Consider the following 53,609-nt stretch of genomic DNA (forward strand, 5'->3'; position numbering starts at 1 on the left):
GGGCGGCACGAGGCCGGAGCACGTGGCGGCGGCGTCGGGGCGGGCGCACGACGCAGGAGGCGCGGGTCACCGACCCGCGCCTCCTGATTTTTGCACGTTCTGCACTCGTCCGCGCACCATCGCCGGAGCGGACGCCGAAGGGCCCCGCCGATGCGGCGGGGCCCTTCGCGGTCGGGAGCGGCGGCGGTCAGCGGCGGCCGAGGCGGCGTTCGCCGGCCGCACCGGTCTGGTACACGAGGCCGTAGTGCTCGAACACGGCGGGCTCGCGGGCTGCCTCGAGCTCGCCGTCGGTCTCGATCGACGGGGCGTCCTTGACGAGCTTCTTCGCGAACTGCACCTTGAGGTGCTTGGGGGCGACGACGGCACCCTGCAGCGGCACGAAGACCAGGCGCGAGCGGCCGAGCAGTCCGGCGGTCACCGTGGCGAAGGCGGGCTGGTCGGCGGCGGTGTCGAAGTAGATGCTCTCGAGCGAGCCGACCTTGTCGCCGTCGGGGTCGACGACCGGCATGCCGATCCAGTCGCGGATGTTCTCGGCTTCGAACATGGGTGCCTCCTCTGGCGCGGGCCCCGTCCGGGCCCTCTCGGTCGAGGCTAGTGGAGCGTGCGTGCCGACGCTCAGGCGGGGACGCGCCCTCGCAGGGCCTTCTCGGCGAAGCCCCGGACCTCGTCGGTGAGCCTCAGGCGGTCGGGTCCGTCGACGGCCGCGAGGAGGGCCTCGGCCCGGTCGGGCCCGAGCCCCGTGAAGGCCTCGCCGATCGTCACCCCGTGCGACGGTCGTGACAGCACCGTGACGCCGTCACCCGCCTGGACGGGCCCCGCCTTCACCACCCGCAGGTAGGTGCCGGGGCGGCCCTCGGCGTAGAACCGCTTGACCCACATGGCCTCGCCGAGTCGGCGGGCGAACGTGCCGCACGGGACGCGAGGCTTCGTGACCTCGAGCACGAGGGTGCCGCCCACGGCCCAGCGTTCGCCGATCACCGCGCCCGTGACGTCGACCCCGGACGTCCGCAGGTTCTCGCCGAACAGCCCCGGCACCACCTCGCGGCCGAGCAGCTCGGCGAAGTGGGCGGCGTCCTCGTCGGCGAAGGCGTACACCGCCTGGTCGATCCCGCCGTGGTGCTTGCGGTCGGCCTGCACGTCGGCACGGAGGCCGAGGGGGCGCACGTGGACGGGCCCGTCCACGGGGCGCTTGTCGATGGCGGTCACGCCGATCGTGCCCGAGTCGGGCAGCAGGGCCGACACCCGGCAGACGGCCGTGACGGACGCGGTCGGGGCCGTGACGGAGGCGGTCGCGGCGGTGACGGAGACGGGGGCGGCGGTCATGCCCCCATCGTGGCGGACGACGGGACCGACGGGAAGCACCGAGCCGCGCCTCCTGACCCCGCGTCCCCCCACCGCCCCACGACGGGTGTCACCCGATTGCGGGCTGGATGCCCATCGGGCAACCTGCCAGGCTCGCCCCGACGAAAGGGATGACATGGTTCACGGCGGCTACGCGGTCATCGACGTCGAGACGACGGGTCTCTGGCCCGGGCGACACCATCGGGTGATTGAGATCGGCATCGTGCACCTCGACGTCCACGGTGAGGTCGAGGCGTCGTTCGAGACCGTCGTCGACCCCTCGCGGGACCTCGGGCCCATCCACGTCCACGGGCTCCGCAGCGCGGACGTCCGCGGGGCACCCCGGTTCGAGCACGTCGTCGACGACCTCTGCGACCGCCTGCGCGGACGCGTCGTCGTCGCGCACAACGCCCGCTTCGAGGCGCAGTTCCTGGCCGCCGAGTTCGCGCGCCTCGGGCTCGTGTCACCGCTCGGGGCCGACGGGTCGGGCGCACTCTGCACGATGAAGCTCGCCCCCACGTATCTTCCCGGCGCCGGCCGCACGCTCGCCGACTGCTGCGCGGCCATCGACGTCGACCTCTCCGTCGCCCACGAGTCGCTCGGTGACGCGGCGGCGACCGCCCAGCTGCTGTCCGCCTACCTGCGCATGGGTGACGCCCAGTCGGCCTGGTGGCAGGACTGGGGCCGCTACGCCGCCCTGCAGCAGTGGCCGACGGCCGAGACCCCGCGGTCCACGCCTCACCCCCGGTACGCAGGAGGCGCGGGTGGCGCCGACGACGGAGGCCACGTCCCCGGCCGCGCGGCCTGGCGGGCCCGGCGCCGTGTCGCCCGGGTGCGCGACCTCGCGCCCGCCCCCTCCGCCGTCCTCTCGGCGTCCGGCGCCGTGGGGCCCACGGCTCCGGCGGCGGTGCCCCCGGCGAGCCCCGCGGGCGGCACGCACCTCGCGGGTCCCGTCGACCTCGACCTCGATCGCGACGTCTACGGCCTGTCCGTCGAGCCGGCGCCCACCGAGCCGCGCTTCCTCGAGCGGGCGACCGAGCTGCTGCCCCAGCTCGGCCTCGACCGTCGTCAGGACCAGTACGCGGCGATGCTCGACAAGGCACTGTCCGACGGCTACCTCTCGAGGGACGAGGCCGGGAACCTCGCGACCCTCGCCGCCGAGCTCGACCTCGACGACCTGTCCCGTGCGCTCGTGCACGACCGCTACTTCGCCTCCCTCGTCTCGACCGTCTGGGCGCACGACGTGCTCTCGGACGACGAACGGCGGCAGGTGGACGCGGTCGCCGAGATGCTCGGCATCGCCCCGCACCGGCGCGACGCGGCTCTCGTGCCGTCCGTGCTCGAGCGCGCGCCCCGTCCGGCGGAGGACGACGAGCTCGACGAGTTCGAGGTCATCGAGGGGCTCGACGAGTCCCTCGGAGCGGCACCGGAACCCCGCACGCCGTCCCTGGCCCGGCCCGACGTCGGTCCGCTGGCACCCGGCGCACACGTCGCGCTGACCGGATCGCTCAGCCAGGAGAGGGACGCCCTCGTGCGGACGCTCGAACGTGCCGGGTTGGTCGTCTGGCCGGCGGTCACGACCGAGACGTCGCTGGTCGTCGCCGCGGACGTCGCCTGCGCATCGGGCAAGGTCCGCAAGGCCCTCCGTTACGGGGTGCCCGTCGTCGACGAGACGCAGTTGCCGTTCGTCCTGGCCCGCTCGCGTCGGTCACGCACGGCGGCCTGACGCCGAGGAGGCGCGGGATGCCCCGTGGGGGATCGCTCCTTAGAGGGCGGGATCGTCCGTGAAGTGGTCGTCGCTGTCGAGCGACGGCCACTCGGTCAGTTGCTCGGGTGCGGTCTCGGGGAGGGTGGTGCGTGCCATGGGGTCCGTCGGGTCGGGGGTGCTCGGTGCCTCCGGTCGGACCACCTCCCGAGCTGCGGGAGGACGGCGACCGGGAGCTGGGGCTGCCTGCGCCCACCGTACGCGCCTCCCGGGGCTGCGCCTAGCGGAACGGCCGGTCCCGACGGTGGTGGGCACCGAGCCCTCCGGTCCATTTGCATGATGTGCAAGATTCCTTCGGCGTTCATCTTCGAGCGCGTCCACGAGGCCTAGCGTCGCACCGGGGCCATCGTGCCGCGGTCATCGGTCGGTGACCGGCGAGGGTCCCGGAGGGCGGTACCGATGGACGTGTTCGTCACCGTGGTGCTCGTGGTCGTGATCGCGCTGGTCTTCGACTTCACGAACGGCTTCCACGACACGGCCAACGCCATGGCCACCTCGGTCGCCACCGGTGCCCTCAAGCCGAAGGTCGCCGTCCTCATCTCGGCCGTCCTCAACCTGGTGGGTGCGTTCCTCTCGACCGAGGTCGCGAGCACCGTCTCGAACGGCATCATCCGCGAGGGAGACGGCGGAGTGCAGGTGACACCGGTCATGATCTTCGCCGGTCTCGTGGGTGCCGTCATCTGGAACCTCGCCACCTGGTACCTCGGGCTGCCGTCCAGCTCGTCGCACGCCCTCTTCGGCGGCCTGATCGGGGCCGCGGTCATCGGTGCCGGCGTGGGGGCCGTCGACTTCGGCGTGGTCCTGTCGAAGGTCGTCCTGCCGGCCCTGATCTCGCCCGTCGTGGCGGGCGTGGTCGCCCTCGTCGCCACTTACGTGGCCTACCGGATCACGCGGCAGGCCACCCTGCGGGGGTCCACCGCCGGCTTCCGGCACGGGCAGACGATCAGCGCCTCCCTGGTCTCGCTCGCCCACGGCACGAACGACGCCCAGAAGACGATGGGCGTCATCACGCTGACCCTGATCGCCGCCGGCTACCAGGGCGCCGGCAGCGCCCCGCAGCTCTGGGTGGTCCTCGCCTGTGGCCTCGCCATCGCGCTCGGCACCTACCTCGGGGGCTGGCGCATCATGCGCACCGTGGGCAAGCGCATCACCGACGTCCAGGCCCCGCAGGGGTTCGCGGCCGAGACGAGCTCGGCCGCGACCATCCTGATCTCGTCCCACCTCGGGTTCGCCCTGTCGACGACCCAGGTGACGTCGGGGTCCATCGTCGGGGCAGGGCTGGGCAAGAAGCTCGCCACGGTGCACTGGGGCGTCGTCGGCAGGATCGCCTCGGCCTGGGTGGTGACCCTGCCGGCCGCCGCGCTGGTCGGAGGGCTCTCGGCCTGGCTGGCCAGTTCGAGCACGGCGGGCCTGGTGGTGGTCGCGGTGCTCGCCCTGGCCGGTGGGCTCGCCTTCGCCCTCCTCGCCCGACGGCACCCGGTGACCCACGAGACCGTCAACGACAGCGACGAGGCCCCGGCCGCCGAACGGGTCGGCGCGAGCCGCGGACGAGGGGAGTGACCATGTTCTTGGGAGTCGACTGGGGCGCCTTCGTCGTGGTCTTCGCGACCGCGCTCGCCGCCACCGCCGTCATCGTCACCGCGTTCGCGACGGGGGTCCGTCTGTTCGCGGACGGCGCCGTCGAGTCCGACGGCGGGGCCGGTGTCGCCGTCCCGAGCGCGGACCCGCCGCGGTCGAGACCGCTGGGCGCCACGGTCGCCGGCGGGCTGTGCTTCGCCGTGGGGATCGCTGCCGTGCTCGTCGGACTGTGGCTGATCGTCCCCCAGTTCCACTGACGGCCCGGTCGGCGGGCCGGCGAGTATGGTGCGGGCATGACCAACGACAACGGCATCCCCGACGGTTCGACCGACATGACCGAAGACGACAAGAAGTACACCGAAGACCTTGCCGACGGGTCGAAGCAGGGCCTCGTCGACGACTCCGAGCAGAGCGACGACAGCGAGGTCTCGGACGGCAAGGACAGCTAGTCGCCCGGGCTCCGGCCCCGACAGGTCACGACATGCCGCTCACGTGCGAACGTGGGCGGCATGTCGCGTTTCCCCGACACGATCCGTCCCGATCACGACCCTGCCGGCCAGCCCGTGTCAACCCCCCGTCGCGTTTTCACCATGTGCGGTCACCGCCCCCCGGGAGAGGGACAGAGTGACAGGTCGTACCCCGATCACGACCGTCACCCGGACGGTCGCCGACGATCCGAGAGGCACGACATGAGCGACGACGAACGCTACGACGGAGACCCGTCCACCCCGGTCTACGACACCACCTCCGAGGGGCAGCCGCTTCGCGGCGCCGCCTCCGGGCACGACCACCTGCGCCGCGACGACGCCGTGACCGACCTGGGCGACCAGGTCGGCGCGTACGCCGACATCACCGACCCCGACGCGACGGCGAGCGACTTCAGCGCGACCGCGGCCCCGGTCGTCGAGGAGCACCTCGGGCACGACCACACCGGCACCGACGCCGGCACCGGCACTGGCGCCGCCGACACCGCGAAGGCCAAGGCCGGCGCCGCGAAGGACGAGGCGGCCGGGGTCGCGGACGACGCGAAGTCCGCGGCCTCCGACGTCGCCGGCAGTGCCAAGGAGCAGGTCTCCAAGGTCGCTTCCGAGGCCGGCGGCCAGGCCAAGCAGCTCTTCGGCCAGGCGACGGGCGAGCTCAAGGAGCAGGCCGGCGCCCAGCAGGAGAAGGCCGCGGCCGGCCTCCGCCAGGTCGGCGACCAGCTCGGCTCGATGGCCGACTCCGCCGACAGCGGCATCGCGGGCGAGCTGGTCCGCAACCTGTCCGGTCGCGCCCACGGCGTCGCCGGTTGGCTCGAGGGTCGCGACCCGGGCAGCCTGCTCGACGACGTGAAGTCGTACGCGGCGCGCAAACCCGGCACGTTCATCGCCATCGCCGCGGTCTCCGGCCTGCTCGCCGGACGCGTCGTCAAGTCGCTGACGGCGGAGGCCGGGGACGAGCACGCCGCCACGACCGGAGACGCCGGAGGTGCGGCGAGCCGGCCCGCGCCTCCTGCGTCCGCCGCCGCGCCGAGCCGTCTCGTCGGTGACGTCGGCCCCGTGGCCGGTGAGTACGACGTCGTCACCGAGGGCGACGTCCCCGGCGTCGGCACGTCGACGCCCGACTCCAGCGTGCCCACGACGTGGCCCGGCACCTCGGGGACGCGCGCGTGAGCGACCCGTTCCGCGAGCCCGTGGCGACGCCTCCCGCCCCGGAGGACAAGGCCGCGACCACGTCGCTCGGCGACCTGCTCTCCGGCGTGACCGGTGACATCTCGACCCTCTTCCGCCAAGAGGTCGAGCTGGCCAAGGCCGAGCTCACCGAGTCGGCCAAGAAAGCCGGCAAGGGTGCGGGCATGTTCGGCGGAGCGGGTCTCACCGCCCTCTTCGCCCTACTGTTCGTCTCGCTGGCCGCCATGTGGGGCCTCGGCGTGCTGATCGGCCTCGGCTGGTCGTCGCTGATCATCGCGGTCGTCTACGCGATCGTCGCCCTCGTGCTGTTCCTGCGCGGGAGGAAAGAACTGAAGAGCATCAAGGGGGCACCGAAGACGGTCGACTCCCTCAAGAAGATCCCCGAGACCGTCACGCCTGGAGGCACCGCATGAGCACCACCGACCAGAACGGCAGCAGCCGCACGCCCGACGAGATCCGCGCCGAGATCGAGCGCACGCGCGTGGGACTCGGCAACGACGTCGACGCGCTCGCCGACAAGGTGAACCCGTCGAGCATCGCGCATCGTCAGACCGAGAAGGTGAAGAGCCGCTTCTCGGGCGTCAAGGAGTCGGTCATGGGTGCGGCGCACGATGCGGCCTCGTCGACCTCGGGTGCCGGTCACGACGCCGCGGGCAGCGTCTCGGACGCCTCGTCGGCGGCCGTGCACAAGGCGAAGGGCAACCCGCTCGCCGTCGGCCTCATCGCCTTCGGAGCCGGCTGGCTCGTGTCGTCGCTGATCCCCGCCTCGGACAAGGAGAAGGAGCTCGTCTCCGACGCCAAGGACGCAGCGGGCCCGGCACTCGACTCGGTGAAGGGTGCGGCGCAGGACGTGGCGTCGAACCTGAAGGAGCCCGCCCAGGAGGCGTTCGCCTCGGTCAAGGGCACGGCGCAGGACGCCGCCTCGACCGTGAAGGACGACGCCTCGAGCGCCGCGGGCGACGTGAAGGACAGCGCCCAGCAGTCGAAGGAGAACGTGCAGGGGGCCTGACCCCTCGGGCCCGCGTCCCGACGGACGCAGACAGGCCCGTCCCGACGAGAGTCGGGGCGGGCCTTCGCACGTGACCGGGCGGAGGAGCTCCCTGCCGATGGAGTGATCGTGCGACTCGGACCCCGGCCGACCGGGGTCGGCGTGGCCTCGATCGGCTCGAGCAGGTCAGGATGGTCGGATGCCCTCGTCACCCCGCGCCCGTCTCGTGCGTCGATCGGCCGGTACGGCCACGCAGACCGCCACACCCCCCAGCCCGATGCAGCGCCCCGGCGCCTTCCGGTTCGGCCTCATCGCGACCCTCGGCGGAGGGCTCGGCGTCGGCATCATCGTCGCCCTCATGGCCCTGTCGACGATCCTCGTCTACATCGGCCTCGCGTTCTTCCTCGCGCTCGCCTTCGAACCGGTCGTCCGACGCCTCGCGCGCGCCGGCGCCCCGCGCTGGGTCGGCGTCGTCGTCGCCGTCGTGCTGGTCGTCGGGGTCGTCGTGGGCATCGTCGCGGCCGTTGTGCCCGCGCTGATCGAGCAGATCGGGCACGTCGTGCAGACGGCCCCCGCCGCCCTGCAGGAGCTCTCGCGCCAGCCCTGGGTGCAGCAGGCCGTCGAGACCGTCGGGTTCGACGTCGACGTCGACGACGCGGTCGGCGCCGTCACCTCGTACCTGCTCGACCCCGACCAGTTGCTCGCCCTCGGCGGAGGCCTGCTCGCCGTCGGCCAGGGGATCACCAACGCCATCACCGCGGTGATCGTGGTCGCGATCCTCACCCTCTACTTCGCGATCACCCTCCCGCAGATGCTGCGCTCGCTCAGTCGCGCCGTGCCCCGCAGCCACCGCGAGAACGTCATGAGCATCTCGGACGAGATCTTCCTGTCGGTCGGCCGCTACGTCGCCGGGCAGGTGGCGCTCGCCGCCGTCAACGCCGTGTTCGTCTTCATCGTGCTGACGATCGCCGGCGGACCGGTGCCGGTGCTCTTCGCCACCCTCGCGTTCCTGGGCGCACTGATCCCCGTGGTCGGCACGGTCGTGGCCTATGCGATCATCATCGCCGCCACGATCACCGTCTCGCCGGTCACCGCGATCGTCGTCGGCATCGTGCTGCTCGTCTACGCCCAGGTCGAGGCCTACGTGCTGACCCCACGGGTGATGTCCAAGGCCGTGGCGGTGCCCGGCGCCCTCGTCATCGTGGCGGCCTTCGGGGGAGGGGCGCTCGGCGGCATCCTCGGTGCCCTCGTGGCGATCCCGATCGCGACGGCCGGAGTGGTCGTCTTCGAGCGGGTCGTCGTGCCGCGCCAGCAGCGGGTCTAGACGGTCCGGGTCCAGACCGTCGGGTCGTCCGGGCCGTCGGGCCGTCAGGCCGTCAGGCCGTCAGGCCGTCCGAGCGGCGGCACGCGGGTCTGGGCAAGGGCACGGCGGGGCGCTACCGTGGCGGACATGAGCGGCGAACGCGCGGACGTGACCCTGTCGGACGGCACCGCCCTGGCGGCCACCCGGTGGCGGGGCGACGGCCCGACCGTGGTGCTGTTGCACGCCGGCGTCGCCGACCGCCGGAGCTGGACGGGCGTCGCCGACGAACTCGCGGCCGACGGTCTCGACCTGGTGGCCCACGACCGCCGCGGGTTCGGCGAGAGCCCGGCCTCCGCGGCCGACGGCGGCGCCACGCACCTGGCCGACCTCGTGGAGCTGCTCGACCGGCTGGGCCTCGGGCGGGCGTTCGTCGTCGGGAACTCGATGGGCGGTGCGCTCGCCCTCGACCTGGCCGTGACCGCACCCGAGCGCGTGGCGGGCGTGCTGCTGATCGGTGCCGCGGTCAGCGGCATGACCGACGACGACACCCCGTTCGACTGGACCCCCGACCCGGCGTCGGGTCCGCTGATGGAGGCCCTCGACGAGGCGTCCGGCAGCGGCGACGTCGAGGCGCAGGTCCGTCTGCTGGCCCACCTCTGGCTCGACGGTCCTGCGGCGCGGAGCGGCCGAGTCACGGGTGCCCCCCGCGAACTCTTCGAGCGGATGAACGCCCGCATCCTCGAGGTCGCCGCACCGGACGGGGCCGGAGACGCCGGGCTCGACACGTGGAGCCGCCTCGGCGAGGTCGCGACGCCGGTCCTGGCGACCTGGGGCGCGCTCGACATCCCCGCCGACGAGCCGTTCTACGCCGAGACGGCTCGACGTCTCGGGCAGGGACCGGGTCGGGTGCTGCCCGGCGTCGCCCATCTGCCGGGTCTCGAACGGCCCGGGCTGGTGGCCGACCTCGTCCGCGAGGTCGTCGCGGGCGTCGGGAACTGAACCCGCGCCTCCTGGTCGTCAGATCGCGGGACCGCCGGGTGCCGGCGGGCCGGCCGGGTCGTCGTCACCGGCGAGCAGCAGGTCGATGCGGAGTTCTCGTTCTCGCGTGTAGGCCGTCAGTGCCCGGATCACCCAGAGCAGGGTCCTGATCAGGAGCACGGCCAGCGTGACGGCCAAGGCGAACACCACCACGAAGAAGACGGGGTAGAGGACGCCGACGAGGGAGAAGCCGTTGGAGTACATCCCTCGACGCTAGGTCACGACCGGGGCCTGCGGGCTCCACCTCGCGGTGGAGCCCCGGGACTCACTCCTCGGCGTCCGCCGGGCTCTCGTCGGCCTGCGCTGTCTCGTCCATGCGGTCGCGGAGGTGGTCGGCCATCGAGGCCGCGCCCTCGTCGCCGTGGTCGGCCTCGACCTGTTCGATCAGGCCGCTCAGCTTCTCGTGGTCGGTCGCCTCGGTGGCCCCGTCCATGACGGGTTCGGTCTGCTTCTCGTCGCTCATGCACCGGACGCTACGCCCACGGGGTCCGCGACGGCTGGACCCGCGCCTCCGCCCGTGACGTGCGGCGCGGGGCCGGTCCGCGGGAGGTGCGACGGAAGGCGCGACGGGCCCACCGAGGGGTAGCATGCGCGACCCGCGGCGGGTGGGGTACGCAGGGCCGGGCATCGCCTGGCAGCCCTGCGCGTGTCGCCCCGCACGTGCCTGGGATGGACCTCTGCCCCACCGGAACGAGGACCACATGAGCACGACGACGCGCCCCGCACACACCCGCACGAGCACCGCCCGCACGAGCACCCCCCGCACCGACGACATCACCCGTGCCGCGGCCGACCTCTTCGGTTGGACCGACCTGCACCCCGCCCAGGTCGAGGCCCTGGAGGCGGTGGTCGCCGGCCGGGACACCCTCGCGGTCATGCCCACGGGATTCGGCAAATCGGCGATCTACCAGGTGGCCGGTGCCGTGCTCGACGGGCCCACGGTCGTCGTCTCGCCGTTGATCGCGTTGCAGGCGGACCAGGTGGCGGGACTCGTCGGACGCCCCGACGCCCCGCCCGCCGTCGCGATCAACTCGGGCCACACCGACGCCGAGAACGACGAGGGCTGGGAGCGCCTCGCCGCCGGAGAGGTCACCTACGTCTTCCTCGCCCCCGAGCAGCTCGCCCGCGATGAGACCGTCGACCGCCTGGGCGACGCCGGGGTCGCCCTCTTCGTCGTCGACGAGGCGCACTGCGTGTCGTCGTGGGGGCACGACTTCCGGCCCGACTACCTGCACCTCGGCGAGGTCGTCGAGCGTCTCGGGGGACCCACCGTGCTGGCCCTCACGGCGACCGGGTCGGGCCCGGTGCGGGACGAGATCGTCGAACGCCTCCGCCTCGACGACCCGCTCGTGCTGAGCCACGGCTTCGACCGGCCCACCCTCTCCCTCGAGGTCGTGCGGCATGAGGACGACGACGAGAAGGCCCGCGCCGTGGTCGAGCAGGTGGCCGCCTCGACGACGCCGGGCATCGTCTACGTCGCCACCCGCAAGGCGACCGAGCACTACGCCGCCGCGATCGCCGAGCGCTGCCCCGACCGCACCGTCGTCGGCTACCACGGCGGCCAGCGCTCGGCCGAGCGGGGCGAACTGCACGAGCGGTTCCACGCGGGCGAGGTCGATGTGGTCGTGGCGACGAGTGCGTTCGGCATGGGCATCGACAAGCCCGACGTCCGGTTCGTCGTGCACGCCGACGTGCCCGACTCGCTCGACTCGTATTACCAGGAGATCGGCCGGGCCGGGCGCGACGGCGAACCCGCCACCGCGACCCTGCACTACCGCCCCGAAGACCTCTCGCTGCGCTCGTTCTTCGCCTCCGGCCTCCCCGGGCGCGCGGACCTGCGGGGCGTCTTCACCGCGCTCTCGGCGGCGGGTCGGCCCGTCCGGCGATCGGAGGTGTCGGACCAGCTGGCCCTCGGCGCGCGCACGGTCTCGCGCCTCATCGACCTGCTGCTCGAGGGCGGTGCCCTGGCCGAGTCGTCGAAGGGGTTCGAGCCGGTCGACGGCTTCGACGCCCGCAGTGCCGCCGAGGCGGCGCGCGGGGTCGCCGAGACCCGCGACCGGGTCGAGCGCTCGCGCATCGAGATGATGCGCACCTTCGCCGAGGCGCCCGGCTGCCGTCGGCACTTCCTGCTCGGCTACTTCGGCGAGGACTCGCCCGAGCGGTGCGGCAACTGCGACGGCTGCCGGGCCGCCGAGAGGGCAGGCGACCCCCGGGAGGCGCGCGGAGGCGAGCAGGACGACGTCACCGACACCGCGCCTCCTGCGTTCGCGCCCGACGCACGCGTCGTGCACGCGACCTGGGGCGAGGGCACCGTGATGAGCACGGACGCCGATCGCATGACGGTGTTCTTCGAGAGCGAGGGCTACAAGGTGCTGGCCGTCGCCGACGTGCTCGCGCATGACCTGCTCACGCCGGCCTGACCGGCTCGACGGGCTCGCCGGCGGCGGCGAGGACGGTGGCGATCGTCCGGGGGTGGGCCAGCACCCGGAAGTGGCCGCCCGCATGGAGGCGCACGTTGACGGCGCCGGGCAGTTCGCTGCCCTCGGGGATGTGGGGGTCGAACTCGCCGAAGACCGAGGTGATGCGGCCGTTGACCGACTCGTCCCGAGCGAGCCGCATCGTCGTCGCGTCGCGGGGTGAGAAGGCCCGGAGGGCGGGCAGCACCAACCAGGTGGCGTAGCGCGACCCCGAGAACGGCGAGCAGACGGCGACCATCGACCGCACGCGGCGGGTCTCGTCGAGCAGCGCCATGACGTACTTGCCGATCAGGCCGCCCTTGCTGTGGGCGACGATCACGACGTCGGTGAGTCCGTGAGCGAGCAGGTGGGCGGCGACGTCGCGGGCGGTGGCCTCGACCGGACGGCTGTTCCATCGCAGGTCGTCGAGCACGTGCACGGGGTGGCCCTCGGCGTGCAGGCGTTCGATCATCGGTCGGAGGAAGGCCCAGGTCTCCCACACGCCGGGGACGACGAGGACGGGCCGACCGGTGCCGCCGAGGTAGCGCTCCGGGTCGCGAGGACTCGTGACGGCCCTCACCTGCCAGACGGCGGCGTAGGCGTAGTCCTGCACCCACCACACGGCGTGACGGACGAGCACGGGGAGGCGGGGCACCACCCCGACCCTAGGCGTCGTCGTGCGGGACGTCCCGGCTCAGACGCTGTCGGGGTCGAGGACGAGCGTCGTGCCCGCGAACAGGTGCTGCGCGTCGTCGATGACCTGGAGGCCCTGGTTCATGTAGAGGAGCGCCGAGACCGAGATGCCGAAGCGCCGGGCGACGGCGTCGATGAGGTCGTCGGGCGCGACGGTGTACCGCTTGGGCGAACCGGACGCCGTGGTCGCCTCGAGCGCTCCCGTGGCGAAGGCCACCGCACCCGAGTCGACCGGGGCGATGTTCGTCCCACGCGGCGGCACCGACCAGGCGACCGGGGCGACGGCGAGCACCTTCCCGGCCGAGATCTCGACGGGGACGTCCGGGGAGGTGCTGGTCGAGTGGACGACGAGGGTCGAGAGGTACGACGGCTGGGTGACCGCTCCGAAGCTCCAGGACGCCGATGCCGGGGTCGCGGTGGGCCCCCCGATCTCGGAACCCCCGTCGCCTCCGAAGGTGATGCCGTCGCCGACGGACGGAGCGACCTGGTAGAACGACACCCCCACCGGGACGGGCAGGCTCGAGGTGAAGTCGGTCACGTCGGTCGTGTAGGTGCCGTCGCCGGTGGCGACCACCCGGTAGTGGAAGTGGATGCTGCCCTTGGGGGACGCCACGTCGGATTCGGCGACGACCGTGCCGGCGGGCACCGGGGTGATGAACGGCGCCGGCGCCGCAGCGTCCTCGGGCGGCGGGGTGGCCGCCCGGGGCGAGGGCGTCGCGGGGGCGGTCGGCATCGGCGACGGGGAGGCGCTCGGGGTGGGTGTCGAGGTGCGGGCGATCGTGGTCGGGCTCGCGGACCCGGTCGGTGCCCCGGCCGCGAGCGGGGCCGAGCCGTTCGTGGACAGGACCGCGCTCACGACCACGGCGACGAGGGCCGCGGCGGCGACGACGCCGCCGATGACGGCGAGGCGGCGGCGGCCGGACCGGGGGGCGGGTTCGTCGTCCTGGTCGTCGACGGTCGCGCCGACCGGGTCGGCCGAGGCCGCGCTCGCGGCGCCGCTCGTGGTGGCCGAACCCGCGGTGCCGGGGTGCGACCAGGCGACGAGTCGAGGTCCGGCAGCGTCCGACGCGTCGACCGTGTCGGCGTCGTCGTCGGTGTCGGACGCGGGGGGCGCGAAGGGTTCGTGACCGGGCGTGACTCCCTCGTCGTCGCCCGCCCCCGGTGTGTGTCGTGCCATGGTGCCCCCTCGGCGACGATCCTAGGCGACGGCGTGGACCGGGTCGAGACCGATCGGTCGGGTCCCGGTCCGGGTACGAACCTGGAACAGCCTGTGAACCCCGGCGGCCCGCGGACACCCGGCCTACCGTCACGGGTGTACCGGGTCAGTCCGGTCGACCGACAACCAGGAGGTACGTCATGTCCGTTGGTGACAAGGCAAAAGATTTCGTCCAGAAGGCCGCCGGCAAGGCCGAAGAGGCCGTCGGCAAGCGCACGGACGACGAAGAGCTCACGAAGCAGGGTCACAAGGACCAGCACATGAGCGACGAGCGTCTCGAGACCGAGAAGGCCAAGGACGACCTCGGCAAGAACTGATCGTCCCGCCGACCCCGGTCGGCAACACGAAGGGCCCGGCATCCGCGGATGTCGGGCCCTTCGTCGTCCCGGCTGAGACCGGGGAACGAGCGGGTAAAGGTGCAGAGTGTGCAAGAACATGGCCGAGCGTGCTTCGGTGGAGACATGAAGCGTCCGTTCCGTTCCCTCGTCCCCGCCGCGGTCGTCGTGGCGTCCTTCGCCGTCGTGCTCTCGGGCTGTTCGGCCCCGGGCGGCCCCGAGACGACGGCGGCCCCCACCGTGACCGTCACGGCCTCACCGACGACCGGCTCGTCGGCGACCGACTCGCCGACCAGCGCCTCCTCTCCCACGGCGACGCCGGGTCCCGACGGGGCGTCCGGCGGCGGTGGCGACCTGGGCGACGGCGCCCCGGGCGACGCGTCCTCGCGGTGCACGGTGGGCGAACTCACCGCCGAGATCGCCGACGGAGGCGGGGGTGCGGCCGGCAGCTACGGCGTCGCCATCATCCTGACCAACGGCGGTCAGCGCTCCTGCACCCTCCAAGGCTGGCCCGGCGTCTCGTTCGTCGGGGACGGGAACGGCACCCAGATCGGCGCCTCGGCCGCGCTCGACCGTTCGACGCCGCACGAGGCCCACACGCTCGCCCCCGGTGCCGAGGTGCAGACGATCGTGCAGATCACCCAGACGGGGAACTACGACGCGTCCGAGTGCCGCCCGCAGGCGACCGACGGGTTCCGCGTCTACCCGCCGGGCTCGCTCGAGTCAATCTTCGTCCCCGCCTCGGGGTCGAGCTTCGAGGCGTGTGCGAACGCCCGAGTGCAGCAGATGAGGGTGAGCGCCCTGGCCACCTTCTGACGGCACGCTGGCTCGGCCGGCACGCGGGCTCGGCGGCACGCGGGTCCGGCCGGCATCGCGGCCGGGCGGATGCGGATCGTCCTTCCGCGGCCGGCGGTCCGACGGCCCGACGTCCACGGACGTCTCGACGGGCGAGGTCATCCTCGAGCCGCACGGCCTGCGACCCGCGGAGGACGCGTGCCGACGCCGGGCGTTCGTACGCTGGCACCTCCTCGAAGGAGAGCTGCCATGACCGGGACCCGACTCGACCGCCCCGCCCCGCCGACCGCCCGACGGCAGGGGGGCCGGGCCGCGACGATCGTCCACGGCGCCGGTCGGGTCGCCGCGGTGGCGGCCGGAGCACTGGTGCTCGGCGGACTGACGAGCCCGGCACAGGGCGTCCTGCCCGAATGGCTCGGCGGTTTCGCGAACTCGTCCGGTGGCTGGTCGATCCTCGTCTTCGCGCTGGTCCTGACCGTGCGGGCCCGTCCCGCCCTGTCGGCCGTCCTGGGGGCGGTGGCGTTCGTGCTGCTGGTCGAGGGCTACCGGATCGTGTCGGGATGGCGCGGTTTCCCTTACGACGAGCCGTTCCAGAACGTCTTCACGATCCTCGGGCTCCTCGTGGGCCCGGTGATCGGCGTCAGCGCCGCACTCCTCCGCGCGTCGTCGCCGACCCGGCGCACCCTCGCGGTCGTGCCCCTCTCGACGGTGCTCGTGGGGGAAGGGCTCTACGGGCTCGTCGTCCTCGACCAGGGACCGGGCGCGATCTACTGGGTGCTCCAGTTGGTCCTCGGCGGGGCCTTCCTCGCCTGGGGCACGGTGCGGACACGGTCGTCCGTCCCGACGTGGGTGCCCGTCGTCACGGCGGGGTCGGTGGTGGCCCTGTCGATCCTGTTCGTCGTCGCGTACACGGCCCTCCCTCACCTGCTGATGTGACCGGCCGGGTCGTTCCTCCGCCGGGACTCGACCCGCCCCTCCCCGGTGGCCGCCGATGCCGACGCCCGCGACCGACGCCGGGGCCGGTGCCGGTGCCGACGCCGTGCCGGTGTCGAGGTGTCGCGGTGTCGGCATTTCCTGGCTGGTGCTGCGGTGGGGTGCGTGGATCGGCCCCGGACGGGTGCGGGCGTGACGGAAGCCAGGACTTGCCGACGGGGTTCGGCGCTGGGTCCGGTGCCGTGGCGGGTGCCCGTGTCGCGGTGTCGGCAATTCCTGGCTGGTGCTGCGATGGGGTGCGAGGATCGGCGCGGGACGGGTGCGGGCGTGACGGGAGCCAGGACTTGCCGACAGGGTTTGATGCCGATGCCGATGCCGATGCCGATGCCGATGCCGATGCCGATGCCGATGCCGATGCCGATGCCGGGTCCGGTGCCGTGCCGGTGTTGCTGTCGCGGTGTCGGCAATTCCTGGCTGGTGCTGCGGCGGGGGGCGTGGATCGGCGTGGGACGGGTGCGGGCGTGACGGGAGCCAGGACTTGCCGACAGGGGGACGGGACGCACGCTCCACTCCGGGGCCTAGAGACGCGCCTCGGTGCGTCGCGGCTTGAGCCGGGTGGGCGCATCGGAGGCGGCGACCCACTCGCAGGTGAAGGCGCCGCGGTAGCCGAAGAGGAACCCGAGGCGGTGGTTGTGCACCTCGAGGTCGACGTGGAACGACTCGTCGTCGTCGGACCACCACTCGTGCAACTCGGCCCGACCGCTGAACAGCATCGGGAAGCGGAACGAGACGGGGCCCTCGTGGAAGCGCTGCGCCCCGGATCGCAGCACGAGGCCGCCGCGGTCGTCGACCGACAGGTCGAGGTCGACCGCGAGGTGCTGGTGCGTGCCGAGGTAGTCGAGCACCCGCCTCCGGTCGAGCACCATCGTCGCGTCGAATCGGACCGGCCGTCTTCCCGCGCGGCGGCGCGGCACCGAGTACGAGCGGACGAAGGTGACCGTCTCGCGTCCGAGTGCGTCGCGGTACGGATAGTTCTCGATGACGAAGGGCACGTCGTGGCCGACGTCGGGCACCAGGATGTTGCGCAACCGCCCGATCTGCAAGAACGGGACCGTCCACCACGGGCCCCGCCGGATCGACGACATGACCCCCCGGCCCACGCAGGCCTCGCCCGAGTCGAGACCGACGCCGAAACGTCGCTGCATCATCGGGTGCAGACGCGTGAAGTCCTCGCCGAGGGCCTGCTCGAAGATCGACGTCATCGAGGTGACCGCCTCGCAGGGTCGGGCAGCGCGGCCAGGGTGACCGGCGCCTCCTTCAGGTGGTCGCCCGCGCGCGTGCCGCCGGCGGGCGCACGCAGGGTGCGGGAGGCGCGGGGGCGGTCCGGACGCCAGAACGCGAGAGCGCAGGCGAGCGGCCACCGCTCGGGTTCGCGGCCGGTCTCGAGCCAGAGGCGCAGGCGGTCGAAGCTGTACGCCGTCGCCCAACCGAGCAGCGGACGCACGACCAGGTCGAGCGGGCCCCAACCCGGGTCGTAGTCGTAGCCGGTCACGAAGCGCGTCCGTCCGTCGGCGGTGGGGACGTAGCGCCAGTACCCGCGACCGGCCCGGATCGGCGAGAGGACGTCGTCGGTCGCGAAGCGCAGGGCGGACGTGCGCGAACCGTCCCGGCCGTGGCGCTCGCCGATGCTGACGCCCGTGCCCCGGACGGTGTGGACGGGCGTACGGCGGACGTAGCGGAACGGGGTCGACCCGTCGGCGTCCGGCGGCCCGGGGGTGATGCTCGAGAAGCGGACGTCCCAGCGGACGTGCTGGGCGGGGTCCTGGGTGGCGGCCCAGACCCGGTCGAGGTCGGCGTCGATCACGGTCTCGACGTAGATCTGACGTTTCCCCACGATGGCGAGGCTAGGGCATGGTGACGGCCGGGTGGACACCCCGCGACGCAGGTCACGGCCGGATCTAGGCTCACCCCATGGGCGAGAGCTTCGCGACGGTCCGCGACGCGTTCGGGGCGGCGGCGCGATGGTTCGCCGAGACGGTGCACGAGCTGGACCGGCCGCCGGGCCTCTGGGACGCCCCGGCCCTCGGCGAGTGGAACCACCGCGACCTCGTCGGCCACACGTCGCGGGCCCTGCTCACGGTCGAGCAGTACCTGCGGCCCGGGTCGTCCGATTCCGGCGACCGGACCGTCGACTACTACCGGGCGGTCCGGGGCGGCCGTGCCGACCCGGACGAGGTCGCCGAGCGGGGCCGGCAGGCAGGACGGGACCTCGGCGCCCACCTGCCCGAGAGCGTCGACGCCGTCGTGCGACGGGTGACCGGCGTGGTGGCCGCACGGACCGCGGACGCGCGGGTGGAGACGCCGGGCGGCGAATGGCGGCTCGAGGCCTACCTCCCGACGCGCGTCGTCGAGCTCGTGGTGCACACGGGCGACCTCAGGGCGGCCGCCGGGCTCGACGGGCCGGCGCCCGAGATCGCGGGTCGTCAGGCGCTGGTCGTGCTCGGGGCCCTCATGGCCGATGCTCTGTGGGCTGACGCGCCGCGCCTCCTGACGGCCCTGACGGGTCGCTCGGCGCTCGCCGCCGGCTACACGGTGCTCTGACGGGGCCGCCGGTCCGCTGTCGGACGACGGAGCGGGCCCTCGCGGGTCCGGGTTCGACTGTCGGTGTCGGTGTCGGTGTCGGCAATTCCGGGCTGGTGCTGCGGCGGGGTGCCGGCTTCCGCGAGGGAGGGGAGCGGCTGCGACAGGAGTCAGGATTTGTTGACCTGGGGCGGGACGCGTGCCGCGTGCAAGGGGGTGGGCGGACAGGCGTTCAGGTCGAAGCGGATGTCGAGCATGCCGCCGTTGTCGGTGTCGGCAACTCCGGGCCGGTGCTGCGACGGAGTACCGGGACCACCGGGGGAGGAGAGCTACCGCGACGGGAGCCAGGAGTTGCCGACGGGGGGCGCTGCCGGTGTCGGTGTCGGCAGTTCCGGGCCGGTGTCGCGGCGGGTGTCCGGATCGAACGGATGGCGGGGTCACACCCTCCAAGGGAACGACCGAGCCTGTCCTGGACGGATCACCGTCCGGTCGAGTCGTCGACCCGCTGGAAGAGGACGTGGTCCTGCCAGCGGCCCGCGATCTCGAGGTAGGACGGTGCGATGCCGTACTGCTCGAAACCCGCCTTCTGCAGGACCCGCTGTGAGGCGACGTTGTGACGGAGCGTCCCCGCCTGGACACGGTGGAGGCCGGCGTCGCCGAACGCCCAGTCGACGGCTTCGCCGACGGCCGAGGTCATGATGCCGCGCCCGTTGCGGTCCTCCGACAGCCAGTAGCCCAGGTCACAGGACCGGGAGGGGCCACGGGCGATCCCGCTGAGGGTCAGTCGCCCCACCACGGCACCCTCGTCGACGATGACGAACGGCTGCGCCTCACCCCGGGATCGTTGCGCCAGCAGCGACGAGATCACCGACAGCTGCCCCTCGGGCGTGAAGTAGGCGTCACCGCGCACGGGGTCCCAGGGCGCCAGGAACTCACGGTTGCGCGTCAACGCCCGGGCCAACTCGGGGGCGTCTCGCGGCTCGATCAGGCGGAGGTGGGAGGACACGGGTTCACGGTACCGCCGGAGACGCGGCCCGATGCCGTCGTCGTCGCCGTCGCCGTCGTCATCGGGACGGCCTCGGGTTCGTACTCGCCCCACGGGGCGCCGTCCTCCGTGCCGGGTTCCAGTCCCTAGGGGTCGAGTGCGTGGAGCTCGACGAGCACCCGGTCGACGAGGTCACGTCAGGCCTGACTGCGGCGGGGTTTGTCGACGTCCGCCTCTCGTCGACGGAGGAATCCGCGGAGGGCCCTCACCGCGCCTCCGGACGCCCGGCCTCGTCGAGCGCGCGCAGCAGCGCCTCGCCGTCGCGCACGTCCACGAAGGTCATCGGCAGCGGGGCCATGACCCCGTCGAGGCCCGTGTTGGTCAGGCCCCGCTGCCGTGCGCCGAACGGGGTGTTCCCCGTGATCGAGTCGGTCCAGTCGACGCTGACGTGGGTGCGGTCCCGGGACCACGAGACCTCCTGGTTCTGCTGCTTCGCCGGCGCCTGGTGGACGGTCGACCCGACGACCAGGAACGACCTCTGGTCGGTGACCGCGTAACCCGTCTTCGCCTTCCGGGCCCGCTTGAGCAGGAACCTGCCGACCACGAAGAAGAGGCCGATCGCCACGAAGACCCCACCGAAGGCGACGAAGAACCACGACGCCCCGTCGCGCAGCGCGGAGACCTCCCAGAAGATCGCGAACCCGCACCACAGCAGGCTGAACGGCACGAGGAACAGGTCGTTGCGACCGAAGGTCACGCTCTCGTCCGGGCCGCCCGACCAGAGCAGGCGCTCGCCGGGGCGCAGCTCCGGCTGGACGAGGGCACGTCGGTCGTCGGGCACGCGGGCGTCGGGAGCGCTCATGGTCGAGAAACTACCGTGACGCGTCCGCCGCCGTCACTGCGCCCGGGCTGAGGTGCCGTCAGGCCCGGGGCCGGTCGAACCGGGCGCCGCCGGGCTTCGGGCCGAGCAGCGACAGGATGAAGATGACGAATCCGCCGAGGTACGGGACGAGGTTGATGAGCAGCAACCACCCGCTGAGGTCGATGTCGTGGAGTCGCCGCGCTCCGAGGGAGAGGAACGGCACGATCGTCCCGAAGAAGAGGATCGCGAAGACGAAGCCGAAGGGGATGAAACCGGGTCCGGGTTCGAGGGTGCCGTCGTAGTCGGTCGTGCTCCCCGGGAGGCCCGCGAGGAACCCGACGATGCCGAGGACGAAGTAGAGGACCGTGTTCGCGAGGACCACCCACCAGTACTCGCTGCGGCTCGCGCGCCCCGTGAAGTCGGCGTACTTGAGGAAGAACCGCTTCACTGCGACGACCGGGCCCGCCCCGTACAGCGGCGCCCAGAGGGGGACCGACCCGCCCGGGCCGGAGGGCGACCCCTGTGGCGGCTGTCCGTACGAGGGCTGTGCGTACGAGGGCTGCCCGTACCCGGGCTGCTGCCCGTACGACGGAGGCGTCGCCTGCCCGGAGGGCGGCTGCTGCCCGTACGGCGGAGGCGTCGGCTGCCCGTAGGGCGGAGGCGACTGCTGCCCGTAGGGCGGGGGCGTCGGCTGCCCGTAGGAGGGCTGCCCGTAGGGCGGCTGCTGCGGCTGCCCGCCCCGCTGGTCCGTTCCGTCGTTCTGGTCGCTCATGAGATCCCCCTCGTCCGCGCCGCCCACCGCGACCCGACCACCCTACCGAGCGGGGGCGTCGTACCATCGGACCGTGAAGACACCGGCCGTCCTCCGTGACGATTCGCCCGAGGCCGCCGCGCTCCTCCGCGCCGGGTGGACCGTCGCGGCCCGGTCGTTCGGTGCCCGGCTCGACGGCGACCGCGTCGACCGTGACCGCCTCCGCGCCCTCGCGTCCGGCAGGGTCGCCGACGTCACGACCCGCGAGCTCGGTCCGCACGACGTCGACGACGTCCTCGCTCTCGACGCGCAGACCCTCGACGGCTACCCGGGCAGCGTGGCCACACGGCACGAGTCCTTCGACCGGTCGTCGGCGACACCCGGACCGACCCGCCGGGCCTGGGGTGCCCTCACGTCGACGGGTCGCCTCGTCGGCCTGACCGTCGTCGACCTCGACGGTCCCACCGCCGAGACGGACGTCACCGTCGTGCACCCCGATCACCGCGGTCGAGGCCTCGCCGCGGCGGTCAAGGCCGCGTCGGTGCTGGCCCTCCTCGACGCCGGCGTGCTCCGCTTCCGCACAGGAGGTTCCGTCGACAACCTCGCGATCGTCGCCACGAACGCCTCCCTCGGCTACGTCGTCGACGAGGGCTGGCTCACCCTGGTCGCACCCACCCCCTGAACGTCGGTCGAGTGGTCCCGAATCGTCCCTCGTCGGCCGACGAAGGACGATGGGGGACCACTCGACGCGACCGCGGGAGTGATCGCGCGGGCCCCGGGATCAGCCCCAGCCGCCGAGGTAGGCGGCGACGCTCGGCTCGCCCGTGACGGGCGTCAGCCAGTCCACGGAGGCGCGGTGCGAGACGAACGCGACGCCCGCCCCCCAGCGTCGGGCGCGCAGGGCGGCGCGACGCGACTCGACCGTCACGAGCACGCGGCCCGACGGGTCCGCCAACTCGAGCGTGCCGAGCGACCCGACGCCCACCGCGTCCGTCGCCGTCCGAAGGTCCCGCGCGACGTCGTCCCCGAGGCCGACCGCAGCGGCCAGGGCCTGCACCCGGGCGTCGTCCGAGCCGCCGGCCTCCACCGCGGGCAGTACCCGCACGGGCCCGTCGAGCGTCACGACCACCCGGGCACCGCCCAGCGCCGCGGCGGCAGCGTCCGACGAGCGTCCTCGCACCCGCTGGTCCGCCTCGAAGACCGGGGCCACGTCGTCCGGCACCACGACCGTCGCGTCCGGCATCGCCGCCAGCACGCTGTCCACCGCGACGAACGCCGCACCGGCCGAGATCGAGGTCCCGACGGCGGCGACCAGGTCGACGCAGACGTCCACCGCGCGACTCCGCACGCCGAACCCGCGCGAGCCGCGCACGGCGATCAGATCGGCGAGGCGCAGGGTCTCGCCGTTCTTCTCGGCCTGACGCCGCGCCTCCTCGTCCTCGTGAGCGGCCGCCGACGCCGCCGACGCCGAGTCCGCCGACGCCGAGGCCGCCGACCCCGCCGACCCGCCGCCGGCACCCGTCGCCCGTCCCGCCCAGTCCGGCCCGTCATGCCACGCCACGGCGCCCGGCACGTGCGCGAACACGCCGCCGGCGAGCCACGCGCGGTGGGCCCACTCCCAGTCCTCGCCGCCGTAGCTCGTGAACGATTCGTCGAAGCCCCCGACCTGGTCGAAGAACCAGCGGGTGCAGCAGGTGACCGCCCCGATCAGGTGGCGGTACGACCGGTCGTCGGCGTGCAACAGGTCGGCCGACCAGCCGTACGCCTGCTGCAACCAGCGCGGCTGCTCCAGCTCGTGGGCCGGCCCGGCCACCTCGACCGCCTCCGACACCGGCACGGCCACGCCGCCACCGCCGCCCCGACCCCCGGGACGACGGCTACGTGCCGCTGCGCTCCTACGGGGCGATCGGCGACGGTCGGACCGTCGCCGATCGCCCGCGACGGCCAGATCGACTGGCTGCCGATGCCCGACATGGCCAGCGACCCGGTGTTCTCCGGCATCGTCGACGCCGGCAAGGGCGGACGCATCGAGCTGCGTCCCGTCGACGACGACTTCGAGGTGCAGCGCGAGTACGTCGANGCTCCACGGTCCAGGCGAGCCTCGACGCGGTGGCCGCGGCCGTCTCGGGGGCGCCGGCCTCCGGGGTTCCGGCCGCGGCCACCGCGTCGAGGCTCGCCTGGACCGTGGAGCCGAGCACCGTGACGAGCGTGCGTCCGGCGGAGCGCGCCTCCACGACGACGTCGGAGAGGAGGACGTCCGCCGGCAGGGACCGGTCGAGCACCGACGGCAGGCCGGGTTCGACGTCGACCGTGACCGAGTCGAGGACGGTGCCGTCGACCGTACGGACGACGATCTCGGCCCGCGGGTGGACGGCCGTGACGGCGAGACCGATGCGCAGGACGTCCACGGCCCCGGCGGTGTCGTCGAGCTGCTCGATGCGCAGCGCCGCGTCACGGGTCGCCTGGTGGGCGGGGCCGATCTCGGTGATCGGGTACCAGTACTGGCTGAAGGTCTTCGTCTCGCCCGGGGTGAGGAACGAGAAGTCGGGCTGGTTGTCGGTGTACACGCCGGCCATCAGCTCGACGTAGGGGCCGTCGCCGTCGGTGAGGTTCGCGTCCCAGGCGTGGCCGAAGGGGGCGTCGCCCCAGGTCCACTGCTTCTTGCCGGGAGAGATGGCCCGGTCGGCCCAGTGCACGAAGCCCGCGCGGCGCCCGTGGTCGTAGCCGCCGAAGAAGTCGTCGTCGGTGTGGGTCACCATGTACGAGGTCGGCACGGGGATGTTGCGGTACCAGTCGAGGCGGTCGGCGTCGGGGTGCTCGTCGTCGACGCGGGCCGGGTAGTCGACGCCGTAGTAGTCGCCCTCGACCCGGGGGAAGGTCACGACGGCCCGTTTGGCGTGGTCGGCCACGTGCCGCACGTCGGTGGGGAAGAACGACTGGTAGTCGTCGCCCACGGCGGCGGCGACGTTGGCCCACCAGAGGAAGGTCTGCGTCTCGTCGCTGCGGTTGAAGAGGCGCACCCTGGCCTCGATGAGCGACGAGTCGGGGCGCAGGCGGATGCCGTGCATGCCCTTCATCCGGGCGAAGGGGTCGTGGTCGGAGCACCACACCGTCACCGACCCGTCGGCCTCGCGCTCGATCGACACGTCGGTCGGCAGGAAGGTCGCGGGGCGGTGGTGCTGCGGCCAGTTGAACTCGACGCCGCCCGAGATCCACGGACCGGCCAGGCCGACCAGGGCCGGCTTGATGACGTTGTTGCGGTAGAAGACGTCGTAGTCGGCGGTCTTGTCGTAGGCGACGTGCAGCCGTGCGCCGAGCTGGGGCAGGATCACCAGGCGCAGCCAGCGGTTCTCGAGGTGGACGGCCTGCCACTCGTGCGGCCGCTTCTCGGCGGAGATGCGCTCGTGGAACGGCAACGGGAACACCCGCCCGGACGATCCCTGGTAGACGCGGGCGTCGAGGAAGGCGGGGTACCGGTCGGGCTCGCCCGGCAGGTAGGTGTCGAGGACGAGGGGTTCCGACCAGACGGCGACTCCGGCGTCGGCCTGATCAGTGGGCACGGGGGGAAGAGCCATCTTCGACTCGGCGGTGAGCATGGTCCGAGCGTACGGAGGCCCCGAGCCCGTCGGAACGACCGATCCTGCCGACTGCCTGGACGAAACCACTGCGGCGGGCCAGACTCGTCCGCATGCTCCTCGAGGACGGCTTCCCCGGTCAACGCCTGCTCGTCATGCCCCGACCCCGGGTGCGGGCCGCCCTCTCCCGGCCGGGCACGTCCCACCTCGTCGTCACCGACGCGGGCTACTTCCCCCGGGCCCGGGCGCACGGCATGACCCGGCCCGACGGCGTCGACCAGTGCGTGGTGCTGGTCTGCACCCGGGGCTCGGGCTGGTGCGAGGTCGCCGGGGTGCGGCACCCCGTGCGGTCGGGGCAGGTCGTGATCGTGCCCCCGGGCGTCGCGCACGCCTACGGCGCCGACGACGCCACCCCCTGGACCCTCTGGTGGCTGCACGTGGCCGGGCACGACCTCGCCGAGTTCCTCCGCGTCGCCGGGGTCCGGGCCGGCGCCCCGGTGCGCGAGCTGTCGGACGTCTACCGCATCGTGGCCCTGGTCGAGGAGGTCGTCCAGGCCATGGAGCGCGACCAGACCTTCGCCAGCGCCCTGGCCGCCTCGGGAGCCGCGTGGCACCTCATGGCGCTCGTGTCGTCCGAGCGGACGGCCGGGGCACCACGGGTGTCCGCGGTAGGTCAGGCCCAGGAGTACCTGCGTCAGCACGTCACCGAGCGCGTCTCGGTCGACGAGCTCGCCGCGATGGCCCGGCTGAGCCCCTCGCACTTCGCCACCCGCTTCCGCCGCGAGACCGGCGTGACGCCGCTGCGGTACCAGACCCAGTTGCGCATGGCGCGGGCCCGCGAGCTGCTGGACACGACCGACTCGCCGGTCGCCCTCGTGTCCGAGCGCGTCGGCTACGTCGACCCCTTCTACTTCGCCCGCCAGTTCAAGGCCGTCCACGGGGTCTCACCGACGGCGTACCGGGCGCAGCGGAAGGGCTGAGCCGCCGACGCCTGCCTCGAGACACCCGGTTCCGAACGATGCACCCAGAAGCTTCCGGGTGCATCGTTCGGGACCGGGTTCATCGGCGCAGGAACTCACGCATGGCGCGTCGAGCGATGCGGTCCGGCGAACCGCAACCCGGCTGGCGCTTCGCACCGCGTTTCGTGCACTGCACCGCGTCTAGTCGGGGTGCAGTGCACGAAACGCGGTGCGGTGCGGTGCGCCCACGACTACCCCGGGGACGACGAACGCCCCCGCACACACGGTGCGGGGGCGTCCGTCGGAACGGCTCGGATCAGGCGAAGGTCGCCGCGTCGATCACGAAGCGGTAGCGCACGTCGGACTTCAGGACGCGGTCGTAGGCCTCGTTGATCTGGTCGGCGTCGATCAGCTCGGTCTCGGGCACGATGCCGTGCTCGGCGCAGAAGTCGAGCATCTCCTGGGTCTCGCGGATGCCGCCGATGGCGGAACCGGCCCAGCTGCGACGCGCCGGGATCAGCGCGAACGCGGGCACCTCGAGTGGCTCGGACGGGGCGCCGACGTTGACGAGCGTGCCGTCGACGGCCAGCAGGCCGAGGTACGCGCCCATGTCGACCTTCGCCGAGACGGTGTTGATGATCAGGTCGAACGAGTTCGCCAGGTCGGTGAAGGTCTGCTCGTCGCTGGTCGCGTAGTGCGCCTTGGCGCCGAAACGCAGCGAGTCCTCCTTCTTCGAGGTGGTCTGCGACAGCACGGTGACGTCGGCGCCGAGTGCGGCAGCGATCTTGACGCCCATGTGGCCGAGGCCGCCCATGCCGACGATGGCGACCTTGGTGCCCTCGGTGACGCCCCAGTGGTGCAGCGGCGAGTACAGCGTGATGCCGGCGCAGAGCAGCGGTGCGACCTTGTCGTAGTCGAGCGACTCGGGCACGCGCAGCACGAAGTCCTCGGTGACGACGACGGCCTGCGAGTAGCCGCCCTGGGTGATGCTGCCGTCGGCCGGGTCGACGCCCGTGTAGGTGCCGACGTTGCCCTTGGCGCAGTACTGCTCGTCGCCACGCTTGCAGTACTCGCACTCGCCGCACGAGTTGACCATGCAGCCGACGCCGACGCGGTCGCCGACCTCGTACTTGGTGACCTCGGAGCCGACCTCCGAGACGGTGCCGACGATCTCGTGACCGACGACCTGCGGGTACTGGATCTCGCCCCACTCGCCGCGGACGGTGTGGATGTCGCTGTGACAGATGCCGGCGTAGGCGATGTCGATCATGACGTCCTTCGGGCCGACGTCGCGGCGCTCGATGGTCGTCTTGACGAGGGGCTCGGTGGCGGACGGTGCCGCGTAGGCGTTGACGGTGCGCATGGGTCTCCTGGGGGTGGATTCGGTACGGGGACGAGGGGCGGGTCGGAACGCGGTGCTCGACGACGGGCTCCTCGTCATCGACGCTACGCCCCCGCGCCGATCGTGGGAGGCCCTGGCAGGGCCCCCGACGCGACGGCCCGCAAGAGGCGGGGTGCGCGTCCGTCCGGCACCGCGCCTCCTGCGGGTGGTCCGCTCGGGCACCGGGCACCGTGAGACACGCTTCCGGGTGGGAAAGTGCCCTGACTCGCGGCTCGGCTCGCGCGGTGCGCGGCGTAGCAAGGAGCCAGACGCAGCACCGGGTGGTCCGGTGCCGGACGAAGGAGTCGACATGGCAAGCGGAGTGGCAACGGTATGGGTGCCCGTGACGGACATGGGGCGGGCGACGGCGTTCTACCGTGACGCGCTCGGCCTCACGGTGAAGGACGAGAGCGACGACTGGACCGAGATCGACGCCAACGGCCTGATGATCGGCCTGAACGGTCGCGAGGAGGCCGCGGCGTCGAGCGAGGGCGGGGCGGTCATCACGTTCCAGCCCGACGGCAGCCTCGAGGACGCGCTGGCCGACCTGCAGTCGCGCGGCGCCGACGTGACGGGCACGATCAGCGAGCACCCGTGGGGCCGCATCCTGCCCTTCAAGGACTCCGAGGGCAACGACCTGCAGTTCTACACGCCGCCGACCGACTGACGTCGGGGCCCCCAGGAGGCGCGGTGCCGGTCCGACCGGCACCGCGCCTCCCGCGTGTGGTGGCGCCGCGGCGGGGCCGGTCGCGCCGCGGTCGCGTCGACCCGGCCGGGACCCCCCATGATGTGGGGATGGTCACCGAGATCCTCATCCTGAGCAACCTGCTCGCCGGCCCGCAGCACGGGTACGACATCAAGCGGAACGTGCGGCGCCCGGGCCTCGGCGTGGTCAACAACAACGCCGTCTACACGACGCTGAAGCGCCTGCACGACCGGGGCGCGCTCGACCGTCGCACCGTGGAGACCACGGGTCGCCCGAACCGCCAGGTGTTCTCGCTCACCGACGCGGGCCGCGACCTGCTGATCGGGCGGGTCGCCGACTTCCCCCTCTCCCGCGCCGGCGACGACGAGGAGTTCTACGTCCGGTTCGCGCTGCTGGACCTGGTCGACGAGGCGACGCGGGCGACGATCTTCGCCACGCGCCTCCAGGCCCTCGACGAGCGCATGGCGACGGCCCAGGCCTACCTCGACGCCAGCGACGACGACGCGACGCGCTTCCCCGTCCAGTCGGTCGCGATGTTCCGGCACCTGCTCGACCAGCTGCGCAGCGAGCGGGCCTGGGTCGAGGACTACTCGCGCGACGGCGAGATCGGTGCCCCCAGGGCCCCGTAGAACGGGGGCACCTTTTTCGTCCCGTCCATTGATGACTAGTACCAACTGGACTAGCGTGACCTCGAAGCCACGCGTCAGCCGATCGCGTCACCTCGTCGCCGGCAGCCGACGTCACCGGCGTGGGCCGGCCCGGGCGACGAGGCGCCGTCGGGTCGTCGTGGCAGGGGCGTCACCGGTCGGGCCGGGGTGACCGCGGGGGGTCGCGGGCACTCCGGAGGTGACGGCCTGCAGGAGGAGCGGGGTCGTCTGAACCGACACCGCACCTCCTGCAGGTGAGGCGACCGGCTCAGGCGTCGAAGTCGGTGGCGCGACTGCGCTCCGCCCATGCGTCGACGTCGCGGCGGAGGTCGTCGAGTGCGCCCGTGACGATCTCGACGGCGTCCGAGCCGAGCAGCAGCAGGTACGGGGCCTCGCCCGAGTCGACCGCGTCGACGAGCAGGCGGGCACCGGCGGCGGGGTCGCCGGGTTGGGTGCCGTCCGAGGTGTCGGCCTCGATGCGGCGACGTCCGGCGGTCTTGGCGTAGTCGGCGATGGGCGTGGCGGACTGCGTGAGCGAGCGCCCCGAGAAGTCGGTGCGGAACGAGCCCGGTTCGACGACCGTCGCCGTGATGCCGAGCGGGGCGAGTTCGGTGCGCAGGGCCATGGTCATCTGCTCGATCGCGGCCTTGACGGCGCCGTAGTAGCCCGAGCCGGGGCCCGTGCGGCGGGCACCGATCGACGACAGGTTGACGATCGTGCCGCTGCGGCGGGCGCGCATGCCGGGCAGGACGGCCTTGACGGTGCGGACGCTGCCGTGGAAGTGCGTGTCGAACAGGCGCGCCACGTCGGCGTCGTCACCCTCCTCGACGGCGGAGCGGTAGCCGTAGCCGGCGTTGTTGACGAGGACGTCGACGCCGCCGAACCGCTCGGTGGCGAGGCGGACGGCCTCGGTCACCTGGTCGGGGTCGGTGACGTCCAGGGCTGTGGCGACGGCGTGGTCGGGGTGGGCGTCGGCGATGTCCTGCACGGCCGAGGCGTCGCGCGCAGTGACGACGACGTCGTGTCCGCGGGCCAGCGCCTCCTCGGCGAAGGCCCGCCCCAACCCCGTGGAGCAGCCGGTGATCAACCAGGTCGACATGTGTTCTCTTCTCTCTCGTGCGTCGCGGTCGCTGACGCGCCGCACTCCAGACAACCAAGGAGGCGCGGTGCCCGTCGGGTCCCGCCGCCCCCTGTCCCAGCAGTACCCCCCTCGCGTCGCTGCCCCGCGTCGCTGCCCCGCGTCGCACCGCCCACTGAACGTCGCACCGCCCACGTGCGCGGTGCGACGTCCAGTCGGCGGTGCGACGTCGGCGCCCGGCTCCCGCCGGGGCGGGGCGTGTCGGGCCGAGGGACCCTGGCGGGGCCTCCCTGCCCCGCCCGCGCCGGCCTAGCGTCGAGAGCGACCCGGCCCGGCGGGCACCCCGCCGCCCGGAGTCGGCGTCCGGCACCGGACGTCCCGGCCCGATACCCGCCCCAGGAGCAGACCCATGTCAGATCAGCCCGTCCAGGTCGGCGGAGGGCGCACCCTCTTCGGCGACTTCGCCCCCAAGCTCGCCGAACTCACCGACGACGTCCTCTTCGCCGACGTCTGGAACCGCCCCGAACTGTCCGCGCGCGACCGGAGCCTCGTCACCGTCGCGGTGCTCACCGCCGGCGGCAACACCGAGCAGCTGCGGTTCCACCTCGGCCGCGCCGTCGAGAACGGCGTCACCCAGGACGAGCTCGTCGAGGCGATCACCCACGTGACGCTCTACGCGGGCTGGCCCCGCGGGATGGCCGCCATGGGCGTCGCCCAGGAGCTCTTCACCGACGACGCAGACGACGACACCGACGAGAAGTGAGGAACCCGTGAAGATCCTGCCCCCGCAGCCCACGACCCTGAACCCCGACGAGCAGTTCCCGGGCCAGGTGTGGCTCGACCCCATCGTCACCCCGCAGACCGACGACCAGCGCGCGACGGTCGCGAAGGTCCGCTTCGCGCCCGGCGCGCGGACCGCCTGGCACCACCACGCGCGAGGCCAGTTCCTGTACGTCACCGAGGGCGTCGCCCGGTTCGGCACCCGCGACGGGAAGGTCGTCGACGTCCACCCCGGCCAGACGATCTACCTCGCGCCGGGCGAGGAGCACTTCCACGCCGCCGCCGAGGGCAGCTTCATGGAGCACGTCGCCGTCCTCGAGGCGGCCGACGACCCGGCGACCACCACGACCTGGCTCGAGCGCATCACCGACGAGGACTACGCCGGCCGAGACGCCGACTGAGGCGCCGAGACCCCGGGAAGTCGCCGAGGAGGCGCGGTGCGATTCGATCCGGCACCGCGCCTCCTCGGGTCGCTCCGTCGCGCGGCCGAGCCGTTCGCGGCCGAACGCTCGTAGGGTCGAGGGATGACGACGACGACGTGGACGACCCTGCAGCTCCTCCTCTCCGCCGGAGTGGTCGTGTGCGGCGCGCTGCTGACGAGGGGTGGCAGTGACCTCGTGGGCGTGCTGATGATCCTCAGCGGGTCGGCCTCGATCGTGGTCGGGCTGCGGGCCATGGCCCTGACCCGCCGTGTCGAGAGGCAGCACGCCGCCCTCGAGGCCGGCGACGCGCCGACGCACGAGCGCTGACGCCAGCAGCCCGGACGGCACCACCGATGTCAACGCCGCCACTCCCCCCGACCACCACCGAGCACGAGGCCCCCATGACCGACATCCCCTGGACCACCGGCACCTGGACCACCGAGCCCACCGCCGTCGACGTCGCCGACGACGGCATGCGCGTCACGGCAGCCGAGGGCAGCGACGCCTGGCGCCTCACGTCGTACGGGTTCGTCCACGACACCGAGCACGCCCTGGTCGCCCCGTTGGAGCAGGGCACCGCCATGGAGGTGTCGTTCGTCCTCGACTTCTCGGCCCAGTTCGACCAGGCCGGGATCTTCGTCTCGGTCGACCCCGAGACCTGGGTCAAGGCCGGGGTCGAGCTCAGCGACGGCGAGCAGAGCCTCGGCGCTGTGGTCACGCGGGGCCGGTCCGACTGGTCGCTCTCCCCCGTCGACTGGACCGGCCGCACCGTGACGATCCGAGCCAGCCGCTCCGGAGACGCGCTCACCATCCGGGCCCGGGTCGACGCAGAGCCCTGGCGCCTGGTCCGCGTCGCCCCGCTCGCCCCGGACGCCGCGGCGAGCGCCGGCCCCTTCTGCTGCGCCCCCTCGCGCGCCGACCTCACCGTGCACTTCACCTCGTGGACGACGTCCGCCGCCGACGAGAGCCTGCACCCCGAGGACTGACCACCCCGCCCGGGGCAGCCCGCAGGCCGATCGTCCCGGGCACCCCGCGGCCGACGTCAGGCCACGGGGTTGCGCGGGGGCAGGCCGCCGAGCACCCGGGCCACGTCCTCGGCCACGGTGACGCCCATCGCCGCGTTGGCGACGTCGGTGTAGGCACCGATGTGCGGGGTGAGCAGCACATTCGGTGCGGTGACGAGCGGGTCGTCGGCCCCGAGCGGCTCGTGGGCGAAGGCGTCGAGGGCGGCACCCGCGAGACGGCCGTCGCGCAGGGCGGCGACCAGCGCCTCCTCGTCCACGAGCCCGCCACGGGCCGCGTTGACGAAGTAGGCGCCCGGGCGCATGCCCTCGATCAGCCGGGCGTCGACCAGGGGCGGCTCGCCGGGCGTCCCGGGCAGGTGCAGGCTGACGAAGTCCGAGCCGGTCACGACCTCCTCGAGGGAGGCGCGGCGGACGCCGGCGGCGTCCGAGACCTCGTCCGGCACGAACGGGTCGTAGGCCACGACGTCCATGTCGAACCCGGAGGCGCGGCGGGCGACCGCCTGCCCGATGCGTCCGAAGCCCACGAGGCCGAGCGTCCGGCCGGTCAGTTCGACGCCGGCGAAGCGGTCCCACCGTCCGGCGAGCATCGAGGCGTGGGCCGGGACCAGTTGCCGCGCGAGCGCGAGCATCGCGCCGAGGGCGAGGTCGGCGACGGCTCCCGAGTTGCTGCCGGGCGCGTTCACGACGACCACCCCGGCCGCGCGGGCGGCGTCGAGGTCGATGTTGTCGACGCCGACCCCGTGCTTGGCGACGACCCGTAGGGCGGGCGCGGCGGAGAACACCGACGCGTCCACGGCGTCGAGTCCGACGACGACCGCGGAGGCCCCCGTGCGGACCAGCTCGGCGCCGAGGTCGGGGCCCGAGAGAGGATGCGTCCCCTCGGGGAGGCAGGCCTCGAGACCGGCGGCGACCAGCGCCTCCCAGGGGCGGGGCGACTGCTGACCGAAGCTCGGCGTCGTCACGAGCACCCGGGGTGCGTCGGCGGCGCTCACGCGAACTCCACGCCGACGACGGTGAGCACCGAGTAGACGCCGACGGCGGTGACGGCGACGCTGCTGAAGGTGAGGGCGACCGTCCAGAACGCCGACCGTCGGAACCGCCGCGGCACCGAGCGTCGCAGCTTCCAGACGGCGACGACCACCGCCAGCAGGAACACGCCGCCGGCGACCCCGCCGATCTGGACCATCAGCACGGGCGACTTGATCACGAGGAAGCTCGCGGCCCAGATGGTCGGCATGACGACGGTGAGCACGCGGATGATCCGGAGGCGCGTGGCGACGTCCTCCCACCGGTAGAAGCCCAGGATCGCGAGGGTGTTCGACCACAACCGCGGCACGGAGGCCGTCGAGGCGACGAGCGTGGAGAAGAGCACGAAGAGGGCGCCGACCAGGAACACCCAGTAGCCCGCCGTGCCGAGGGTGTCCGAGTACATGCGCGAGAGGGTCACGATCATCTGGTTGCCCTCGGGCACGAGGCCCTGCGGGTTCAGCACGGCGGCGCCGATGACGTAGAACGAGAGCGTGCAGAGGGTGCAGATGACCCACGAGACGAGCACGTCGAGGCGCATGACCTTGATCCACCCCTCCGCTCGGCGCGCTCGCTCCTCGGTGCCGTCGTCGGGGCCGGTCCAGCGCGCGTACCCCTTCTCGAGGCACCAGTAGGTGTAGGTCGTCATCTCGTCGGCGCCGACCCCGGTGATGCCGAACATGGCGATCGCGAAGCCGATGGCTCCGGCGGGCAGCGCGAAGGTGAGACCGCTCGCGAGGTCGCCGCCGTCGTAGCCGAACGGGGTGAGGGGCAGGCCCACGGCGAGCGCGACGGTGATGACCGTGAAGAGGACGACCGAGACCAGGGAGGCGCGCTCGACGATGCCGTAGCGGCCCGAGAGCATGAGGGTGACGGCCGCGACGAGCACGACGATCGTCCAGAACCAGAGGGACGGGGTGCTCAGCGGTTCGCCCGCCACCGGGAACATGATCGACAGGCACGCCACGGCACCGCCGATGATGCCGCCGCGCTGCAGCACCTTGGCGAAGTCCATCAAGATCCACAGGAAGTTGATCCAGCCGCCCCGGCCGGTGCGCGGTCCCACCTCGCTGAACCCCTGCAGGGCGGTCTTGCCGTGGAGGATCGCCCACTGGGCGAGTTCCATCTGCACCCAGACCTTGACGCCCGTGCTGACGATGACGAGCCAGAGCAGCACGAAGCCGGCCTTCGACCCGAGGGCCGTGGTCGTGATGAGCTCGCCCGAGCCGACGACGGCGGCCGAGAGGATCAGGCCGGGGCCGAGGTAGCGGAAGCGTTGGAGGAAGGTCCTCGGAGCGGCGGCGACGTCCTGCGCCCGCAGGGCGTAGGGGTCGCGGACCTCGCTCGACGGGGTGGGCCGCGCGTCCGCGGTAGACGCGGCAGCCGCGGCGGCCGCGGGCAGATCGGTGGTCTGCGGGCCGTTCTGGCTCGTGTTCACGGTGTCTCCCTTGACAGTCGGAATCGTTCGAGCATGGCATGTGCTGCGCGTTGCGCGCAAGACGATCTGCGCGATCTACGCGACACATGACGCCGACAAGATCCTTGACTTTCTTACTGAGCGCGCTCAGAATTGAGTACGCTCGGGCCGGTGCCGAGTGGCATGCGTGGACGCCGCGTCGCGCGCCCTACCCGCCGGCCCCGTCACCCACAGCCACACCCCAAGCCCTCAGCCTTCAGCCCTCAGCCCCCAGGAGCACCCCCATGCGAGCCTTCGCCTTCGACGCCTACAAGCAGCCCCTGCACGAAGTCGACGTGCCCGAGCCCACCGTCGGTGACCACGACGTCCTGATCGCGGTCGCCGCCGCCGGTCTGAACCACCTCGACGCGAAGATCCGCGAGGGCGAGTTCACGCTGATCCTCCCGTACCGGACGCCCCTCGTCCTCGGCCACGACGTCGCCGGGACGGTCATCGAGGTCGGCGGCTCGGTCCGCAGCCTGAAGCCCGGCGACGAGGTGTTCGCCCGCCCCCGCGACCACCGGATCGGCACCTTCGCCGAGCGCATCGCCGTCGACGAGGCCGACGTCGCCCTCGCCCCGATCTCCATCAGCACCGTCGAGGCCGCGTCGCTCCCCCTCGTGGCCCTCACCGCCTGGCAGGCCCTCGTCGAACGCGGCGACGTGCAGCCCGGTCAGAAGGTCCTCGTCCACGCGGGTGCCGGTGGGGTCGGTTCGATCGCGATCCAGCTCGCGAAGCACCTCGGCGCGCACGTCGCGACCACCGCCTCCTCGTCGAACGCCGACTTCGTGCGCGAGCTCGGTGCCGACGTCGTGGTCGACCACCGCACCCAGGACTTCGAGCAGGAGCTGTCCGGCTACGACCTCGTCCTCGACAGCCTCGGCGCCGAGAACCTGGCGAAGTCGCTTCGGGTGCTCCGCCCCGGCGGCATCGCCATCGGCATCCAGGGCCCGCCCACTCCCGCCTTCGCCAAGGCCGCGGGGCTGAACCCTGTCGTGCGCCTCGCGATCGCCGGCCTCAGCCGCAAGGTGCGTGCCCAGGCGAAGAAGCTCGGTGTCTCGTACGAGTTCCTCTTCATGCGCGCCGACGGCGGCCAGTTGGCCGAGATCGCCGCCCTCGTCGACGCGGGCGCGATCCGACCGGTCGTCGGCGCGACGCACCCGTTCGCCGAGACGGCGACCGCGCTCGACGGCCTCGGGAAGGTCCGCATCCGCGGCAAGGCGGTCGTCACCCTCCCGTGACGGCCGGCACCACGGGCGACGAACCCGCCAGCGCGCGTCAGCGCGGCAGGATCACCTCGAGCTGACGTCGCACCCCCGCGACGATCTCGTCGTCCGGCACGGACTCGTCGACCGCCGACGACATCGCGAGCATCATCACCGCCGACACGACGTGGGCGAACGCGGCCGCGTCGGAGGGCGTCGCCGAGGTGAGGCGCGCGACGATCCCGGCCACCGCCTCCTCGGTCCGGGCCACGATCGCGAGCGCCTCGGCGTGGTGCGGCTCCGTGGCGTCGCCGAACGCCATCTCGCGGAGGTAGGTGCGGCCGTTCTCGACCTGGGCGCGGTTGCAGTGCACGATCGGCTCGAGGACGGCGACGACCGCGTCGAGCGCGGTCGAGGCGGACGAGGAGGCGCGGATCCCCTCGTCGAGGGACCGCGCGTACGCCGCGTTCTGCGCGAGCAGCAACAACTCGCCCTTCGTGCGGGCGTAGAGGAACAGCGTGCCGGCGCCGACGTCGGCCGCCTCGGCGATCTGCAGCGTCGTCACCTCGTCGACCCCGTGTCGGCTGAACAGGTCGGACGCGGCCCGCGTGATGCGCTCGAGCTTCTCCTGCTTGTTGCGCTCGCGCCGGCCGAGCGGCGGGGCTGACGACGTCATTCGGATCTCCCGGAATAGAAACTGACTGAACTCAATTATGACATGAGTCACCTATGGCGACTCGGTCTCGAGCCGCCTCATCCTCGCACCACCCCGGAAGGAACACCCATGACCGACATCACCGGCTCCGTCGTCCTCGTCACCGGAGCGAACGGGGGCATCGGCACCCGTTTCGTCGAGGCCGCCCTCGCCCGCGGCGCCGCGAAGGTCTACGCCACGGCCCGCACCCCGCGCAGCTGGGACGACGAGCGCGTCGTGCCCCTCACCCTCGACGTGACCGACCCGGCCTCGATCGCCGCCGTCGTCGAGGCGGCGCCCGACGTCACCGTGCTGGTCAACAACGCCGGTGCGAGCACCCCCACGCCCGGCATCCTCAGCCACACCGACGACGAGATCCGCGCCAACGTCGAGACCAACTTCCTCGGGCCGCTGTTCCTCGCCCGGGCCTACGCGCCGCTCCTCTCGGCGCACGGCGGCGGCACGGCCATCGTCGACATCCACTCGGCGCTGTCGTGGTTCGCCGTCGCGGGCATCTACTCGGCGACGAAGGCCGCGCTGTGGTCGGCCACGAACTCGCTGCGCCTCGAGCTGCAGCCCGCCGGCGTGCAGGTCGTCGGCGTGCACGTGGGCTACGTCGACACCGCGATGGCCGCGGGCGTCACGGACGCGAAGACCGACCCGGCGACGCTGGTCGCCGACGTGCTCGACGCCCTCGAGGCCGGCGAGCACGAGGTCCTCGCCGACGAGACCTCGCGCCAGGTGAAGGCGGGCCTGTCGGCGCCGCTCGAGGCGCTCTACCCGCAGCTCGCCGCGCGCTGACCGGTGACGTCGAGGAGGCGCGGTGCCGGCCCGACCGGCACCGCGCCTCCTGCGCTCGGTCGCGTCAGCTGTAGCAGGCGCGGTTGATCGCCACGAGGAACGGCCCGTCGACGGTGCCGCCGGCCTCGACGTAGCCGCCGATGACCTCCATCGCGAGGTCGCGGCGCTGCGGGACGCGCTCCTTCTCGGCGGCGGCGAGCCACCCGGGCATCTCGGCGCGCGTGCGGTCGGTGCAGTAGACGGGCGAGCCGGGCTGCTGGCGCCACGACTCGGCGAGGGCCCCGGCGTCGACGGCGTCGAACCCGGTCTGCTCGACGAGCTGCATGGCCACGGCGCGGTCGGCGTCACGGTCGGCGGCCACGGGGATGGCGACGCGGGCGGGGTCGCCGGGCTCGGTGGCCTTCGCGTCGAACGACTGCGAGATGATCGCGTTCCACGCCTTGGCGATCGGGCGTCCGAACAGCTCGGACAGCCAGACGCTCTCGGGGACGCCCTGCTCGAAGTCGTGCATCGAGCCGTCACGCATGGGGTAGTAGTTCGACGTGTCGACGACGACCGCGCCCTCGGGGGCCGAGCGGACGTACTCGGCGATGTCGGCGTTGCGGTTCATCGGCACCGAGACGATGAGGACGTCGACGCCCCGGGCGACCTCGGCGGCGTCCACGGCGCGGGCGCCGGTGCGGAGGGCCGCCTCGTCGATCGTCTCGGGGCCGCGCGAGTTGGCGATGGCGACGTCGTGCCCGTGGCGGGCGAGGCGGCGGGCGATGGTCGATCCGATGGAGCCGGCCCCGATGATCCCGATCGTCAGGTGTGCTCGTTCTTCTTCTCGTACGTCAGACATGCCTCCAGCATGAACGTTGCCATTAGTGTGAAGGTCAAGTCGGAGGAGGACTCGTGCGCATCGGTGAGCTGTCGACCAGGACGGGCGTCCCGTCGCGGATGCTCCGCTACTACGAAGAGCAAGGCCTCATCACCCCGACCCGGCTGGCGAACGGCTACCGCGACTACGACGAGCGCCTCATCGACCGGGTGGGCAAGATCCGCGGCCTGATCGACGCGGGCATCCCCACGCGCATCGTGACGGACATCCTGCCCTGCCTCGGCCAGCCGCAGACGATCGTCGTCGAGAACGCCGAACCGGGGCTCGTCGAGCTGCTCGAGACCGAGCGCGACCGGATGACCGAGAAGATCGAGTTCCTCACCCACAACCGCGACGCGCTCACGCGCTACTTGGGAGCCCTCGAGGACGCCGGCGTCGGGCGTTCGGGGACTCGGGCCGGGTGATCCGGGCTCTGTCGCGGGCAGGCCGGGGTCGGCCGGTCGCAGGGCGGGGTCAGCTGGTCGCAGGCCGGGTCAGCCGGCGGCGGGGCGGGCCAGGATCAGGTTCGTCATGACCTGCGTCATCACGGCCCGGTCGTGCTGGTCGAGGAGTTCGATGCGGGTGCGGACCACTCCCCGGTCGGGACGGGAGGCCGAGGGGCGGGCGTCGACGACGGTGAACCGGGCGCGGAGCACGTCGCCGGGGCGGACGGGCGCCGACCAGCGCAACTCGTCGACGCCGGGCGACGCGACGCTGGCACCCTGGTTGAGGTAGGACGCCACCATCAGGCGCATCATCATGGCGGTCGTGTGCCAGCCGCTGGCCACGAGTCCGCCGAGGGGAGTCACCGCGGCCCGTTCGGCGTCGACGTGCATGTCGTGCGGATCGAACCGGCGGCCGAAGTCGACGATCTCGTCCGCCGTGACGCGGTACGAGCCGTGCTCCAGCGTGAGGCCGGGCACGTAGTCGTCGAGGAAGCGATCGGCGAGCCGATGCGCGAAGGGCGAGGTGTCGTCGGCCGCGACTGCGGTCCCGTCCGGTTCGTAGGGCACGCCTTCACCCTAGGTCGGCCGAGACCCCAGGAAGTCGCCGAGACCCCCACGCGCGAGCAGGGGTCTCGACGCCTTCCTGGGGTCTGAGCCGAGGAGGCGCGGTGCCGGTCGACCGGCCCGCGTACGATTCCGGCATGAGTCGCTTGGACGACATGCCGTTCGCCAGGGTCCATCCCCTGTACGTGGCCAAGGTCGAGCGCAAGGGCCACACGAAGGCCGAGGTCGACGAGGTCGTGACGTGGCTGACCGGTTACGACCAGCAGCAGATCGACCGGCACGTCGCCGACGGCACCACGTTCCGCGACTTCTTCGCGGCCGCCGACCTCAACCCCCGGGCCTCGCTCGTGACGGGTGTCATCTGCGGCGTCCGCATCGAGGCCCTCGACGACGAGCTGACCGCGAACATCCGCCGCCTCGACAAGCTCGTGGACGAGGTCGCGCGCGGCCGCCCGATGGCGAAGGTACTGCGGCAGGAGTGAGGCGTCGGCGGTGACGCCGAGACCCCAGGAAGTCGCCGAGGAGGCGCGGTGCGGTTCGAACCGGCACCGCGCCTCCTGCGGTGGTCGCGTCGTCGCGACCGGGGCTCCGGACGACCGTCGACGGGTCGATCAGCGCGCGCGGCGCTCACCGCTGATCATGAGCGTCATGCGGCGGCTCCGAGGTCGGCGAGACGCCGCAGCCCCTCCTGCGAGGGCGACCCGGGTTCCGCCGTCCAGACGATGGCCGTGTGGCCGCCTCCGGCATCGAGGGCTCCCCAGTCGAGCGTCAGCTCCCCCACGACGGGATGCCGCAACACCTTGGTGCCCGTGCCGCGCGTCGCCACCTCGTGCGCCGTCCAGAGCCCCGCGAACTCGGTGCCGAGGGCGACGAGCTCGGCGATCAGGGCCTGGAGCCGCGGGTCCTCCGGGTCCCGGGCACTGTCCATCCGCAACTGCGCGAGGGCGAGGTCGACCACCCCGAGCCAGTCCGAGTACAGGGTGCGGAGGGCGGGATCGGTGAACAACAGGCGGATGAAGTACCGCTCGCCCTCGGGGACGGCCGAGAAGTCGGTGATGAGGGACGCCGCCATGGGGTTCCACGCGACGATCTCGGTCCGGGGGCCCATGACGAAGACCGGGGTGGCGCCGAGGTCGTCGATCATCCTCAGGACGAAGGGGGCGACTCCCACCGACACACGAGGCGCGTCGTCGGGCAGGACCTTCCCGGCCAGTCCGGCCAGGTAAGCCCGCTCATCCGGGCCGAGTCGGAGGACCCGAGCGAGATCGTCGAGCACGGGCGCCGACGCCGGGAGTCGTCCCTGCTCGAGACGCGTGTAGTAATCCGTGCTGATGGAGGCGGCCCGGGCGACCTCCTCGCGGCGCAGTCCGGGGACGCGTCGGGGGTGCTCGTCGTCCGTCAGACCGAGGTCGTGGGGCTGCAATTCCGCTCGCCGGGCACGGAGGAAGTCGCCGAGCTCTCGCCATTTCGGTTCCGCTGCCATGCGCCGATCCTGCCAGACCTCCGGAGTGACGGCGGGAGCGTCGGTCCTGCCGCGAGCGACGAGCTGGGGGGTCATTTTCCTTCCCCTGTGGAGCGCCGGATGCGAGTGGCAACGTGATCTCACGACACCGGAAGATCCCCTTTCGGTGGCGACAGGAGGACACCATGAAGGCCATCGGCCTCACCGCATTCGGAGGACCGAGCGTCCTCCACCCCGTGGACGTCCCCGAACCCCACGCAGGGCCCGGAGAGGTCCGCATCCGCGTCCGCGCCGCGGCCGTGAACCCGGTCGACACGATCATCCGCTCCGGCGGCTTCGCCGGCAACGACGGCGCCGTCGTCGAACCGGTCGTCCCCGGAACGGACGTCACCGGCGTCGTCGACGAGCTCGGCGACGACCTCGCCACCGACGAGGGCTTGCAGCTCGGGGACGCGGTCATCGGGTTCGTGGTCCCCGAGGGCAGCCACGGTGGCTACAGCGAACACGTCGTCCTCCCGGCGGAATCGGTCACCCGGCTGCCCGGCGACCTCACGTTCGTCGAGGGGGCGTCGTTCCTCTCCAACGCCCTGACCGCCGAGATCACGCTCGAGCACCTCGCGCTCGACCCCGGAGCGACCCTCGCCGTGACCGGTGCCACCGGAGCCGTGGGCGGCTACCTCGTCGAGCTCGCCGCCCGCCGAGGCATCCCCGTCATCGCCTCGGCATCCGAGGCGGAAGCGGAACTCGTCCGGGGCTTCGGGGCGACCCACGTCATCGACCGCGGCGAGGACTTCGCCACAGGCGTCCTCGCCCTGACCGGGGGCCGTGGCGCCGACGCCCTCGCCGACCCGGCGATCGTCGGCGAATCCGTCTTCGGTGCCGTCCGCGACGGAGGACAGGCGGCGTTCTACCTCCCCACCGACAGCACCCCCGGCCGTGACGTCCAGGTCTTCTCGTCGTACGTGATGCGGTCCCACCGTCGCCACGACGTCATCAGCGCACTCGCGCAGCTGGCCGACCGAGGTGAGATCGCGACCCGTGTCGCCGGCACCCTCCCGGCGGCCGACGCCTCGACCGCCCACGCCCGGCTCGAGCAGGGCGGCCTCCGCGGCCGTCTGGTCCTCGAGTTCTGACCCACCCGATCCCCACTCCCCGACCCACCAGCACCACCACCAGAGAAGGACATCCCATGGACATCGCCGCACCCCTCCCCAGCGTCGGACAGACCTGGCTCGCCGACCTCGGCTCCGACACGCCCCTCGGCCACTTCACCGTCGAGATCACCTTCGACACCGAGACCCAGGTCTCGTTCCTCGTCACGGGCGGTGCCATCGAGGGCCGTCACGAGACGATGGAGTACACCACCACGAAGGTCCGCGACGGCCTGCACGTCGTCCGCTGGACCGAGCCCGACTCGGGCGACCACGTCACCCACATCGAGGACTACACGAACGGCGCCTGCATGGCGAGCTCCGTCATCGGCGGCGAGTTCGTCCAGCTGCACGGCACCTGGACCCGCGTCCGCTGACCCCGGCTGGCACCGGCACCGGCACCGGTTCCGATGCCTCCGCCGTCCACCCGTGCCGAGGCAGGGAGGCCCTGAGCGGGCCTCCCTGCCTCGTGGCGCCCCGCCTACCGTCGACCCCGACTCGACACCCCTGAAAGGAACACCATGAAGGCAACAGTCATGTACGGCGCCGGCGACGTCCGCGTCGAAGACGTCCCCGACCCCGTCATCCAGAAGCCCACCGAGGCCTTGATCCGCGTCACCTACGCCTGCGTCTGCGGCTCGGACCTGCACCCGTACCACGACCTCGGCGACACCCCCGAGGGCCGCCGCATGGGCCACGAGGCCATCGGCGTCGTCGAAGAGATCGGTGACGACGTCCGCACCCTCGTCGTCGGCGACACCGTCATCGTGCCGTTCGCCTGGTCGGACGGCACCTGCCCGTTCTGCCGCGACGGCATCACCACCTCGTGCGTGCACGGCGGCTTCTTCGACGGTGCGCCCTCGGCGACCCAGGCCGAGAAGCTCATCGTCCCCGAGGCCGACGGCACCGCCGTCAAGGTCCCTGCCGGCACGGACGAGGCACTCATGCCGAGCCTGTTGACCCTGTCCGACGTCTACCTCACGGGCTACCACGCCGCGGTGCAGGGGCAGGTCGGCCCGGGCAAGACGGTCACCGTGATCGGCGACGGCGCCGTCGGTCTCTCCGCCGTCCTCGCCTCGAAGCAGCTCGGTGCCGAGACGATCATCCTGATGGGCCGCCACACCGCCCGCACCGACCTCGGTCGCGAGTTCGGCGCCACCCATGTCGTCGCCGAACGCGGTGCCGAGGGTGTCGCGAAGGTCATGGAGATCACCGGCGGCGAGGGCTCGCACGTCGTCCTCGAGGCCGTCGGTCACATGCCCGCCTACGAGCAGGCCTACGGCATCGTCCGTCCCGGCGGCACCATCAGCCGCGTGGGCGTGCCCCAATACGAGGAGGCGCCGGTCGGCTTCACCTCGCTGTTCGGCAAGAACGCGACCCTGACCGGTGGCCCCGCCACGGTGCGCGCCTACCTCGAGGCCGCCATCCCGCAGGTGCTCGACGGCACCATCGACCCGGGCCGGGTGTTCGACCGCGAGCTGCCCCTGTCGGAGATCGCCGAGGGCTACCGCCTGATGGACTCCCGCGAGGCACTCAAGGTTCTCATCCGCCCGTGACGACCGAGGAGGCGCCTGTCCAGCGAGCGGGCGCCTCCTCCTCCCCGGAGACGACCGGTCCGGCCGCTCCACCCCTCCCCCCTCCCCTCGAGCTCAGAAGGAGTCTCACGATGCCCACCTTCGACCCAGCCACCCTGGCCGCCATCGGCGGTACCGACGACCTGCACGTCTCTCCCTTGCGGGACGACGGCGTGACCCACGGCACCCCCACCTGGATCTGGTCCGTGGTCGTCGACGACGCGCTCTTCGTCCGCGCCTACAACGGGACCTCGTCCCGGTGGTATCGAGCCGCGATGAAGCAGGGAGCAGGACGCATCCGCGCCGCGGGCGACGAACACGACGTCACGTTCGAGGCCGCTGCGGGGGTCGCCGACGACCTGGTCGACGCCGCGTACGAGGCGAAGTACCACGGCAGCCCGTACCTGCCTCCCATGCTCACCGCGAAGACCGTCGCGGCGACGGTGAAGATCAGTCCGCGCTGAGCGTCGCTACGACACCGGTTCGACGAAGGGGCTCCGCACGTTCTGCGGAGCCCCTTCGCCGCCGTCGGTGGTCACGTCGGCACGACGCGCGCCCGTTCAACAGAGCAGGGCGTCGCGTCGCATGCCGTGCCGCAGACAGGAGAGACCGCCATCCGGGCACGGATGGCGGTCTCCCCGGTCGCATCTGCGGGTTAGCTGGTCCTCGCCGCATTCTTGTGAAGCGATCCCCGAAGGGCGAACCACACCAGTGGCCCGACAACGGGGGCCACGACGACCACGATGAGCCAGATGGTCATCATCTGTGCCGACATCGCCTTGTCGCGAACGATGGAGACGATGGCACTGACGAGGAGAACCAAGCCAGCCAAGAGGACTACGGACCAGAAAAGGTCGAGTGGCGCGAGTCCGAACATGAAGTTCTCCTTCTTCCTAACTTACGTTCTATTTTAGGCGCGGGCGACGGATGCCCCACCGGTGGTCGTCCGCAGGTCGAGCCAGAACGGGGTGTTGCCCCATCCCCCGGCAGACAGGTTGAACTGGTGACGGATGTCGCGGCCGTTGTTTCGTGAGAACGCGATCTCATTCGAGACGGCCAGCACGGTGACGACCTTGTTGGAATTCGCGATGAGCTGCGACTTGGACGACGTCGGGGTGATCTGGTAATTCGCGTTGAAACTGTTACTCCACGTGACACCGTGGTAGTAGACGTGGCAGCTCTGCGCGTAGCGAACGCCTCCATTGTTACCGAAGACACAGTTGCTGACGCCCTGGGCTTGAGTGGAGACTCCACCCGTCTTGGGTGGCAGCACGACATTGCTCTTGGCGGTTCCGTCCAAGAACGGCTTCGCCTGAGCGATGATGGCCTGCAGTTCGGCGGGACTAGCTTGGCGCCCCTGCTCAATGCCCATCTCGGTGTAGGAACCGTCTGCGTAGACGTCCTTCGTCACCTTGTAGTCGCCCTGCTGCTTCGTGGTCGACGACACCGCAGCCTTGCCAGACGCGGCGTCCCACAGCTCGCCGTCTGTGACTTTCTGCAACAACTCGGCCTGCTGCGCCGGAGCGATGTCGGAAGCTGTGAGAGACGACTTCGTCTTCTCGAGTTCGACCTGGCTCACACCCGCCGGGGCGGCGATCGCCGGCGCTCCCATCAACGTGGTCCCCAAAACGCAAACTGCTGCCGCAACACTGAGGCCTACCATCTGCTTCTTCATGCAATTCCCCCTCTAACTGTGCGTCGAAGTCCCAAACATACAAAGAGGTCTGCTTTTTCAACCCCGCTCGAGATGTTGCATCTGCTGCACTTTCTTCCCCTTGCCGTTGAGGAGGTGAGCATCGATGATGCCCAGGGCCGAGCCGATCAGGGCGCCCCGGGGAACGCGTTGCGCCGCCCGTACACCGTCAGCGCGAACGCCACGACCCCGAACCCGATCATCAGCACCGGCAGCACGAGCCCGTCCGCCACGGTCAGCAAGGCCGCCCCGACGATCCCCGCGAAGAAGATCGCCACGTTGAACGCCACCGGCAGGAAGGCGTTCGCGACGTCGGCATTGTCGCCGCCGACGGTGGTGAGTGCCGCCTGCAGCTGGGCCGACGCGCCTCCGAACGTGACGCCCCAGAGCACCGCGGCGACGATCACGGCCGGCACCGACGCGTGGCCGACGAGCAGGACGATCCCCGCGACGACGAACACGGCGACGCTGCCGTGCAGCAGCGCCCGCGGGTGCCGGTCGAGCAGCGCCCCGGTGACGACGATCCCGCCGATCGAGGCGATGCCGTAGATCAGCAGCGTGACGTCGACGCCGAGCCCCGACCCACCGGCCCGCAGGTACGGCGAGACGTAGGTGTAGATCGTGTTGTGGGCGAGCATCCACGCGGCGATGACGGCCAGGATCACGGCGATCCCCGGGATGCGGAACACCCGCCCGAGCGAGAGCCGTGCCCCCGCCGGTGCCGCTGCCGCGTCCGGGACGATGCTCGCCACGAGCGCGAAGACGACGACCCCGAGCAGGGTCAGCCCCCCGAACGACCACCGCCAGTCGAAGGCCGTCCCGAGCCACGAGCCCAGCGGCGTCCCGAACGCGAAGCCGACGGGCGCACCCGCCGAGACGATCGCGAGCGACAGTCCGGCACGGTCGGGCGGGCTGATCCGGCGTCCGTAGGCCGCGAGCATGCCCCAGATGACTCCCGAGAACGCGCCGGCCACGAACCGCGACACGAGGGCGAGGGCGATGACGGGCGAGAGCGCCGTCACCGTGTTCGCCACGACCAGGCCGGTGATCGCGATCAGGAGGAGCGGCTTGCGTCGCATCCCCCGGGTCAACGTGATGGCCGGCACGGTCGCGACCACGGTGCCGAGTGCGTAGGCGCTGATGAGCAGTCCCACGGCGCCCTCGCTCGTGTCGAGGCCGTCCGCGATGACGGGCAGCAGGCCGGCCGGCATCGTCTCCATCGCGACGAGGATGAACCCCATCGTCGCCAGGACGACCAGCGAGAACACCGGCAGCCGTTCGACGGGCCCTCCGGCGACGGAGGCGCGGGGCACGCGGGTGGGGACGGGCGCTGTCGACATGGTGAGGTCCTTTCGGGCGCGGGGATGCGCCTCCTGGGGGTGAGCCCGGTGGTGCGGGAGAAAGAAGGAGGCGCGGGTCAGGCGACGGGGTCGGCGGACCGGGCGCGTTCGACGACGCCCTCGGTCGCCGCCCACGAGGCGAGGAGGCGCAGCCCCTCGTCGGACGCGGAGCCCGGGACGGCCGTGTAGACGGTGAGCGAGTGCCCGGGGGTGTCCTGGAGTTCCATCACCTGGAAGTCCAGCTCGAGCAGGCCGACGACCGGGTGCCGGAACTCCTTCGCGCCGGTGTAGTGGCGGCGGACGTCGTGGGCGGCCCAGCGGGCGCGGAACTCGTCGCTGCGGATGGACAGTTCGCCGACGAGGGCGGTGATGCCGGGGTCGTGGGGGTTGCGGCCGGCGTCGCGTCGGAGGATGGCGACGTTGACGGCGGCCGCGCGCTCCCAGTCGGGGTAGAAGTCGTGGGCGCCGGGGTCGAGGAAGATGTAGCGCGAGTGGTTGGCGGGGCGCAGGGTGCTGCGGTACATGTCCGAGTACAGGGCGAAGCCGAGGGCGTTGGCGGCGACGAGGTCCATGCGGGTGTTGGTGACCATCGCGACGGCGCCGGTCATGGCGTCGAGCAGGTGCTGCACCGGGGACTGGGCGATCTTCTGTTCGCTGGTGACCGGGGGCTTGCGGCGGGAGGGAACGGAGGCGCGGGCGAGGTCGTAGAGGTGGTCGGTTTCGGCCTGGTCCAGGCCGAGGGCGCGGGCGATGGCGTCGAGGACGCTGTCGGAGACCCCGCCGAGGTTGCCGCGTTCGAGTCGGGTGTAGTAGTCGACGCTGACGCCGGCGAGGCGGGCGACCTCGTCGCGGCGGAGCCCGGGGACGCGTCGCTGGCCGCCGGCGCTGACGACGCCGGCCTGTTCGGGCGAGAGGCGTGCGCGGCGGGTGGCGAGGAAGTCGCGGACCTCGGCTCGGTTGTCCATGGTTCGACCCTACGGACGGTGGTTCGGCGCAACCAGGCCCTGTCGGGACCTGGTTCGGCGGGGCCCGGCACGGCGCTGAGGCGGAGGTCGTGACGCTCGCTCAGTACCTCGGTAGGGTCGTGGCACCAGCACCACTCGACGACGGGGGACCGAGATGACTGACGGACGCGATAAAGACGGGCAGCAGGGTCAGCAGGGCCAGCAGTACGGCGGGCAGCAGTACGGGGGCGCGCCGCAGGCGCCTGGGTCGGGGCCCGACGGAGGGGCGGTCCAGCGACCGTCGCGTGGGTTCGAGATCGCCGGCTTCGTGCTGTCGTTCTTCGGCTTCCTGGCGATCGCCGGCCTCATCATGAGCACGATCTCGTTCCGCCGCCTCGGCCGAGCCGGTCAGCCCCGAGGCCTCTCACTCGCCGGCATCATCATCTCGATCGTGGTGCTGCTGCTCACCCTCGCGTTCATCGTCGCGGCCATCGTCGGCGCCTCGACCCTCCTCGAGACCTGCGCGGACCTCGGCCCGGGCACCCACGTCGTCGACGGCGTCACCTACACCTGCAGCTGATCGGGCGCATGCGGACCCAGAGTGGGGCCGCGGCGCGGTTCGCCTTGACGACCGCCCTCCCCTCGCGGCCGGAGGGTCGCGTCGGCGTGCCTACTGTTTTTCGAGACGGACGGTCGTCGTGGTCCCCATCAGGCTGGCCTTGTAGCTGAGCTCGCCGCCGTCGGCGGTGAACTCCTTCGTGTCGTCGGTCGAGGCGAGCATGGCTGAGTCGGTCGCGGCGGCGTCGCGGGCCGAGGTCCATGTGTAAGGCGACGCGTCGTCGGTGGGAGGCGTGAAGGTGCCGACCCAGTAGATCGACTCGGTGTCGCCACCGTCGCTGACCCAGTTGATCGAAATGGTGTCGCCGGTGATCGTCGCCGCTTGGCACGCGTTCTCGCTCCCCGAGTTGGTCTGCTTCCACGACCCGGTGAGGTCGGGCACCGGAGCCGTCTCGGATAAATACCTGAACCGTCACCGTGAGGCACGCTACCTCCGTGGCTCTTGTTCCGGCGCCAAGAGCATCCCTAAGCAGGTTCCTTCGGGAGAGATAGCCGTTCGTCGTAGGCCACTAGCAACTGTGCAATTTCACGCTGGATGAGCACGGGAATGTCCAAGCCCTCGAAATTTAGATCCGCAAGCCACCTAAGGCCCTCGTCTGGCGTCCAGTCGTCAACGGTCAAATAGTCCGACAGAGCTACGGTCGCCATTCGAGACATTCCCAGGGACATCAGAATGACCTCACTGGGTCGAGACACGCCTAGCTCGAGCAGCATCGTGATGTCTTGGCCGTGCCCAACTTGCTCGATTCCAAGCTCGCGGCCGTAAGCGGACAGAATGTCCGAGTAACACGTCAAGTATTTTGGGGCCTGAAAGCGGGCCACAGTTTCGACATCGGCCATAACGTCGCGTATCGCTTTTGCCAAAGGCACTCTGTTATTGACCCTCTGCTCGATGAGTCGAGCAAGGGGGAGGCCGTTCATCCAATTGACGATCAGATTGGCCAGTTGCCACTTGCGCTTGTCATTTTCGCCTGGCCCGACCGCGCCCCCAAAAGCCTGCGTGATGGTTGCGCCAAGAAGGCGAAGAGCATCCTGGAACCTGTCCCGGGATTCGTCTTCTTCTGGGAGAGGCAAAGCGAGCTCATTTGGGTCGCTGGAAGCGGCCCGAAACTGCTCGAGCAGCCTCTGCATTGAAAGTGGAGATATGCCCGCGTGGCGCGAGATCAATTCGACTGGGTATTCAATGCGCGCTATCGCCCGCTCTATTGCGTGCTCCACCTCGTCGCGTTCATGAGGATCTTGGACGAAGCGGAGGTGTCCCTCCAAGTCCATCCCCGTCGCCGAGATGTTCGAGAGATAAGAAAAGAGATTTTCGGAGGAGCCGCCTGACCCACTTATCGGGCTGTTGCCGCGCAGGTAAGACAAGAAGTCAGATGGATTTGCAAGTACATGCTCTGTGGCGAGCTTTAGCTGGGATCTCCCGCGTACCGAGGGGAGGTTTGGCCAAAGTTTTTCATCGTCGGTATCAATACATACTATATTTCCTTGGAATTCTCTGCCCCAGCGACCGGCACGACCCGCTAGATTCCAAAAATCACCCTCACTGAGAGCCTTCCCTCGACCTTTCTGAGGGTTCCGCATGAATATAGATCTGCATGGCAGATTGACTCCTTCGAGCAGCGTCGATGTGCAAACCAAATAATGGATTTTTCCTTGGCCGAATAGCCGCTTAATCTCCGCGCGAATCGCCAGCGGCATGTTCCCGTAATGAAAAGCCACGCGCTTGTCCAGGACATCGGCCAAGCTGTACTTCTGGTGGACTGCGGTCCGAATCAGATCCTTAAGATTTTCAATGTCCGGGTCCGGCTCTGCCACTGGAAGCAAGTCGACAATATTCTGGGCAACTTTCTCTGCATCGCTGGCGCCATTGACATACACTATATTGCCGCCGCGATCTCCGCCTAACGCATGGGCAACGTATGCCAGCCTCATCGCTACTTTGGTCGCCCTTTGATTTAACTCAAATTCTGCCACCTTCGTGGGCTGACCCTCGTGAATGAGCGAAACCGTCCTTTTGGCCGGAGCTCGAGGTACACCTTCCACTCGAACCAAATTCTGATTAACGGTTACAGCTTCAGACGTAACCGCACGACCGCGCGAGTCATCCGGCTTGCCAGTCAGGAGTAGTTCTGGATTTGCACTCAGCGGGCTTGCGAAGATGACTTGCAGCGCGGGGTGATCAATGACTGCGCGGTCAATGACCTGACGCAGAAGGATGCCACGGTCTCCGCTACCCAGTCCCTGCGCCTCGTCGACGAAGAGAAGATCGATCGGGAACGGGCTTCTCGCCTGCTGGATGAGATGAAGCCGCTCCTGCGTGAGGACCAAAACGCGTGAGGTGGATGATTCCAGGTCGGGGTCCCACGGCATAACAACCACTCGCGTGCCGCCTGGAACCGTCTGACGGAAGTCCGCCGATACCTCTTCCACCAGGGCGCGCGTCGGAGCTAGATAAACGGCGGTCAGCTTGCTCCGCGCTCGAAGCTGCTCCAGAAACCATTCCCTGATTACACGGGACTTCCCGGCCGACGTTGGTGCAGAAACGCTCACCCAGTCATATTGGTCTACGTCACTCCACAAACTCTCTTGAAAAGAATTCACTGAAAGGTCCTCGCCGCTCGACAGAGGAATAGACAGACGGAGTTGAGTCCTGATGGATTCGAGACGTAGGAGAGGAGGCAGCGTTCGCCAAGAATCCTCATGAATGAGGCCCCGGCGTTCAGCCAGCTCTACAGCTCGTAAATTGCCGGCACGTTCCAGAAGGGCAGCTGCTGCCTCCTTGTGGGAGGTGTCTGATCCGGGGAGTGCAAGACAGGCGGTTGCAATTCGCAATACGGCTTTCTGAGACCGCTCTCCAGGAGTGGTCGAGAGGGCGCTGGCGCAGAGAAGGGCAAAGTTCCAATCGATTTCGGCCAAAGCGTCAGTCACGTTGATCATCGGAAACTCAAGCTGCAGAGTCTGCCGACGTATTGCTCGAATGATGTCTTGGTACTTTTTCGAGTCGTAGACCGTGTCTTGAAGTGCAGTCACAACAGCCCCAGGCTCTTCCGCACACTCTTGCGAAGAGCATCAACGCTCGGAAACGGGATACAGAAAACGTCGATGGCTACATCCACAAGAGAATGCGTGGTCAGACGTCCGGAAACACTTTTGTGCCATCTCTCGACGGCCTTCGCGATTTGTTGCGATTCATCATCGGCCATCTTTTTCAGGTCCGGATAGGTCGCGTAGTCGAATCCAATGAGGCATGCTCCATTCCAGCGCACATCTAGAACTTTGGGGTTCGTCTCGTCGAAGTACTGCAGAATATGCGCTGCAAGTGCCTCATCGTCTACGTTCAGGTTGTCTCGAACCAACAACAGATCCCGTCGTCGAGCGTCATCGACGGCACCTAGGAACGGAGCGATACTTCCGAAGCAATCGGCGATCGCGTCCGAGTTCGATTTATAAAGCTTGGATTCTCCCCAGCTTAGTTCGAGTACGCCGTCTGAGCCGAGCCTGGCGTGCACTCCATCGGAACCGTGAACGTGGACATTGCTGTTTGTTTTCAGGGACATCTTGGCCAGCAGTTGCGGCAGTTTGAGTACCCTCTCCATGAGCAGAAACAGCAAGAGCTCACCACCCTCCCCGGTGCCATCAGCGTCCACAAACAGCTCCCGAGCTTGCTTTTCGAGGCGAGCGAACTGACTCGGCGATCCTGTGTCTGCAAAGCTTTTTGCGGCCTGTACCAGCCGGGTTCGGGGCACGCAGAACTCCATGGCTGCAAACGCCATCACATCGGCGAGCATGTCGATGGCGGGTTCTCCATTCGCGTCCACCGCCACGAAATGTGTTCGCACGGTGGTCTTGGTGCCGGGCAACGAAACGGGGAGTTCGTAGGACGGCAGCAGATGCGAGAGGTCGGCTTGCTCTCCGCGAGCCAGGGCAGCGAGAGAGTCCTGAAATGAAGGTGGCGCGGCCGCGACGCTAATCATAGTTATTCCTTCCGGACGACCGCACTCCTAGAAATGGGGCCCATAGGGCAGACCCTCATTGCACTATGGCAGGAACTTAGCTTCAATGATGGTATAGACACTCTCGGAACAGCTCAATACCAAGCTTTCATGCAGCGACCGGGCGAGACCGTCAAGCTTTACAACCACGAGATAGTCGGCGTATCGTGCCTCGGCCGAGGCTTCGCGGAAGCATGGTCTGTCTTTACTCGCCCCAACAGGGTCGTGGTCGACATACACATAGCGGTCCTCAACACCGAGCACGGGCCCGCCAAGGCACCCCCACGAACAAGTGTTTTTATAGGCAATCGAAGGGAACCGTTAGGGTTACTACCTCTTAGCGCGACGTCGGACCCGAGGCCATTCGCGCTACGTGACGTCGGCCCTTCATGAGAAAAACCGTAAGCCCCTCGTGGATTCAAGGTTCTCAGGGCTTTCGCTCTGGCGGGTCATCTGCGGGTCTAGCGGAGGCCCGCAGACATAGGCATCGGCGGGCACCGTTCTGCCATGGTTTGCTGCGTTTCCCTAGGGGCGTCCAACCTTTGCCCCTTCTTCAGGGCGATCCTGAAAAGGGTGAAGTGGTGCCGGAGTTTTGGCCGCTTCAGCTAGGCCGGTTCCGCGCTGTCAGGCATCGACTCGTCTCGCCCTGGCGCAGAGGTGACATTCGGGCGTTTGTTCTGTCCGAGGGTTTCCTGAGACCTCGCGTCCCGTGTGACCGTGCCCCGACTATGTCGCGCCCCGGATACCGGTCGCCGGACGACCAGTCGATGTCCGTCAGTGGTGGGACCGGATGTCTTGTCGCTCCGAATTAGGGCTCCTCCGCGGACCCCTTATCGAAGCCAGCCCCATCGAATCGTGCGTTCGGGAATGCGGTGCCTCCGCCGTCGAGGCGGGATGGGACGGTCGGCCCACGCTTTGGCAAGAACGTCGCACATGCTCCGGTCTCTGACGCTGGTTTGATAAACCGTATGCTCTCCGGCGCATCGTGACGTGGTGACTGTGCCATGCAAACCCACAAGGTGCCCCCTCGTACTCCGCTATGTGTTAACGCGGATGGTTTCTAGCGCGTCGTCAAGCTTGAACTCGTGGTTCGACGGTGGGTTTCCGGGACGAGTCGACGGATTACCGTTGCCAGGTAGCGCTAAATGCAGGGCGACTTTACGCCCCGTTTTGACCTGACAGCTACCGACCGGCCGATACCGGCCGACAGGGCACCTCGGGCTTTGACTGTATCAATCGCTCCAACTCATCCTCTTCTTCGAACCAGGAGCTCCATGGCTCAGCCACACCCGAATGTCCCCGGCCATGCGAAGACGGCAAAGTCGGCCCTGCTGATCCTCGAGGAGAAGTTGCACGAGAGCGACATTCTTAGCTTTCCATGGCCGCAGGACGTCGACTCCGGAATCGACATGGTGTCGTTCGCGAGCATCCCCGATGGCGACGCAACCCTTGCCACGGCCTTTGTTGCAGGCTTTCAGTCGAAGGGAACGGCGGCTACGCATGGGAAACTTCCCGCTTCGCGCGTTGAAATCGGCAACCACGCCGCTTACTGGCTGAGCGCACCGCTTCCGGTCTTCGTCGTCAGTACCAGTTTGGCGGACCGCGTCTCTCTCGTCGAAGACGTCCTCCCAGGTCTGCGCGATGCTGCCCAGTCGGAACACAGAAGCATCGCGGTGCGCGCCGCTGTAGAAGAGGTAAGCGCAGACATCAGGATGCGCATGTATTCCCATGCCCTGGCCCCGTGGATGTCGCATTCGCTGCGGAATCGGTCCCTCGCTGTCATCCCGCAGTCAAGCGGCCTTGACCAGGCCTCTCCGTGGTCGGTGCTCGGCTGGGTCATGTCCACAGATAGCGCACTTCAACCGAAATCGTGGACGGAGTGCGTCCAGTACTTCGACCTGCTGCGGTGGGTCCTCCGAGGC

At 70.8% G+C, this 53,609-nt stretch carries 59 protein-coding genes and 2 pseudogenes (1 of these 61 running past the window's edge); 32 read left to right on the forward strand and 29 right to left on the reverse strand.

All coding sequences use genetic code 11. From position 1 onward, the window contains the following. Positions 1–187 precede the first annotated feature (187 nt). On the reverse strand, positions 188–544 hold the full coding sequence (locus ARTHRO9V_RS13990; protein ID WP_043596802.1) for a PRC-barrel domain-containing protein: 357 nt from the start codon (positions 542–544) through the stop codon (positions 188–190). A gap of 71 nt (positions 545–615) precedes the next feature. Further along, positions 616–1,323, reverse strand: coding sequence for an MOSC domain-containing protein (locus tag ARTHRO9V_RS13995; protein WP_159828011.1), 708 nt, complete (start codon positions 1,321–1,323; stop codon positions 616–618). Between the two features lie 154 nt (positions 1,324–1,477). Here ARTHRO9V_RS13995 and ARTHRO9V_RS14000 point away from each other — a divergent pair, with 154 nt between their 5' ends. From ARTHRO9V_RS14000 to ARTHRO9V_RS14040, 9 genes are all read left to right on the forward strand, one after another. Continuing rightward, on the forward strand, positions 1,478–3,067 hold the full coding sequence (locus ARTHRO9V_RS14000) for a 3'-5' exonuclease (RefSeq protein WP_159828014.1): 1,590 nt from the start codon (positions 1,478–1,480) through the stop codon (positions 3,065–3,067). 438 nt (positions 3,068–3,505) lie between these two features. Continuing rightward, positions 3,506–4,666: an inorganic phosphate transporter gene (locus tag ARTHRO9V_RS14005; RefSeq protein WP_123570636.1), complete on the forward strand. Its 1,161-nt coding sequence runs from the start codon at positions 3,506–3,508 to the stop codon at positions 4,664–4,666. A 2-nt stretch (positions 4,667–4,668) separates the two neighbouring features. Next, positions 4,669–4,941: a hypothetical protein gene (locus tag ARTHRO9V_RS14010; protein ID WP_159828017.1), complete on the forward strand. Its 273-nt coding sequence runs from the start codon at positions 4,669–4,671 to the stop codon at positions 4,939–4,941. A 36-nt stretch (positions 4,942–4,977) separates the two neighbouring features. Then, a complete protein-coding gene (locus ARTHRO9V_RS14015; RefSeq protein WP_157485374.1) occupies positions 4,978–5,133 on the forward strand; it encodes a hypothetical protein in 156 nt (51 codons plus the stop codon). Between the two features lie 240 nt (positions 5,134–5,373). Continuing rightward, positions 5,374–6,336, forward strand: a complete 963-nt coding sequence (locus tag ARTHRO9V_RS14020) for a hypothetical protein (RefSeq protein ID WP_159828020.1) — start codon at positions 5,374–5,376, stop codon at positions 6,334–6,336. Beyond that, positions 6,333–6,767 (forward strand): phage holin family protein, encoded by a 435-nt coding sequence (locus tag ARTHRO9V_RS14025; RefSeq protein ID WP_082460459.1) that lies wholly within the window; start codon positions 6,333–6,335, stop codon positions 6,765–6,767. Before ARTHRO9V_RS14020 ends, ARTHRO9V_RS14025 begins: the two co-directional genes overlap by 4 nt. Further along, complete coding sequence (locus tag ARTHRO9V_RS14030; protein ID WP_159828023.1) at positions 6,764–7,363, forward strand: DUF3618 domain-containing protein; 600 nt, start codon at positions 6,764–6,766, stop codon at positions 7,361–7,363. The genes ARTHRO9V_RS14025 and ARTHRO9V_RS14030 overlap by 4 nt, the downstream gene beginning before the upstream one ends. A 178-nt stretch (positions 7,364–7,541) precedes the next feature. Further along, on the forward strand, positions 7,542–8,666 hold the full coding sequence (locus tag ARTHRO9V_RS14035) for an AI-2E family transporter (RefSeq protein WP_056046815.1): 1,125 nt from the start codon (positions 7,542–7,544) through the stop codon (positions 8,664–8,666). 126 nt (positions 8,667–8,792) lie between these two features. Next, positions 8,793–9,644, forward strand: a complete 852-nt coding sequence (locus ARTHRO9V_RS14040; RefSeq protein WP_159828026.1) for an alpha/beta fold hydrolase — start codon at positions 8,793–8,795, stop codon at positions 9,642–9,644. 18 nt (positions 9,645–9,662) lie between these two features. Here the strand turns inward: ARTHRO9V_RS14040 and ARTHRO9V_RS14045 are convergent, their stop codons facing one another. Continuing rightward, positions 9,663–9,887, reverse strand: coding sequence for a hypothetical protein (locus ARTHRO9V_RS14045; protein WP_159828029.1), 225 nt, complete (start codon positions 9,885–9,887; stop codon positions 9,663–9,665). Positions 9,888–9,948: 61 nt separating this feature from the next. Continuing rightward, positions 9,949–10,146 carry a hypothetical protein gene (locus tag ARTHRO9V_RS14050; RefSeq protein WP_054146271.1) on the reverse strand — a complete coding sequence of 66 codons (198 nt, stop codon included), beginning with the start codon at positions 10,144–10,146 and terminating at the stop codon, positions 9,949–9,951. A gap of 238 nt (positions 10,147–10,384) precedes the next feature. Here ARTHRO9V_RS14050 and ARTHRO9V_RS14055 point away from each other — a divergent pair, with 238 nt between their 5' ends. Continuing rightward, positions 10,385–12,103 carry a RecQ family ATP-dependent DNA helicase gene (locus ARTHRO9V_RS14055; RefSeq protein WP_159828032.1) on the forward strand — a complete coding sequence of 573 codons (1,719 nt, stop codon included), beginning with the start codon at positions 10,385–10,387 and terminating at the stop codon, positions 12,101–12,103. Here ARTHRO9V_RS14055 and ARTHRO9V_RS14060 read toward each other — a convergent pair. Together ARTHRO9V_RS14060 and ARTHRO9V_RS14065 are read right to left on the reverse strand one after the other, a co-directional pair. Continuing rightward, entirely contained in the window at positions 12,090–12,794 is a 705-nt protein-coding gene (locus ARTHRO9V_RS14060; RefSeq protein WP_123570852.1) for an alpha/beta fold hydrolase, read from the reverse strand. The two genes, ARTHRO9V_RS14055 and ARTHRO9V_RS14060, sit on opposite strands and share 14 nt — an antisense overlap. A gap of 39 nt (positions 12,795–12,833) precedes the next feature. After that, positions 12,834–14,009 (reverse strand): LysM domain-containing protein, encoded by a 1,176-nt coding sequence (locus ARTHRO9V_RS14065; RefSeq protein ID WP_159828035.1) that lies wholly within the window; start codon positions 14,007–14,009, stop codon positions 12,834–12,836. Positions 14,010–14,188: 179 nt separating this feature from the next. Here ARTHRO9V_RS14065 and ARTHRO9V_RS14070 point away from each other — a divergent pair, with 179 nt between their 5' ends. From ARTHRO9V_RS14070 to ARTHRO9V_RS14080, 3 genes are all read left to right on the forward strand, one after another. Beyond that, entirely contained in the window at positions 14,189–14,365 is a 177-nt protein-coding gene (locus ARTHRO9V_RS14070; RefSeq protein ID WP_157485369.1) for a CsbD family protein, read from the forward strand. A gap of 144 nt (positions 14,366–14,509) precedes the next feature. Next, positions 14,510–15,199, forward strand: a complete 690-nt coding sequence (locus tag ARTHRO9V_RS14075) for a DUF4232 domain-containing protein (protein WP_159828038.1) — start codon at positions 14,510–14,512, stop codon at positions 15,197–15,199. Between the two features lie 228 nt (positions 15,200–15,427). Continuing rightward, a complete protein-coding gene (locus ARTHRO9V_RS14080) occupies positions 15,428–16,114 on the forward strand; it encodes a DUF6518 family protein (protein WP_159828041.1) in 687 nt (228 codons plus the stop codon). Between the two features lie 575 nt (positions 16,115–16,689). On the opposite strand, the gene ARTHRO9V_RS14085 is transcribed toward ARTHRO9V_RS14080, so the two are convergent. Further along, positions 16,690–17,373: a DUF4166 domain-containing protein gene (locus tag ARTHRO9V_RS14085; protein WP_159828044.1), complete on the reverse strand. Its 684-nt coding sequence runs from the start codon at positions 17,371–17,373 to the stop codon at positions 16,690–16,692. Next, positions 17,370–18,005 (reverse strand): SRPBCC family protein, encoded by a 636-nt coding sequence (locus tag ARTHRO9V_RS14090; RefSeq protein WP_082460343.1) that lies wholly within the window; start codon positions 18,003–18,005, stop codon positions 17,370–17,372. The genes ARTHRO9V_RS14085 and ARTHRO9V_RS14090 overlap by 4 nt, the downstream gene beginning before the upstream one ends. Before the next feature lie 77 nt (positions 18,006–18,082). Here ARTHRO9V_RS14090 and ARTHRO9V_RS14095 point away from each other — a divergent pair, with 77 nt between their 5' ends. Further along, positions 18,083–18,712 carry a maleylpyruvate isomerase N-terminal domain-containing protein gene (locus tag ARTHRO9V_RS14095; protein WP_159828047.1) on the forward strand — a complete coding sequence of 210 codons (630 nt, stop codon included), beginning with the start codon at positions 18,083–18,085 and terminating at the stop codon, positions 18,710–18,712. A 457-nt stretch (positions 18,713–19,169) separates the two neighbouring features. Here ARTHRO9V_RS14095 and ARTHRO9V_RS14100 read toward each other — a convergent pair whose 3' ends face one another. The 3 genes from ARTHRO9V_RS14100 to ARTHRO9V_RS15845 form a co-directional block, all read right to left on the reverse strand. After that, positions 19,170–19,697 carry a GNAT family N-acetyltransferase gene (locus ARTHRO9V_RS14100; RefSeq protein ID WP_159828050.1) on the reverse strand — a complete coding sequence of 176 codons (528 nt, stop codon included), beginning with the start codon at positions 19,695–19,697 and terminating at the stop codon, positions 19,170–19,172. A 244-nt stretch (positions 19,698–19,941) separates the two neighbouring features. Further along, positions 19,942–20,538 (reverse strand): hypothetical protein, encoded by a 597-nt coding sequence (locus tag ARTHRO9V_RS14105; protein WP_056225147.1) that lies wholly within the window; start codon positions 20,536–20,538, stop codon positions 19,942–19,944. A 58-nt stretch (positions 20,539–20,596) separates the two neighbouring features. Then, complete coding sequence (locus ARTHRO9V_RS15845; RefSeq protein ID WP_236557060.1) at positions 20,597–21,310, reverse strand: DUF805 domain-containing protein; 714 nt, start codon at positions 21,308–21,310, stop codon at positions 20,597–20,599. Positions 21,311–21,383: 73 nt separating this feature from the next. On the opposite strand from ARTHRO9V_RS15845, the gene ARTHRO9V_RS14115 reads away from it, so the two are divergent. After that, positions 21,384–21,971, forward strand: coding sequence for a GNAT family N-acetyltransferase (locus ARTHRO9V_RS14115; protein ID WP_159828053.1), 588 nt, complete (start codon positions 21,384–21,386; stop codon positions 21,969–21,971). 99 nt (positions 21,972–22,070) lie between these two features. Here the strand turns inward: ARTHRO9V_RS14115 and ARTHRO9V_RS14120 are convergent, their stop codons facing one another. Together ARTHRO9V_RS14120 and ARTHRO9V_RS14125 are read right to left on the reverse strand one after the other, a co-directional pair. Then, a complete protein-coding gene (locus ARTHRO9V_RS14120; RefSeq protein WP_159828056.1) occupies positions 22,071–23,132 on the reverse strand; it encodes a glycosyltransferase family 2 protein in 1,062 nt (353 codons plus the stop codon). Positions 23,133–23,369: 237 nt separating this feature from the next. After that, a pseudogene (locus ARTHRO9V_RS14125) lies at positions 23,370–24,885 on the reverse strand (DUF5107 domain-containing protein); the annotation flags it as partial. A gap of 92 nt (positions 24,886–24,977) precedes the next feature. Between ARTHRO9V_RS14125 and ARTHRO9V_RS14130 the strand changes: the two are divergent. Beyond that, the gene (locus tag ARTHRO9V_RS14130) at positions 24,978–25,844 is read left to right on the forward strand and encodes an AraC family transcriptional regulator (protein WP_159828059.1); all 867 of its coding nucleotides are present in this window, start codon (positions 24,978–24,980) and stop codon (positions 25,842–25,844) included. 295 nt (positions 25,845–26,139) lie between these two features. On the opposite strand, the gene ARTHRO9V_RS14135 is transcribed toward ARTHRO9V_RS14130, so the two are convergent. Further along, positions 26,140–27,186 (reverse strand): NAD(P)-dependent alcohol dehydrogenase, encoded by a 1,047-nt coding sequence (locus ARTHRO9V_RS14135; RefSeq protein WP_056043968.1) that lies wholly within the window; start codon positions 27,184–27,186, stop codon positions 26,140–26,142. A gap of 328 nt (positions 27,187–27,514) precedes the next feature. On the opposite strand from ARTHRO9V_RS14135, the gene ARTHRO9V_RS14140 reads away from it, so the two are divergent. Together ARTHRO9V_RS14140 and ARTHRO9V_RS14145 are read left to right on the forward strand one after the other, a co-directional pair. Continuing rightward, a complete protein-coding gene (locus ARTHRO9V_RS14140) occupies positions 27,515–27,871 on the forward strand; it encodes a VOC family protein (protein ID WP_159828062.1) in 357 nt (118 codons plus the stop codon). 128 nt (positions 27,872–27,999) lie between these two features. Then, complete coding sequence (locus ARTHRO9V_RS14145) at positions 28,000–28,539, forward strand: PadR family transcriptional regulator (protein WP_159828065.1); 540 nt, start codon at positions 28,000–28,002, stop codon at positions 28,537–28,539. A 286-nt stretch (positions 28,540–28,825) separates the two neighbouring features. Here ARTHRO9V_RS14145 and ARTHRO9V_RS14150 read toward each other — a convergent pair whose 3' ends face one another. After that, positions 28,826–29,656 (reverse strand): oxidoreductase, encoded by an 831-nt coding sequence (locus tag ARTHRO9V_RS14150; protein ID WP_159828068.1) that lies wholly within the window; start codon positions 29,654–29,656, stop codon positions 28,826–28,828. A 388-nt stretch (positions 29,657–30,044) separates the two neighbouring features. Here ARTHRO9V_RS14150 and ARTHRO9V_RS14155 point away from each other — a divergent pair, with 388 nt between their 5' ends. The 4 genes from ARTHRO9V_RS14155 to ARTHRO9V_RS14170 all read left to right on the forward strand — a co-directional run bounded on the left by ARTHRO9V_RS14155 (position 30,045) and on the right by ARTHRO9V_RS14170 (position 31,823). Next, positions 30,045–30,398 (forward strand): carboxymuconolactone decarboxylase family protein, encoded by a 354-nt coding sequence (locus ARTHRO9V_RS14155; RefSeq protein ID WP_056043982.1) that lies wholly within the window; start codon positions 30,045–30,047, stop codon positions 30,396–30,398. 7 nt (positions 30,399–30,405) lie between these two features. Next, complete coding sequence (locus ARTHRO9V_RS14160) at positions 30,406–30,816, forward strand: cupin domain-containing protein (protein WP_159828071.1); 411 nt, start codon at positions 30,406–30,408, stop codon at positions 30,814–30,816. Positions 30,817–30,939: 123 nt separating this feature from the next. Continuing rightward, entirely contained in the window at positions 30,940–31,164 is a 225-nt protein-coding gene (locus ARTHRO9V_RS14165) for a hypothetical protein (RefSeq protein WP_159828074.1), read from the forward strand. A gap of 74 nt (positions 31,165–31,238) precedes the next feature. Next, on the forward strand, positions 31,239–31,823 hold the full coding sequence (locus ARTHRO9V_RS14170; protein ID WP_159828077.1) for a DUF1349 domain-containing protein: 585 nt from the start codon (positions 31,239–31,241) through the stop codon (positions 31,821–31,823). 56 nt (positions 31,824–31,879) lie between these two features. Here ARTHRO9V_RS14170 and ARTHRO9V_RS14175 read toward each other — a convergent pair whose 3' ends face one another. Both ARTHRO9V_RS14175 and ARTHRO9V_RS14180 read right to left on the reverse strand, forming a co-directional pair. After that, positions 31,880–32,854 carry a phosphoglycerate dehydrogenase gene (locus tag ARTHRO9V_RS14175; protein WP_201298950.1) on the reverse strand — a complete coding sequence of 325 codons (975 nt, stop codon included), beginning with the start codon at positions 32,852–32,854 and terminating at the stop codon, positions 31,880–31,882. After that, positions 32,851–34,326, reverse strand: a complete 1,476-nt coding sequence (locus ARTHRO9V_RS14180; protein ID WP_200922555.1) for an Nramp family divalent metal transporter — start codon at positions 34,324–34,326, stop codon at positions 32,851–32,853. The genes ARTHRO9V_RS14175 and ARTHRO9V_RS14180 overlap by 4 nt, the downstream gene beginning before the upstream one ends. Before the next feature lie 263 nt (positions 34,327–34,589). Here ARTHRO9V_RS14180 and ARTHRO9V_RS14185 point away from each other — a divergent pair, with 263 nt between their 5' ends. Then, on the forward strand, positions 34,590–35,585 hold the full coding sequence (locus ARTHRO9V_RS14185) for an NADP-dependent oxidoreductase (protein ID WP_159828080.1): 996 nt from the start codon (positions 34,590–34,592) through the stop codon (positions 35,583–35,585). A 37-nt stretch (positions 35,586–35,622) separates the two neighbouring features. On the opposite strand, the gene ARTHRO9V_RS14190 is transcribed toward ARTHRO9V_RS14185, so the two are convergent. After that, on the reverse strand, positions 35,623–36,225 hold the full coding sequence (locus ARTHRO9V_RS14190; RefSeq protein ID WP_159828083.1) for a TetR/AcrR family transcriptional regulator: 603 nt from the start codon (positions 36,223–36,225) through the stop codon (positions 35,623–35,625). A 108-nt stretch (positions 36,226–36,333) separates the two neighbouring features. On the opposite strand from ARTHRO9V_RS14190, the gene ARTHRO9V_RS14195 reads away from it, so the two are divergent. Beyond that, positions 36,334–37,044 (forward strand): SDR family oxidoreductase, encoded by a 711-nt coding sequence (locus ARTHRO9V_RS14195; RefSeq protein WP_159828086.1) that lies wholly within the window; start codon positions 36,334–36,336, stop codon positions 37,042–37,044. A 64-nt stretch (positions 37,045–37,108) separates the two neighbouring features. Here ARTHRO9V_RS14195 and ARTHRO9V_RS14200 read toward each other — a convergent pair. Beyond that, a pseudogene (locus tag ARTHRO9V_RS14200) lies at positions 37,109–37,891 on the reverse strand (NADPH-dependent F420 reductase); the annotation flags it as partial. A gap of 47 nt (positions 37,892–37,938) precedes the next feature. Here ARTHRO9V_RS14200 and ARTHRO9V_RS14205 point away from each other — a divergent pair. Then, positions 37,939–38,328 carry a MerR family transcriptional regulator gene (locus ARTHRO9V_RS14205; protein WP_159828092.1) on the forward strand — a complete coding sequence of 130 codons (390 nt, stop codon included), beginning with the start codon at positions 37,939–37,941 and terminating at the stop codon, positions 38,326–38,328. A 69-nt stretch (positions 38,329–38,397) separates the two neighbouring features. Here ARTHRO9V_RS14205 and ARTHRO9V_RS14210 read toward each other — a convergent pair whose 3' ends face one another. Next, positions 38,398–38,916 carry a MaoC family dehydratase gene (locus ARTHRO9V_RS14210; RefSeq protein WP_159828095.1) on the reverse strand — a complete coding sequence of 173 codons (519 nt, stop codon included), beginning with the start codon at positions 38,914–38,916 and terminating at the stop codon, positions 38,398–38,400. 134 nt (positions 38,917–39,050) lie between these two features. On the opposite strand from ARTHRO9V_RS14210, the gene ARTHRO9V_RS14215 reads away from it, so the two are divergent. Next, a complete protein-coding gene (locus ARTHRO9V_RS14215) occupies positions 39,051–39,395 on the forward strand; it encodes a DUF2200 domain-containing protein (protein WP_159828098.1) in 345 nt (114 codons plus the stop codon). A 164-nt stretch (positions 39,396–39,559) separates the two neighbouring features. Here ARTHRO9V_RS14215 and ARTHRO9V_RS14220 read toward each other — a convergent pair whose 3' ends face one another. Continuing rightward, complete coding sequence (locus ARTHRO9V_RS14220; protein ID WP_159828101.1) at positions 39,560–40,396, reverse strand: helix-turn-helix transcriptional regulator; 837 nt, start codon at positions 40,394–40,396, stop codon at positions 39,560–39,562. A 164-nt stretch (positions 40,397–40,560) separates the two neighbouring features. Between ARTHRO9V_RS14220 and ARTHRO9V_RS14225 the strand changes: the two genes are divergently transcribed. From ARTHRO9V_RS14225 to ARTHRO9V_RS14240, 4 genes are all read left to right on the forward strand, one after another. Beyond that, positions 40,561–41,508, forward strand: coding sequence for an NADP-dependent oxidoreductase (locus ARTHRO9V_RS14225; protein ID WP_159828104.1), 948 nt, complete (start codon positions 40,561–40,563; stop codon positions 41,506–41,508). A 56-nt stretch (positions 41,509–41,564) separates the two neighbouring features. Then, positions 41,565–41,903 (forward strand): MoaF-related domain-containing protein, encoded by a 339-nt coding sequence (locus ARTHRO9V_RS14230; protein ID WP_159828107.1) that lies wholly within the window; start codon positions 41,565–41,567, stop codon positions 41,901–41,903. Positions 41,904–42,047: 144 nt separating this feature from the next. After that, a complete protein-coding gene (locus ARTHRO9V_RS14235) occupies positions 42,048–43,082 on the forward strand; it encodes a zinc-binding dehydrogenase (protein ID WP_201298951.1) in 1,035 nt (344 codons plus the stop codon). Between the two features lie 110 nt (positions 43,083–43,192). Then, positions 43,193–43,564 (forward strand): DUF2255 family protein, encoded by a 372-nt coding sequence (locus ARTHRO9V_RS14240; RefSeq protein WP_056228190.1) that lies wholly within the window; start codon positions 43,193–43,195, stop codon positions 43,562–43,564. A 191-nt stretch (positions 43,565–43,755) separates the two neighbouring features. Here the strand turns inward: ARTHRO9V_RS14240 and ARTHRO9V_RS14245 are convergent, their stop codons facing one another. The 4 genes from ARTHRO9V_RS14245 to ARTHRO9V_RS14260 form a co-directional block, all read right to left on the reverse strand. After that, entirely contained in the window at positions 43,756–43,977 is a 222-nt protein-coding gene (locus ARTHRO9V_RS14245; RefSeq protein WP_043594607.1) for a PLDc N-terminal domain-containing protein, read from the reverse strand. Positions 43,978–44,010: 33 nt separating this feature from the next. Next, positions 44,011–44,775: a hypothetical protein gene (locus tag ARTHRO9V_RS14250; RefSeq protein ID WP_159828110.1), complete on the reverse strand. Its 765-nt coding sequence runs from the start codon at positions 44,773–44,775 to the stop codon at positions 44,011–44,013. 146 nt (positions 44,776–44,921) lie between these two features. Then, positions 44,922–46,133 carry an MFS transporter gene (locus ARTHRO9V_RS14255; RefSeq protein WP_159828113.1) on the reverse strand — a complete coding sequence of 404 codons (1,212 nt, stop codon included), beginning with the start codon at positions 46,131–46,133 and terminating at the stop codon, positions 44,922–44,924. 77 nt (positions 46,134–46,210) lie between these two features. After that, positions 46,211–47,098: a helix-turn-helix transcriptional regulator gene (locus tag ARTHRO9V_RS14260; protein WP_159828116.1), complete on the reverse strand. Its 888-nt coding sequence runs from the start codon at positions 47,096–47,098 to the stop codon at positions 46,211–46,213. 154 nt (positions 47,099–47,252) lie between these two features. On the opposite strand from ARTHRO9V_RS14260, the gene ARTHRO9V_RS14265 reads away from it, so the two are divergent. Continuing rightward, positions 47,253–47,657, forward strand: a complete 405-nt coding sequence (locus ARTHRO9V_RS14265) for a hypothetical protein (RefSeq protein WP_159828119.1) — start codon at positions 47,253–47,255, stop codon at positions 47,655–47,657. Positions 47,658–47,747: 90 nt separating this feature from the next. On the opposite strand, the gene ARTHRO9V_RS14270 is transcribed toward ARTHRO9V_RS14265, so the two are convergent. From ARTHRO9V_RS14270 to ARTHRO9V_RS16025, 4 genes are all read right to left on the reverse strand, one after another. Beyond that, the gene (locus ARTHRO9V_RS14270) at positions 47,748–48,077 is read right to left on the reverse strand and encodes a hypothetical protein (RefSeq protein ID WP_159828122.1); all 330 of its coding nucleotides are present in this window, start codon (positions 48,075–48,077) and stop codon (positions 47,748–47,750) included. Positions 48,078–48,160: 83 nt separating this feature from the next. Beyond that, complete coding sequence (locus ARTHRO9V_RS14275) at positions 48,161–50,623, reverse strand: DEAD/DEAH box helicase (protein ID WP_201298952.1); 2,463 nt, start codon at positions 50,621–50,623, stop codon at positions 48,161–48,163. A 98-nt stretch (positions 50,624–50,721) separates the two neighbouring features. After that, on the reverse strand, positions 50,722–51,669 hold the full coding sequence (locus tag ARTHRO9V_RS14280; protein WP_159828128.1) for a DUF1837 domain-containing protein: 948 nt from the start codon (positions 51,667–51,669) through the stop codon (positions 50,722–50,724). Between the two features lie 63 nt (positions 51,670–51,732). Then, entirely contained in the window at positions 51,733–51,951 is a 219-nt protein-coding gene (locus tag ARTHRO9V_RS16025; protein ID WP_370516207.1) for a recombinase family protein, read from the reverse strand. A 1,010-nt stretch (positions 51,952–52,961) separates the two neighbouring features. Between ARTHRO9V_RS16025 and ARTHRO9V_RS14290 the strand changes: the two genes are divergently transcribed. Then, positions 52,962–53,609, forward strand: partial view of a hypothetical protein gene (locus ARTHRO9V_RS14290; protein WP_159828134.1) — the 5' portion only. Its footprint extends 414 nt past the window's final position; only the first 648 of its 1,062 coding nucleotides appear in the window; its start codon is at positions 52,962–52,964; its stop codon lies off the right edge, out of view.

Origin of the sequence: Frigoribacterium sp. 9N (assembly GCF_902506305.1) — a bacterium.
GTDB lineage: Bacteria > Actinomycetota > Actinomycetes > Actinomycetales > Microbacteriaceae > Frigoribacterium.

Excerpts from the sequence above, each read along its gene's own strand:
- ARTHRO9V_RS14095 (WP_159828047.1), top strand. The coding sequence starts at position 18,083 with ATGGGCGAGAGCTTCGCGACGGTCCGCGACGCGTTCGGGGCGGCGGCG.
- ARTHRO9V_RS14070 (WP_157485369.1), top strand. The coding sequence starts at position 14,189 with ATGTCCGTTGGTGACAAGGCAAAAGATTTCGTCCAGAAGGCCGCCGGC.
- ARTHRO9V_RS14155 (WP_056043982.1), top strand. The coding sequence starts at position 30,045 with ATGTCAGATCAGCCCGTCCAGGTCGGCGGAGGGCGCACCCTCTTCGGC.
- ARTHRO9V_RS15845 (WP_236557060.1), bottom strand. The coding sequence starts at position 21,310 with ATGAGCGACCAGAACGACGGAACGGACCAGCGGGGCGGGCAGCCGCAG.
- ARTHRO9V_RS14055 (WP_159828032.1), top strand. The coding sequence starts at position 10,385 with ATGAGCACGACGACGCGCCCCGCACACACCCGCACGAGCACCGCCCGC.
- ARTHRO9V_RS14225 (WP_159828104.1), top strand. The coding sequence starts at position 40,561 with ATGAAGGCCATCGGCCTCACCGCATTCGGAGGACCGAGCGTCCTCCAC.
- ARTHRO9V_RS14130 (WP_159828059.1), top strand. The coding sequence starts at position 24,978 with ATGCTCCTCGAGGACGGCTTCCCCGGTCAACGCCTGCTCGTCATGCCC.
- ARTHRO9V_RS14215 (WP_159828098.1), top strand. The coding sequence starts at position 39,051 with ATGAGTCGCTTGGACGACATGCCGTTCGCCAGGGTCCATCCCCTGTAC.
- ARTHRO9V_RS14145 (WP_159828065.1), top strand. The coding sequence starts at position 28,000 with ATGGTCACCGAGATCCTCATCCTGAGCAACCTGCTCGCCGGCCCGCAG.
- ARTHRO9V_RS14140 (WP_159828062.1), top strand. The coding sequence starts at position 27,515 with ATGGCAAGCGGAGTGGCAACGGTATGGGTGCCCGTGACGGACATGGGG.
- ARTHRO9V_RS14255 (WP_159828113.1), bottom strand. The coding sequence starts at position 46,133 with ATGTCGACAGCGCCCGTCCCCACCCGCGTGCCCCGCGCCTCCGTCGCC.
- ARTHRO9V_RS14050 (WP_054146271.1), bottom strand. The coding sequence starts at position 10,146 with ATGAGCGACGAGAAGCAGACCGAACCCGTCATGGACGGGGCCACCGAG.
- ARTHRO9V_RS14010 (WP_159828017.1), top strand. The coding sequence starts at position 4,669 with ATGTTCTTGGGAGTCGACTGGGGCGCCTTCGTCGTGGTCTTCGCGACC.
- ARTHRO9V_RS14080 (WP_159828041.1), top strand. The coding sequence starts at position 15,428 with ATGACCGGGACCCGACTCGACCGCCCCGCCCCGCCGACCGCCCGACGG.
- ARTHRO9V_RS14030 (WP_159828023.1), top strand. The coding sequence starts at position 6,764 with ATGAGCACCACCGACCAGAACGGCAGCAGCCGCACGCCCGACGAGATC.
- ARTHRO9V_RS13995 (WP_159828011.1), bottom strand. The coding sequence starts at position 1,323 with ATGACCGCCGCCCCCGTCTCCGTCACCGCCGCGACCGCCTCCGTCACG.
- ARTHRO9V_RS14085 (WP_159828044.1), bottom strand. The coding sequence starts at position 17,373 with ATGACGTCGATCTTCGAGCAGGCCCTCGGCGAGGACTTCACGCGTCTG.
- ARTHRO9V_RS14195 (WP_159828086.1), top strand. The coding sequence starts at position 36,334 with ATGACCGACATCACCGGCTCCGTCGTCCTCGTCACCGGAGCGAACGGG.
- ARTHRO9V_RS14135 (WP_056043968.1), bottom strand. The coding sequence starts at position 27,186 with ATGCGCACCGTCAACGCCTACGCGGCACCGTCCGCCACCGAGCCCCTC.
- ARTHRO9V_RS14150 (WP_159828068.1), bottom strand. The coding sequence starts at position 29,656 with ATGTCGACCTGGTTGATCACCGGCTGCTCCACGGGGTTGGGGCGGGCC.
- ARTHRO9V_RS14165 (WP_159828074.1), top strand. The coding sequence starts at position 30,940 with ATGACGACGACGACGTGGACGACCCTGCAGCTCCTCCTCTCCGCCGGA.
- ARTHRO9V_RS14240 (WP_056228190.1), top strand. The coding sequence starts at position 43,193 with ATGCCCACCTTCGACCCAGCCACCCTGGCCGCCATCGGCGGTACCGAC.
- ARTHRO9V_RS13990 (WP_043596802.1), bottom strand. The coding sequence starts at position 544 with ATGTTCGAAGCCGAGAACATCCGCGACTGGATCGGCATGCCGGTCGTC.
- ARTHRO9V_RS14185 (WP_159828080.1), top strand. The coding sequence starts at position 34,590 with ATGCGAGCCTTCGCCTTCGACGCCTACAAGCAGCCCCTGCACGAAGTC.
- ARTHRO9V_RS14005 (WP_123570636.1), top strand. The coding sequence starts at position 3,506 with ATGGACGTGTTCGTCACCGTGGTGCTCGTGGTCGTGATCGCGCTGGTC.
- ARTHRO9V_RS14245 (WP_043594607.1), bottom strand. The coding sequence starts at position 43,977 with ATGTTCGGACTCGCGCCACTCGACCTTTTCTGGTCCGTAGTCCTCTTG.
- ARTHRO9V_RS14250 (WP_159828110.1), bottom strand. The coding sequence starts at position 44,775 with ATGAAGAAGCAGATGGTAGGCCTCAGTGTTGCGGCAGCAGTTTGCGTT.
- ARTHRO9V_RS14235 (WP_201298951.1), top strand. The coding sequence starts at position 42,048 with ATGAAGGCAACAGTCATGTACGGCGCCGGCGACGTCCGCGTCGAAGAC.
- ARTHRO9V_RS14000 (WP_159828014.1), top strand. The coding sequence starts at position 1,478 with ATGGTTCACGGCGGCTACGCGGTCATCGACGTCGAGACGACGGGTCTC.
- ARTHRO9V_RS14170 (WP_159828077.1), top strand. The coding sequence starts at position 31,239 with ATGACCGACATCCCCTGGACCACCGGCACCTGGACCACCGAGCCCACC.
- ARTHRO9V_RS14230 (WP_159828107.1), top strand. The coding sequence starts at position 41,565 with ATGGACATCGCCGCACCCCTCCCCAGCGTCGGACAGACCTGGCTCGCC.
- ARTHRO9V_RS14105 (WP_056225147.1), bottom strand. The coding sequence starts at position 20,538 with ATGAGCGCTCCCGACGCCCGCGTGCCCGACGACCGACGTGCCCTCGTC.
- ARTHRO9V_RS14280 (WP_159828128.1), bottom strand. The coding sequence starts at position 51,669 with ATGATTAGCGTCGCGGCCGCGCCACCTTCATTTCAGGACTCTCTCGCT.
- ARTHRO9V_RS14015 (WP_157485374.1), top strand. The coding sequence starts at position 4,978 with ATGACCAACGACAACGGCATCCCCGACGGTTCGACCGACATGACCGAA.
- ARTHRO9V_RS14265 (WP_159828119.1), top strand. The coding sequence starts at position 47,253 with ATGACTGACGGACGCGATAAAGACGGGCAGCAGGGTCAGCAGGGCCAG.
- ARTHRO9V_RS14260 (WP_159828116.1), bottom strand. The coding sequence starts at position 47,098 with ATGGACAACCGAGCCGAGGTCCGCGACTTCCTCGCCACCCGCCGCGCA.
- ARTHRO9V_RS14045 (WP_159828029.1), bottom strand. The coding sequence starts at position 9,887 with ATGTACTCCAACGGCTTCTCCCTCGTCGGCGTCCTCTACCCCGTCTTC.
- ARTHRO9V_RS14040 (WP_159828026.1), top strand. The coding sequence starts at position 8,793 with ATGAGCGGCGAACGCGCGGACGTGACCCTGTCGGACGGCACCGCCCTG.
- ARTHRO9V_RS14065 (WP_159828035.1), bottom strand. The coding sequence starts at position 14,009 with ATGGCACGACACACACCGGGGGCGGGCGACGACGAGGGAGTCACGCCC.
- ARTHRO9V_RS14075 (WP_159828038.1), top strand. The coding sequence starts at position 14,510 with ATGAAGCGTCCGTTCCGTTCCCTCGTCCCCGCCGCGGTCGTCGTGGCG.
- ARTHRO9V_RS14035 (WP_056046815.1), top strand. The coding sequence starts at position 7,542 with ATGCCCTCGTCACCCCGCGCCCGTCTCGTGCGTCGATCGGCCGGTACG.
- ARTHRO9V_RS14020 (WP_159828020.1), top strand. The coding sequence starts at position 5,374 with ATGAGCGACGACGAACGCTACGACGGAGACCCGTCCACCCCGGTCTAC.
- ARTHRO9V_RS14220 (WP_159828101.1), bottom strand. The coding sequence starts at position 40,396 with ATGGCAGCGGAACCGAAATGGCGAGAGCTCGGCGACTTCCTCCGTGCC.
- ARTHRO9V_RS14190 (WP_159828083.1), bottom strand. The coding sequence starts at position 36,225 with ATGACGTCGTCAGCCCCGCCGCTCGGCCGGCGCGAGCGCAACAAGCAG.